This window comes from Pseudomonas sp. CFBP13528 (assembly GCF_005233615.1).
GTDB classification, from domain to species: domain Bacteria; phylum Pseudomonadota; class Gammaproteobacteria; order Pseudomonadales; family Pseudomonadaceae; genus Aquipseudomonas; species Aquipseudomonas fluorescens_AM.
Genome location: NZ_QGAJ01000017.1, coordinates 54077 through 108846, shown reverse-complemented (window position 1 = coordinate 108846; position 54770 = coordinate 54077). Strand labels below are relative to the sequence as shown.

General features: G+C 61.4%; 58 protein-coding genes and 3 pseudogenes (2 of these 61 running past the window's edge). 33 read left to right on the top strand and 28 right to left on the bottom strand.

Annotated features, from left to right (window positions below; translation table 11 throughout):
• The 4 genes from recD to PspCFBP13528_RS23840 form a co-directional block, all read left to right on the top strand.
• Window positions 1-398, top strand: partial view of an exodeoxyribonuclease V subunit alpha gene (gene recD / locus PspCFBP13528_RS23855; protein ID WP_137201654.1) — the 3' portion only. The gene continues 1672 nt to the left of window position 1, outside the view; only the last 398 of its 2070 coding nucleotides appear in the window; its start codon lies off the left edge, out of view; the stop codon is at window positions 396-398.
• Between the two features lie 142 nt (window positions 399-540).
• Window positions 541-1107 carry a YfiR family protein gene (locus PspCFBP13528_RS23850; protein WP_065951150.1) on the top strand — a complete coding sequence of 189 codons (567 nt, stop codon included), beginning with the start codon at window positions 541-543 and terminating at the stop codon, window positions 1105-1107.
• Complete coding sequence (locus PspCFBP13528_RS23845; RefSeq protein WP_137201653.1) at window positions 1104-2366, top strand: diguanylate cyclase; 1263 nt, start codon at window positions 1104-1106, stop codon at window positions 2364-2366. Before PspCFBP13528_RS23850 ends, PspCFBP13528_RS23845 begins: the two co-directional genes overlap by 4 nt.
• A 4-nt stretch (window positions 2367-2370) precedes the next feature.
• Window positions 2371-2862 carry an OmpA family protein gene (locus tag PspCFBP13528_RS23840; RefSeq protein WP_137201652.1) on the top strand — a complete coding sequence of 164 codons (492 nt, stop codon included), beginning with the start codon at window positions 2371-2373 and terminating at the stop codon, window positions 2860-2862.
• Between the two features lie 144 nt (window positions 2863-3006).
• On the opposite strand, the gene PspCFBP13528_RS23835 is transcribed toward PspCFBP13528_RS23840, so the two are convergent.
• Window positions 3007-3954, bottom strand: a complete 948-nt coding sequence (locus PspCFBP13528_RS23835) for a LysR family transcriptional regulator (protein ID WP_065951154.1) — start codon at window positions 3952-3954, stop codon at window positions 3007-3009.
• Between the two features lie 125 nt (window positions 3955-4079).
• On the opposite strand from PspCFBP13528_RS23835, the gene PspCFBP13528_RS23830 reads away from it, so the two are divergent.
• Window positions 4080-5597: a CoA-acylating methylmalonate-semialdehyde dehydrogenase gene (locus tag PspCFBP13528_RS23830; RefSeq protein WP_065951155.1), complete on the top strand. Its 1518-nt coding sequence runs from the start codon at window positions 4080-4082 to the stop codon at window positions 5595-5597.
• Between the two features lie 16 nt (window positions 5598-5613).
• Window positions 5614-6501: a 3-hydroxyisobutyrate dehydrogenase gene (gene mmsB / locus PspCFBP13528_RS23825; RefSeq protein WP_065951156.1), complete on the top strand. Its 888-nt coding sequence runs from the start codon at window positions 5614-5616 to the stop codon at window positions 6499-6501.
• Between the two features lie 45 nt (window positions 6502-6546).
• Here mmsB and PspCFBP13528_RS23820 read toward each other — a convergent pair whose 3' ends face one another.
• Complete coding sequence (locus PspCFBP13528_RS23820) at window positions 6547-6891, bottom strand: cupin domain-containing protein (RefSeq protein ID WP_101220962.1); 345 nt, start codon at window positions 6889-6891, stop codon at window positions 6547-6549.
• Between the two features lie 309 nt (window positions 6892-7200).
• On the opposite strand from PspCFBP13528_RS23820, the gene kynB reads away from it, so the two are divergent.
• Window positions 7201-7851, top strand: a complete 651-nt coding sequence (gene kynB, locus PspCFBP13528_RS23815; RefSeq protein ID WP_065951158.1) for an arylformamidase — start codon at window positions 7201-7203, stop codon at window positions 7849-7851.
• The gene (gene kynA / locus PspCFBP13528_RS23810; protein WP_065951159.1) at window positions 7848-8720 is read left to right on the top strand and encodes a tryptophan 2,3-dioxygenase; all 873 of its coding nucleotides are present in this window, start codon (window positions 7848-7850) and stop codon (window positions 8718-8720) included. The genes kynB and kynA overlap by 4 nt, the downstream gene beginning before the upstream one ends.
• 144 nt (window positions 8721-8864) lie before the next feature.
• Here the strand turns inward: kynA and PspCFBP13528_RS23805 are convergent, their stop codons facing one another.
• From PspCFBP13528_RS23805 to antA, 4 genes are all read right to left on the bottom strand, one after another.
• Window positions 8865-10265, bottom strand: coding sequence for an amino acid permease (locus PspCFBP13528_RS23805; protein WP_137201651.1), 1401 nt, complete (start codon window positions 10263-10265; stop codon window positions 8865-8867).
• A 70-nt stretch (window positions 10266-10335) separates the two neighbouring features.
• Entirely contained in the window at window positions 10336-11343 is a 1008-nt protein-coding gene (antC, locus tag PspCFBP13528_RS23800; protein ID WP_137201650.1) for an anthranilate 1,2-dioxygenase electron transfer component AntC, read from the bottom strand.
• A 147-nt stretch (window positions 11344-11490) separates the two neighbouring features.
• On the bottom strand, window positions 11491-11982 hold the full coding sequence (antB, locus tag PspCFBP13528_RS23795) for an anthranilate 1,2-dioxygenase small subunit (RefSeq protein ID WP_065951162.1): 492 nt from the start codon (window positions 11980-11982) through the stop codon (window positions 11491-11493).
• Window positions 11982-13373, bottom strand: a complete 1392-nt coding sequence (antA, locus tag PspCFBP13528_RS23790) for an anthranilate 1,2-dioxygenase large subunit (protein WP_137201649.1) — start codon at window positions 13371-13373, stop codon at window positions 11982-11984. The genes antB and antA overlap by 1 nt, the downstream gene beginning before the upstream one ends.
• Window positions 13374-13684: 311 nt before the next feature.
• On the opposite strand from antA, the gene PspCFBP13528_RS23785 reads away from it, so the two are divergent.
• Window positions 13685-14665, top strand: a complete 981-nt coding sequence (locus tag PspCFBP13528_RS23785; protein WP_065951164.1) for a helix-turn-helix domain-containing protein — start codon at window positions 13685-13687, stop codon at window positions 14663-14665.
• 132 nt (window positions 14666-14797) lie between these two features.
• On the opposite strand, the gene PspCFBP13528_RS23780 is transcribed toward PspCFBP13528_RS23785, so the two are convergent.
• Window positions 14798-15673, bottom strand: coding sequence for a LysR family transcriptional regulator (locus tag PspCFBP13528_RS23780; protein WP_101220957.1), 876 nt, complete (start codon window positions 15671-15673; stop codon window positions 14798-14800).
• A 114-nt stretch (window positions 15674-15787) separates the two neighbouring features.
• Here PspCFBP13528_RS23780 and PspCFBP13528_RS23775 point away from each other — a divergent pair, with 114 nt between their 5' ends.
• Genes PspCFBP13528_RS23775 through catA form a run of 3 tightly spaced genes read left to right on the top strand, consistent with a single transcriptional unit; the run spans window position 15788 to window position 18189 of the window.
• Window positions 15788-16915: a muconate cycloisomerase family protein gene (locus PspCFBP13528_RS23775; RefSeq protein ID WP_137201648.1), complete on the top strand. Its 1128-nt coding sequence runs from the start codon at window positions 15788-15790 to the stop codon at window positions 16913-16915.
• A 12-nt stretch (window positions 16916-16927) separates the two neighbouring features.
• Window positions 16928-17218: a muconolactone Delta-isomerase gene (gene catC / locus PspCFBP13528_RS23770; protein WP_065951167.1), complete on the top strand. Its 291-nt coding sequence runs from the start codon at window positions 16928-16930 to the stop codon at window positions 17216-17218.
• 41 nt (window positions 17219-17259) lie between these two features.
• Window positions 17260-18189: a catechol 1,2-dioxygenase gene (catA, locus tag PspCFBP13528_RS23765; protein WP_101220955.1), complete on the top strand. Its 930-nt coding sequence runs from the start codon at window positions 17260-17262 to the stop codon at window positions 18187-18189.
• 62 nt (window positions 18190-18251) lie between these two features.
• On the opposite strand, the gene PspCFBP13528_RS23760 is transcribed toward catA, so the two are convergent.
• On the bottom strand, window positions 18252-18725 hold the full coding sequence (locus PspCFBP13528_RS23760) for an Lrp/AsnC family transcriptional regulator (RefSeq protein ID WP_065951169.1): 474 nt from the start codon (window positions 18723-18725) through the stop codon (window positions 18252-18254).
• A 144-nt stretch (window positions 18726-18869) separates the two neighbouring features.
• On the opposite strand from PspCFBP13528_RS23760, the gene kynU reads away from it, so the two are divergent.
• Both kynU and PspCFBP13528_RS23750 read left to right on the top strand, forming a co-directional pair.
• Window positions 18870-20120, top strand: coding sequence for a kynureninase (gene kynU / locus PspCFBP13528_RS23755; protein WP_065951170.1), 1251 nt, complete (start codon window positions 18870-18872; stop codon window positions 20118-20120).
• A 154-nt stretch (window positions 20121-20274) separates the two neighbouring features.
• Window positions 20275-21681, top strand: a complete 1407-nt coding sequence (locus PspCFBP13528_RS23750) for an amino acid permease (protein ID WP_137201647.1) — start codon at window positions 20275-20277, stop codon at window positions 21679-21681.
• On the opposite strand, the gene PspCFBP13528_RS23745 is transcribed toward PspCFBP13528_RS23750, so the two are convergent.
• Window positions 21627-22517 carry a LysR substrate-binding domain-containing protein gene (locus PspCFBP13528_RS23745; protein WP_101220953.1) on the bottom strand — a complete coding sequence of 297 codons (891 nt, stop codon included), beginning with the start codon at window positions 22515-22517 and terminating at the stop codon, window positions 21627-21629. The genes PspCFBP13528_RS23750 and PspCFBP13528_RS23745 overlap by 55 nt on opposite strands.
• A 92-nt stretch (window positions 22518-22609) precedes the next feature.
• On the opposite strand from PspCFBP13528_RS23745, the gene PspCFBP13528_RS23740 reads away from it, so the two are divergent.
• From PspCFBP13528_RS23740 to PspCFBP13528_RS23725, 4 genes are all read left to right on the top strand, one after another.
• Entirely contained in the window at window positions 22610-23377 is a 768-nt protein-coding gene (locus PspCFBP13528_RS23740; protein ID WP_101220952.1) for a sulfite exporter TauE/SafE family protein, read from the top strand.
• A 29-nt stretch (window positions 23378-23406) separates the two neighbouring features.
• On the top strand, window positions 23407-24303 hold the full coding sequence (locus PspCFBP13528_RS23735) for a LysR family transcriptional regulator (RefSeq protein WP_065951174.1): 897 nt from the start codon (window positions 23407-23409) through the stop codon (window positions 24301-24303).
• Between the two features lie 103 nt (window positions 24304-24406).
• The gene (locus tag PspCFBP13528_RS23730; RefSeq protein WP_137201646.1) at window positions 24407-25300 is read left to right on the top strand and encodes an NAD-dependent epimerase/dehydratase family protein; all 894 of its coding nucleotides are present in this window, start codon (window positions 24407-24409) and stop codon (window positions 25298-25300) included.
• A gap of 186 nt (window positions 25301-25486) precedes the next feature.
• Entirely contained in the window at window positions 25487-26932 is a 1446-nt protein-coding gene (locus PspCFBP13528_RS23725) for a SulP family inorganic anion transporter (protein ID WP_065951176.1), read from the top strand.
• 11 nt (window positions 26933-26943) lie between these two features.
• Here the strand turns inward: PspCFBP13528_RS23725 and PspCFBP13528_RS23720 are convergent, their stop codons facing one another.
• Complete coding sequence (locus PspCFBP13528_RS23720; RefSeq protein WP_065951177.1) at window positions 26944-27324, bottom strand: lysozyme inhibitor LprI family protein; 381 nt, start codon at window positions 27322-27324, stop codon at window positions 26944-26946.
• Between the two features lie 247 nt (window positions 27325-27571).
• Here PspCFBP13528_RS23720 and PspCFBP13528_RS23715 point away from each other — a divergent pair, with 247 nt between their 5' ends.
• From PspCFBP13528_RS23715 to PspCFBP13528_RS23700, 4 genes are read left to right on the top strand one after another with little or no spacing between them, the layout of a single operon-like run.
• Window positions 27572-28921 carry a gluconate:H+ symporter gene (locus PspCFBP13528_RS23715; RefSeq protein ID WP_178084456.1) on the top strand — a complete coding sequence of 450 codons (1350 nt, stop codon included), beginning with the start codon at window positions 27572-27574 and terminating at the stop codon, window positions 28919-28921.
• 12 nt (window positions 28922-28933) lie between these two features.
• Window positions 28934-29794, top strand: a complete 861-nt coding sequence (locus tag PspCFBP13528_RS23710) for a MurR/RpiR family transcriptional regulator (protein ID WP_137201645.1) — start codon at window positions 28934-28936, stop codon at window positions 29792-29794.
• Window position 29795: 1 nt separating this feature from the next.
• A complete protein-coding gene (locus PspCFBP13528_RS23705) occupies window positions 29796-31259 on the top strand; it encodes a D-aminoacylase (RefSeq protein ID WP_137201644.1) in 1464 nt (487 codons plus the stop codon).
• A 29-nt stretch (window positions 31260-31288) separates the two neighbouring features.
• Window positions 31289-31657, top strand: coding sequence for a glyoxalase superfamily protein (locus tag PspCFBP13528_RS23700; protein ID WP_065951181.1), 369 nt, complete (start codon window positions 31289-31291; stop codon window positions 31655-31657).
• Window positions 31658-31715: 58 nt separating this feature from the next.
• Here PspCFBP13528_RS23700 and PspCFBP13528_RS23695 read toward each other — a convergent pair whose 3' ends face one another.
• From PspCFBP13528_RS23695 to PspCFBP13528_RS23680, 4 genes are all read right to left on the bottom strand, one after another.
• Window positions 31716-33635: a methyl-accepting chemotaxis protein gene (locus tag PspCFBP13528_RS23695; protein ID WP_101220948.1), complete on the bottom strand. Its 1920-nt coding sequence runs from the start codon at window positions 33633-33635 to the stop codon at window positions 31716-31718.
• Window positions 33636-33801: 166 nt separating this feature from the next.
• Complete coding sequence (locus tag PspCFBP13528_RS23690) at window positions 33802-35631, bottom strand: CocE/NonD family hydrolase (RefSeq protein ID WP_137201659.1); 1830 nt, start codon at window positions 35629-35631, stop codon at window positions 33802-33804.
• 19 nt (window positions 35632-35650) lie between these two features.
• Window positions 35651-37078 carry an AbgT family transporter gene (locus PspCFBP13528_RS23685; protein WP_101220946.1) on the bottom strand — a complete coding sequence of 476 codons (1428 nt, stop codon included), beginning with the start codon at window positions 37076-37078 and terminating at the stop codon, window positions 35651-35653.
• Between the two features lie 107 nt (window positions 37079-37185).
• Window positions 37186-38082, bottom strand: a complete 897-nt coding sequence (locus tag PspCFBP13528_RS23680) for a LysR family transcriptional regulator (RefSeq protein WP_137201643.1) — start codon at window positions 38080-38082, stop codon at window positions 37186-37188.
• 211 nt (window positions 38083-38293) lie between these two features.
• On the opposite strand from PspCFBP13528_RS23680, the gene PspCFBP13528_RS23675 reads away from it, so the two are divergent.
• Window positions 38294-39490 (top strand): OprD family porin, encoded by a 1197-nt coding sequence (locus PspCFBP13528_RS23675; RefSeq protein ID WP_137201658.1) that lies wholly within the window; start codon window positions 38294-38296, stop codon window positions 39488-39490.
• Window positions 39491-39594: 104 nt separating this feature from the next.
• Window positions 39595-40212 (top strand): FKBP-type peptidyl-prolyl cis-trans isomerase, encoded by a 618-nt coding sequence (locus tag PspCFBP13528_RS23670; protein WP_065951187.1) that lies wholly within the window; start codon window positions 39595-39597, stop codon window positions 40210-40212.
• Window positions 40213-40275: 63 nt separating this feature from the next.
• Here the strand turns inward: PspCFBP13528_RS23670 and PspCFBP13528_RS23665 are convergent, their stop codons facing one another.
• The 3 genes from PspCFBP13528_RS23665 to PspCFBP13528_RS23655 all read right to left on the bottom strand — a co-directional run bounded on the left by PspCFBP13528_RS23665 (window position 40276) and on the right by PspCFBP13528_RS23655 (window position 42196).
• On the bottom strand, window positions 40276-40533 hold the full coding sequence (locus PspCFBP13528_RS23665) for a hypothetical protein (protein ID WP_003194088.1): 258 nt from the start codon (window positions 40531-40533) through the stop codon (window positions 40276-40278).
• Window positions 40534-40691: 158 nt separating this feature from the next.
• A complete protein-coding gene (locus tag PspCFBP13528_RS23660) occupies window positions 40692-41033 on the bottom strand; it encodes a zinc ribbon domain-containing protein YjdM (protein ID WP_005791320.1) in 342 nt (113 codons plus the stop codon).
• A 194-nt stretch (window positions 41034-41227) separates the two neighbouring features.
• Window positions 41228-42196, bottom strand: a complete 969-nt coding sequence (locus PspCFBP13528_RS23655) for a polyprenyl synthetase family protein (protein ID WP_057724030.1) — start codon at window positions 42194-42196, stop codon at window positions 41228-41230.
• 239 nt (window positions 42197-42435) lie between these two features.
• Between PspCFBP13528_RS23655 and rplU the strand changes: the two genes are divergently transcribed.
• The 8 genes and pseudogenes from rplU to PspCFBP13528_RS23620 all read left to right on the top strand — a co-directional run bounded on the left by rplU (window position 42436) and on the right by PspCFBP13528_RS23620 (window position 48076).
• Window positions 42436-42750 (top strand): 50S ribosomal protein L21, encoded by a 315-nt coding sequence (gene rplU, locus PspCFBP13528_RS23650; RefSeq protein WP_003176051.1) that lies wholly within the window; start codon window positions 42436-42438, stop codon window positions 42748-42750.
• A 34-nt stretch (window positions 42751-42784) separates the two neighbouring features.
• Window positions 42785-43042 (top strand): 50S ribosomal protein L27, encoded by a 258-nt coding sequence (gene rpmA / locus PspCFBP13528_RS23645; RefSeq protein ID WP_003176049.1) that lies wholly within the window; start codon window positions 42785-42787, stop codon window positions 43040-43042.
• Between the two features lie 193 nt (window positions 43043-43235).
• A complete protein-coding gene (gene cgtA, locus PspCFBP13528_RS23640) occupies window positions 43236-44459 on the top strand; it encodes an Obg family GTPase CgtA (RefSeq protein ID WP_065883536.1) in 1224 nt (407 codons plus the stop codon).
• Window positions 44460-44570: 111 nt separating this feature from the next.
• Complete coding sequence (proB, locus tag PspCFBP13528_RS23635; RefSeq protein ID WP_065951188.1) at window positions 44571-45689, top strand: glutamate 5-kinase; 1119 nt, start codon at window positions 44571-44573, stop codon at window positions 45687-45689.
• Window positions 45690-45704: 15 nt separating this feature from the next.
• The gene (locus PspCFBP13528_RS23630) at window positions 45705-46169 is read left to right on the top strand and encodes a CreA family protein (RefSeq protein ID WP_137201642.1); all 465 of its coding nucleotides are present in this window, start codon (window positions 45705-45707) and stop codon (window positions 46167-46169) included.
• A 101-nt stretch (window positions 46170-46270) separates the two neighbouring features.
• Window positions 46271-46753: a glutathione peroxidase gene (locus PspCFBP13528_RS23625; protein WP_065951190.1), complete on the top strand. Its 483-nt coding sequence runs from the start codon at window positions 46271-46273 to the stop codon at window positions 46751-46753.
• Window positions 46750-46863, top strand: a pseudogene (locus PspCFBP13528_RS28120) (outer membrane lipoprotein carrier protein LolA); the annotation flags it as partial. The gene PspCFBP13528_RS23625 and the pseudogene PspCFBP13528_RS28120, both read left to right, overlap by 4 nt.
• A 109-nt stretch (window positions 46864-46972) precedes the next feature.
• Window positions 46973-48076, top strand: coding sequence for an NADH:flavin oxidoreductase (locus PspCFBP13528_RS23620; RefSeq protein ID WP_137201641.1), 1104 nt, complete (start codon window positions 46973-46975; stop codon window positions 48074-48076).
• On the opposite strand, the gene PspCFBP13528_RS23615 is transcribed toward PspCFBP13528_RS23620, so the two are convergent.
• Together PspCFBP13528_RS23615 and cysZ are read right to left on the bottom strand one after the other, a co-directional pair.
• A complete protein-coding gene (locus tag PspCFBP13528_RS23615; protein ID WP_065951192.1) occupies window positions 48045-49247 on the bottom strand; it encodes a glycosyltransferase family 1 protein in 1203 nt (400 codons plus the stop codon). The genes PspCFBP13528_RS23620 and PspCFBP13528_RS23615 overlap by 32 nt on opposite strands.
• 54 nt (window positions 49248-49301) lie before the next feature.
• Complete coding sequence (gene cysZ, locus PspCFBP13528_RS23610) at window positions 49302-50066, bottom strand: sulfate transporter CysZ (RefSeq protein WP_065951193.1); 765 nt, start codon at window positions 50064-50066, stop codon at window positions 49302-49304.
• Between the two features lie 282 nt (window positions 50067-50348).
• Here cysZ and trxB point away from each other — a divergent pair, with 282 nt between their 5' ends.
• On the top strand, window positions 50349-51311 hold the full coding sequence (gene trxB / locus PspCFBP13528_RS23600; protein ID WP_003194076.1) for a thioredoxin-disulfide reductase: 963 nt from the start codon (window positions 50349-50351) through the stop codon (window positions 51309-51311).
• A gap of 125 nt (window positions 51312-51436) precedes the next feature.
• Here trxB and PspCFBP13528_RS23595 read toward each other — a convergent pair.
• The 9 genes and pseudogenes from PspCFBP13528_RS23595 to PspCFBP13528_RS23555 all read right to left on the bottom strand — a co-directional run.
• Window positions 51437-51610, bottom strand: a pseudogene (locus PspCFBP13528_RS23595) (HopJ type III effector protein); the annotation flags it as partial.
• Window positions 51611-51740: 130 nt separating this feature from the next.
• On the bottom strand, window positions 51741-51938 hold the full coding sequence (locus PspCFBP13528_RS23590; RefSeq protein WP_137201640.1) for a HopJ type III effector protein: 198 nt from the start codon (window positions 51936-51938) through the stop codon (window positions 51741-51743).
• Between the two features lie 106 nt (window positions 51939-52044).
• Window positions 52045-52169: pseudogene (locus PspCFBP13528_RS23585) on the bottom strand (HopJ type III effector protein); the annotation flags it as partial.
• 33 nt (window positions 52170-52202) lie between these two features.
• Window positions 52203-52544 carry a HopJ type III effector protein gene (locus PspCFBP13528_RS23580; protein ID WP_065951194.1) on the bottom strand — a complete coding sequence of 114 codons (342 nt, stop codon included), beginning with the start codon at window positions 52542-52544 and terminating at the stop codon, window positions 52203-52205.
• Complete coding sequence (locus tag PspCFBP13528_RS23575; RefSeq protein WP_065951195.1) at window positions 52537-52833, bottom strand: DUF1244 domain-containing protein; 297 nt, start codon at window positions 52831-52833, stop codon at window positions 52537-52539. The genes PspCFBP13528_RS23580 and PspCFBP13528_RS23575 overlap by 8 nt, the downstream gene beginning before the upstream one ends.
• 111 nt (window positions 52834-52944) lie before the next feature.
• Window positions 52945-53316, bottom strand: coding sequence for a dihydroneopterin triphosphate 2'-epimerase (gene folX / locus PspCFBP13528_RS23570; RefSeq protein WP_065951196.1), 372 nt, complete (start codon window positions 53314-53316; stop codon window positions 52945-52947).
• A gap of 2 nt (window positions 53317-53318) precedes the next feature.
• On the bottom strand, window positions 53319-53879 hold the full coding sequence (gene folE, locus PspCFBP13528_RS23565) for a GTP cyclohydrolase I FolE (protein ID WP_065951197.1): 561 nt from the start codon (window positions 53877-53879) through the stop codon (window positions 53319-53321).
• A 20-nt stretch (window positions 53880-53899) separates the two neighbouring features.
• A complete protein-coding gene (gene folM / locus PspCFBP13528_RS23560; protein WP_137201638.1) occupies window positions 53900-54610 on the bottom strand; it encodes a dihydromonapterin reductase in 711 nt (236 codons plus the stop codon).
• Window positions 54611-54667: 57 nt separating this feature from the next.
• On the bottom strand, window positions 54668-54770 hold the final stretch of the coding sequence (locus PspCFBP13528_RS23555; protein ID WP_065951199.1) for an antibiotic biosynthesis monooxygenase. It continues 455 nt past the right edge of the window; only the last 103 of its 558 coding nucleotides appear in the window; its start codon lies beyond the right edge, outside the window — the gene reads right to left on this strand; its stop codon occupies window positions 54668-54670.

Here is a 54770-nt window from a genome sequence, read left to right as displayed (position 1 = left end):
GTCTGGGCCTGATGAACGGGGATATCGGTATCGCCTTGAAATTGCCCGAGAGCGACGGCGGCCCTCAGGTGCTGCGCGTGGCCTTCCCGCGCAATGACGGCCAGGGGGGCGTGCGCTTCGTGCTGCCCAGCCGGCTCAACGATGTGGAAACCGTCTATGCCATGACCGTGCACAAATCCCAGGGGTCGGAGTTCACCCATACCGCGCTGATCTTGCCGGACGCGTTGAATCCGGTGCTGACCAAAGAACTGATCTACACCGGTATCACCCGCGCCAAACGCTGGTTCAGCCTGATCGAACCGCGTGCCGGCGTCTTTGAGGAAGCTGTACGGCGGCGGGTCAAACGCTTGAGCGGGCTGATGCTGGAGCTGGACGCTTCACCCGAAGAAACTGACTGAACGGTCATGCGATATTTTTGATTCAGATGTCTGATTTTTCTGAAAAAATACTCAGCACTGTGAAAAGCCTCGCGTCATGGGGTTTTCCGCTGCTGTGCTATCGTTGCGGCATCACCCTGAAATTTCTTGAGAGAATTGCTGCATGAACGTGGCTGTCTCGCTCACAGAGCGTAGTTTGAGCTGGAGACGCCTGTTGCAGGTGGCGTTGCTATGCCTGCTCGCTCCGCAAGCCTGGGCTCAAACGCCCAGCCTGGCCGAGCAGCGCGCCCAGGCGGTGACCCAGGTCGTGCTCGGGATTCTCAGTTATGCCCGTTGGCCGGTGGAGCCTGCGCAACTGCGCTTGTGCATCGTCGGGCCCACCCAGTACACCGACGACCTGATCAAAGGCACTACCCAGGCCACCGGCCGACCGGTGGCAGTGCGACGCCTGCTGGCCAATCATCCGGACATCGTCAGCGCCTGCGACGCCGTCTACATCGGCAAACTCAGCGCTGACGAACGCACCGCGTTGTTTGCTTCATTGATCGGCCATCCGGTGCTCAGCATCAGCGAAGGCGGCGACCAATGCACCGTGGGCAGCCTGTTCTGCCTGCGGGTGAGTGATGCGCAAGTGTCGTTCGAGGTGAACCTGGACTCCGTCGCCCGCAGCGGCGTACGTATTCACCCCAGCGTGCTGCAACTGTCGCGCCGTCGAGCGCCGGCGCCATGACGCGGGCCAAGGCGCGACCGACCCTGAGGTCGGTCATCGGCAGAGGGCACATGATCCTGGCCCTGGTGGCGGTGGCGCTGGCCAGTGTGTCCCTGACCCTGCTCGGCGTGCTGGCGCTGCGGGTGTATGCCGAACACAACCTGCACCTGATCGCACGCTCGATCAATTACACCGTGGAAGCGGCCGTGGTGTTCGACGACAGCGCCGCCGCCACTGAAGCCTTGAGCCTGATTGCTTCAACCGAAGAGGTGGCCCAGGCCGAAGTCTTCGATGCCAGTGGCAAGCTGCTGGCGCAATGGGTGCGGCCGAACACCGGGATGTTGTCGCAGGTTGAACTCAAACTGGCGCATGCGTTGCTCGAGCAACCCATCAGCCAGCCGATCCTTCACCAGGGGCAAACGGTGGGCAGCATCCACCTGACCGGTCATGGCGGCAGCCTGTTGCGCTTCCTGCTCAGCGGCCTGGCGGGCATTGTGATCTGCACCGCGCTCAGCGCCTGGGTGGCGCTGCATCTGGCGCGGCGTCTGTTGAACGGCATCACCGGGCCGCTGCAAAGCCTTGCTGCCGTGGCCCACGCCGCCCGCAGCGAACGCGACTTCGACCGCCGCGTGCCCCCGGCCCAGATTGCCGAACTCGACAGCCTGGGCAGTGACTTCAATGCCCTGCTGGGCGAGATGGAGGCCTGGCAAAATCATCTGCAAAGCGAAAACGAAACCCTCGCGCACCAGGCCAGCCACGACAGCCTCACCGGCCTGCCCAACCGTGCGTTCTTTGAAGGCCGGTTGATTCGTGCCTTGCGCAGCGCCGCCAAGGTCAACGAACGGGTGGGGGTGTTGTTTCTCGACAGCGATCGTTTCAAAGACATCAACGACAACTTCGGCCACGCCGCTGGCGATGCCGTACTGGTGGCCGTTGCCGAGCGCGTGCGTGCACAGCTGCGCGAAGATGACCTGGTGGCCCGCCTGGGCGGCGATGAATTCGCCGTCCTGCTGGCGCCGCTGCACAAAGTCGACGATGCGCAACGCATTGCCGACAAGATCATTGCCAGCATGGACCAACCGATCCCGCTGCCCGGCAACACCCAGGTCTTGACCTCCCTCAGTATCGGCATCGCCATTTATCCCGATCATGGCGCCACGCCCGGCACCCTGCTCAATGCCGCCGATGTGGCGATGTACCAAGCTAAACGGCTGTCGTCGGGCAGTCAGCAAACGGCGGAGCCCGCCCACCCTGTCGTCAACGTCCAGCACAGGAGTTAACCCTTTGTTCTCTAACTCACGCGTTCTATTCATCAGCTTGCTTCTCGCCTGCCTGGCCCTCGGCGGCTGCCAGACCGCACCGCCCAAAGGCCTGAGCCCGGCACAAGTGGCCGTGCTCAAGCAGCAGGGTTTCGAGCTGACTGACGAAGGCTGGGCCTTCGGCTTGTCTGGCAAAGTGCTGTTTGGCAGCGACGTCGAAACCCTCAACAAGCCCAGCACCGACATCGTCGAACGCATCGGCAAGGCCTTGGTGGGCGCCGGCATCGAACGCGTGCGCGTCGACGGCCACACCGACGCTTCCGGCAAGGAACTCTACAACCAGGCCTTGTCCCTGCGCCGTGCTGAAAGTGTGGGCAAGGTGCTGAGCAGCGTGGGCATGAAAGAACAAAACATCCAACTGCGCGGCCTGGGCAGCAGCGAGCCGGTGGCCGCGAACACAACGGCGGCGGGGCGCACCGAAAATCGACGCGTGTCGATTGTGGTCATCGCGGACTAAGTGCCTTCACCGTCCTCAATCTGAAACCCATTCAAATGTGGGAGGGGGCTTGCCCCCGATAGCAGTGTCTCAGCCAATACATCTGGCAACTGACACACCGCCATCGGGGGCAAGCCCCCTCCCACATTTATCCGCGCGGCGCATTCAGTCTGCAAACCGCATCTCCCGCGTCTCCCCCATCAACAACCCCTGATTCTGCTCTGTCACTTCCCGGATGTAATCCCACAGCAACGTAATTCGCTTGAGCTTCCTCAAATCCTCCCGGCAATACATCCAGAACTGCCGCGTAATCGCGATCTGCTCCTCCAGCACCGGCAGCAGTCGCGGGTCCTGCGCCGCCAGAAAGCACGGCAATATCGCCATCGAACGCCCCTGCTGCGCCGCCACATACTGCGCGATGACACTGGTACTGCGCAGGCTGGCGCTGGCGCCCGGCACTACGTTCGCCAGGTACAGCAGCTCCGAGCTGAACGCCAGGTCGTCCACGTAGCTGATAAACGGATGCTCGGCCAGGTCCGTCGGGCGTTGGATCGGCGGGTGTTGGTCGAGGTAGTCCTGTGTGGCGTACAACTGCAATTTGTAATCGCACAGCTTGCAGCATACGTACGGGCCGTGTTCCGGGCGTTCCAGTGCGATGACGATGTCGGCTTCGCGCTTGGACAGGCTGATGAAGTGCGGCAGGGGCAGGATGTCCACCGAGATCGCCGGATAGGTGTCGACGAAGTGGCTCAGTTGCGGGGTGACGAAAAAGCTGCCGAAGCCTTCGGTACAGCCCATGCGCACATGCCCGGACAGCGCCACGCCGGAGCCGGAGACTTGTTCGCACGCCATGTGCAGGGTGCTTTCGATGGACTCGGCGTAACCCAGCAAACGCTGGCCCTCGGCGGTGAGGACAAAACCGTTGGTCCGGGATTTTTCGAACAGCAGGGTGCCAAGCGACACTTCCAGTGAGCTGATGCGCCGTGACACGGTGGTGTAGTCAACCGCCAGGCGCTTGGCGGCGACACTGGCCTTGCGGGTGCGGGCCACTTCGAGAAAAAACTTCAGGTCATCCCAGTTCAGGGAGCCCAATGATGTGATGTTTTTTTGCATATTGGACCGGCTTTTATGTGCGTTCTTATTAGAGATTTGCACATCTATACTCCAAAAACAGCCCGAACGCCTCCTTCTTCAAGGCGATTCACTCTCTGCATAACAACAAGATTCCGGAGACCCTCATGAACGCATCTGCCGATATTTCCATACAACAGGTCAAGTTGCTGATCAACGGTGAGTGGGTCGAGTCCAAGACCACCGAATGGCAAGACATCGTCAACCCGGCTACCCAGCAAGTGTTGGCCAGGGTCCCGTTCGCCACGGCCGATGAGGTCAACGCGGCCATCGACGCGGCCCAGCGCGCCTTCCAGACCTGGAAGCTGACGCCGATTGGCGCGCGCATGCGCATCATGCTCAAGCTGCAAGCCTTGATCCGCGAACATTCCAAGCGCATTGCCGTGGTCCTCAGCAACGAGCAGGGTAAAACCATTGCCGATGCCGAGGGCGATATTTTCCGTGGCCTGGAAGTGGTCGAGCACGCCTGTTCCATCGGCACCCTGCAAATGGGCGAGTTCGCCGAGAACGTCGCCGGTGGCGTGGATACCTATACCCTGCGCCAGCCCATCGGCGTCTGCGCCGGCATCACGCCGTTCAACTTCCCGGCAATGATTCCGCTGTGGATGTTCCCGATGGCCATCGCCTGCGGTAACACCTTCGTGCTCAAGCCGTCCGAGCAGGACCCGCTGTCGACCATGCTGCTGGTGGAGCTGGCGCTGGAAGCTGGCGTACCGGCTGGCGTACTCAACGTGGTGCACGGTGGCAAGGACGTGGTGGATGCGCTGTGCACCCACAAAGATATCAAGGCGGTGTCTTTCGTCGGCTCAACCGCTGTGGGCACTCACGTTTATGACCTGGCCGGCAAACACGGCAAGCGTGTGCAATCGATGATGGGCGCCAAGAACCATGCGGTGGTGCTGCCGGATGCTAACCGTGAGCACACTCTGAATGCCCTGGTCGGTGCCGGTTTTGGCGCGGCAGGCCAGCGTTGCATGGCCACCTCGGTGGTGGTGCTGGTGGGCGCGTCCAAGCAATGGCTGCCGGATCTCAAGGCGCTGGCGCAAAAACTCAAGGTCAATGCGGGCAGCGAGGCGGGTACGGATGTCGGCCCGGTGATCTCCAAACGTGCCAAGGCACGCATCCTGGAGCTGATCGAAAGCGGCGTGAAAGAAGGGGCCACGCTGGAGCTGGACGGGCGCGACATCAAGGTGCCGGGCTTCGAGCAAGGTAACTTCGTTGGCCCGACGCTGTTCTCCGGCGTGACCACCGACATGCAGATATACACCCAGGAAATCTTCGGCCCGGTGCTGGTGGTGCTGGAGGTCGACACCCTCGATCAAGCCATTGCACTGGTCAACGCCAACCCGTTCGGCAACGGCACCGGCCTGTTCACCCAGAGTGGGGCTGCGGCGCGTAAGTTCCAGAGTGAAATCGATGTAGGCCAGGTCGGTATCAACATTCCGATCCCGGTGCCGGTACCGTTCTTCAGCTTCACCGGCTCCCGTGGTTCCAAGCTGGGTGACCTGGGCCCGTACGGCAAGCAGGTGGTGCAGTTCTACACCCAGACCAAGACCGTCACCAGCCGCTGGTTCGATGACGACACGGTCAACGATGGCGTCAACACCACCATCAACCTGCGCTGAAACCTGGGAGACGACCATGAAGATTGCATTTATCGGCCTGGGCAACATGGGCGCGCCCATGGCCCGCAACCTGATCAAGGCCGGGCACGCACTGAACCTGTTCGACCTGAACCAGACCGTGCTCAAGGAGTTGGCCGAACTGGGCGGCACCATCAGCAGTTCGCCCCGTGATGCGGCGACAGACGCTGAACTGGTGATTACCATGCTGCCGGCCGCCCCCCATGTGCGCAGCGTCTGGTTGAATGAAGATGGCGTTTTGGCCGGTATCGGCAAAGGCGTGCCCGCGGTGGATTGCAGCACCATCGACCCACAGACCATCCGCGATGTAGCAGTAGCGGCGGCAAAACAGGGCGTGGCAGTGGCCGATGCGCCGGTCTCCGGTGGCACCGGCGGCGCGCAAGCCGGGACGCTGACCTTTATGGTCGGCGCCAACCCGGAACTGTTCGCCACCCTGCAACCGGTACTGGCGCAGATGGGCCGCAACATCGTGCACTGCGGCGATGTGGGCACCGGGCAAATTGCCAAGATCTGCAACAACCTGCTGCTCGGGATCAGCATGGTCGGCGTCAGTGAGGCCATGGCCCTGGGCGATGCCTTGGGCATCGATACCCAAGTGCTGGCGGGCATCATCAACAGCTCTACCGGGCGTTGCTGGAGTTCCGACACCTACAACCCGTGGCCGGGTGTGATTGAAACGGCACCGTCATCGCGCGGCTATACCGGTGGTTTCGGTGCCGACCTGATGCTCAAGGATTTGGGGCTTGCCACTGAAGCGGCGCGCCAGGCACACCAGCCGGTGATCCTCGGTGCGGTGGCCCAGCAGTTGTATCAATCGATGAGCCAGCGTGGGGAAGGGGGCAAGGACTTCTCGGCGATCATCAACAGTTATCGAAAGCTCAAATAAAGACGGTGGCGAGGGAGCAATCTCCCTCGCCTCAGGTTTGGCAGTTCAGGCAAACACAAAATACTTACGCACCGTCTCGACCACCTCCCACGTGCCCTTCATCCCCGGTTCCACCACGAAGATATCCCCAGCACGCAGATGGATCGGCGCCATGCCTTCGGGTGTGATCACGCAATAGCCTTCCTGGAAGTGGCAGTATTCCCATTTCACGTATTCCACGTACCACTTGCCCGGCGTGCAGATCCAGGTGCCCATGATCTTGCTGCCGTCATCACTGGTGTAGGCGTTGAGGTTGACGGTGTGCGGGTCGCCTTCGAGCTTTTCCCATTTGCAGGCATCCAGGACCGGCAAGGGATGGGTGTCGCGCAGTACGGTGATGGGTTTGGACATGATGACTCCGAGGCATGGGAATAAGAGTCGAACCCTATAGCGTCACAGCGGGGGCTGGTGGTCTGGACTCGACATCGGTATGCCCAGAAGCGCAGCCCAGTACGAAGCGCGGTCAATGTGGGAGGGACAAGCCCCCTCCCACATTGATTGCTGGTGGCCGCACCCCTGTGTTGAGAGGTGCTTCTGCGCGCAAACCAAGCGTTTTCTCGCAGTAACTGCGAAAGAATTCCCTTGCGGCGCCAGAATTCGCAAGAAAATTCACGTGCGGCCCTCGTATCATTCACCCAGGAATGAGTGAGAGCCTTGAAAATGAACCCAATAACAACGTGGTGGGATATCAGCCCGCCCTTGAGTGCGGCGACCCCGACCTGGCCGGGCGATACGCCGTTCCAGGAAGAGCGCGTGTGGCAGTTCGGGCCGGAGTGCCCGGTGAATGTGGGGCGCGTGACGCTGTCGCCACATACCGGCGCCCATGTGGATGCGCCGCTGCATTACAGCGCCGACGGCGCGCCGATTGGCGAGGTGTCGTTGGACGTGTACATGGGCCCGTGCCGCGTGTTGCACTGCCTGGGCAGTGGCGCCCTGGTGCAACCGCATCAACTGCAAGGGCGTGTGGATAACCTGCCCGAGCGCGTGCTGCTGCGCACTTATCCACAAGCGCCACTGACGCAATGGGATTCAGACTTCACCGCCATCGCCCCGCAAACCATCGAGCTGCTCGCCAGCCTCGGCGTGCGCCTGATCGGTATCGACACGCCCTCCCTGGACCCGCAACAGTCCAAGACCATGGACTCGCACAACGCCGTGGCGCGCCATGGCATGGCGATCCTTGAAGGCATCGTGCTCGACGATGTACCGGAGGGCGACTATGAGCTGATCGCGCTGCCGCTGCGTTTTGCCAACCTGGACGCCAGCCCTGTCCGCGCAATCCTGCGCCCGCTCAAGGAGCCCACGCGATGAGCCAGTGTCCCTTCTCGCCAGAATATAAGCCTGCCGACCACCAGTCCCCGGAAGAATGGCACAACGCCGAGCTGAATTTTTCCGAGTCCATGAGCTACGGCGACTACCTGGACCTGGGCAAAGTCCTCAGCGCCCAGCACCCGCTGTCGCCGGACCATAACGAAATGCTGTTCATCATCCAGCACCAGACCTCGGAGCTGTGGATGAAACTGATGCTGCACGAACTCAAGGCCGCCCGCGAACACGTGCGCCTTGGTGAGTTGCCGCCAGCCTTCAAGATGCTGGCGCGGGTCTCGAGGATCTTCGACCAGTTGGTACACGCCTGGGCGGTGCTGGCGACCATGACACCGTCGGAATACAAGGCGATCCGCCCGTTCCTCGGACAGTCGTCGGGGTTCCAGTCGTTCCAGTACCGCGAGATTGAATTTATCCTCGGCAACAAGAGCCCGGCGCTGTTGCGGCCCCATGCCCATCGCCCGGCGTTGCTGGAGCAATTGCAGGTGGCGATTGCCACGCCGTCGCTGTATGACGAAGCGATCAACCTGATGGTCAAGGCCGGTCTGGCGATAGATCCGAAACGGGCCGAGCGCGACCCGACGGCGGCAACGGTTCACGATGAATCGGTGGAGGCTGCGTGGCGTGAGGTATACCGCGACCCGAGCCGTTATTGGGACTTGTATCAGTTGGCCGAGAAGTTCATCGACCTGGAGGATTCGTTCCGCCAGTGGCGCTTCCGGCATGTGACCACGGTGGAACGGATCATCGGCTTCCAGCCGGGAACCGGCGGCACTGAAGGTGTGGGGTATCTGCGCAAGATGCTCGACACGGTGCTGTTCCCCGAGTTGTGGCGAGTGCGTTCTACCCTCTGAACAAAAAAGCCCCGGACTACCGGGGCTGTTCATTTGGAATGCAGTTAAAAATGTGGGAGGGGGCTTGCCCCCGATAGCGGTGGGCCAGTAGACATATCAGTGGCTGACCCACTGCAATCGGGGGCAAGCCCCCTCCCACATGGGTTACTGCGCTGTCACGACCTTCGCGTTTCGGACGCGCAACCGATACGCCACATAGATAATCCCCACCCACACCGGCATCGCATACACCGACTCGCGAATCCCTGGAATCGCCAGCATCACGCTGATGATCATCAGCATGAACGCCAGGCACAGGTAGTTGCTGAACGGGAACCAGAAGGTCTTGAACGACGGCGTCACGCCTTGCTCGCCCATGGCCTTGCGGAACTTGATGTGGGTGATGCTGATCAGCGCCCAGTTGATCATCAGCGAGGCAACCACCAGCGCGAACAGCAACTCCAGGGCACTCTGCGGCGCGACGTAGTTGACCACCACGCACAGCATCGTCACCAGCGCCGAAATCGCCAGCGCCCGCAACGGCACGCCTTGCTTGTTGAGCTTCATCAACGCCTTGGGCGCGTCGCCTTGCTCGGCCAGGCCGAACAGCATGCGGCTGTTGCAGTACACGCCGCTGTTGTATACCGACAACGCCGCGGTCAGCACCACGAAGTTGAGGATATGCGCAGCGGTGTCATTGCCGATCAGCGAGAAAATCTGCACGAACGGGCTACCGCTGTAGGGGTCGCCCGACGCGCCGAGGGTTTGCAGCAGTTCATCCCACGGGTACAGCGACAGCAGCACGGTGAGGGCGCCGACGTAGAAAATCAGGATCCGGTACACCACCTGGTTGATCGCCTTCGGGATCACCTTGCGCGGCTCGCTGGCCTCGGCGGCGGTGATGCCCACCAGCTCCAGGCCACCGAACGAGAACATGATGAACGCCATCGACATCAACAGCCCCATGCCACCGTTGGGGAAGAAACCGCCGTGGCTCCACAGGTTGCTGACCGACGCCTGCGGGCCGCCGGTACCGCTGAACAGCAGGTAGCAGCCGAGCACGATCATGCCGACAATCGCCACCACCTTGATGATCGCAAACCAGAATTCGGCTTCACCGAAGAACTTCACGTTCAGGGTGTTGATCAGGTTGACCGCGACGAAAAACACCAGCGCGCTGACCCAGGTCGGGATTTGTGGCCACCAGAACTGGATGTACTTGCCCACCGCCGTCAGTTCGGCCATGCCCACCAGCACGTACAGCACCCAGTAGTTCCAGCCTGCGAGAAAGCCCGCGTAACCGCCCCAGTATTTATGCGCAAAGTGGCTGAAGGAGCCGGCCACCGGCTCTTCGACAATCATCTCGCCGAGCTGGCGCATGATCAGGAAGGCGATGAAACCGGCTATCGCGTAACCCAGGATCATCGACGGCCCCGCCGACTTGAGCACCCCGGCCGAGCCGAGGAACAGTCCCGTGCCAATCGCCCCTCCCAAGGCGATCAGTTGAATGTGCCGGTTCTTCAGGCCGCGCTTGAGGCCCACCGGGTTTACCATGTCATCCGCCATTAACGTTCCCTTCTACTTGTTTTTCTTAAGGGTGAGTGCAGGCGCATCAGCCCCTCAGAAGTGCTGAGGGTCAGATATTACTCTGCGTAAACTTTTCGTAATACAGCTGGACGCCATCAAGTGCCTGATCCGCCAGCCATTGTTGGATCGATTCGACCATCGGCGGGGGACCACAGACATACATGTCCACCGATCTGTCACGCAAGTGGGCCAGGTCGAAATGCTCGGTGAGGTAGCCGCGCTTGCCCGTCCATTGCGCTGAGGCGTCGCTGAGGACTTCGGTGTAGCGAAAATCGGCGATCTTCGACGCGTAGCTGCGGATGCGCGCCGCTTCGCACAAGTCTTCTGCACCGCGCACGCCGTAGTAGAGGTGCACAGGGTGGTCGCAGCCGCCAGCCGCCAACTGATCGAGCATGCCCAGCAGTGCCGACAACCCGGTACCGCCGGCGACCAGCACCAGCGGTTGGCTGACGTGCCGCAGGTAGAACGCCCCCAGCGGCGCCTCCATCACGACCTCGTCACCCACCTGGCAGCGCTCGCGCACGTAGTTGCTCATCACCCCGTCGGGCAGCAGGCGCACCAGAAACTGCAACTGATTGCCCGGCAGGTTGGCGAAGGAATAGGAACGCCAGCTGTCAGTGCCGGGGACCGATAACCGCGCATATTGGCCGGGCAGAAACTCCAGCGGTGCGTCCATTTTAAGCTGCAGGATTGCCGTACTGGCCGACACCAACCGTACCTCGCTCACCGTACCGCGCACCTGCACCGGCCCCGGCGCGTTGCACAGGCTTGAATCGAAGTCGAAGTAGAAGGTCGCATCGGACTTCACCCGCGTCTGGCAACTGAGCATTTTGCGCTGTTGCAGGTCGAGGCTCGACAGCGCTTCTTCGTCGACATAGTCCTGGGTGTAAGCGCCGGATTCGCAACGCCCCTGACAGGTACCGCACACGCCTTCGCGACAGTCCAGCGGGATCTTGATGCCGTTGCGCAGGGCGGCATCCAGCAGGATTTCATGGGCGCCCACCGGGAAAAACAGGGTCTTGCCATCGGCAAAACTGAAGGCCACTTTGTGGTTCATTCACATGACTCCGTGGATAGGTATGAACCTTGTAGGAGCGAGCTTGCTCGCGAAGAACGTCTACGATGACGCCATCCAGCCTGGATGCACGCGGTGTACTTGAGTTTTTCGCGAGCACGCTCGCCCCTACAGGGCAATGCGCCACCGTTACAGGTGGTAGAAGTCCAGCACCGAGTTGATGGTGTCGTTGAGCAGCAGCGCGTGCTTGCGGGTGATCAACCAGCTGTCGCCATCCGGCTTGAGACGGTAGGTCGCGTGCCCATAAAACTGCTCGGACGTCGCCAGCCGATAGAACAATGTGTGCCAGTTCAGCTTCACCGCCAGCGTGCCGTCGGCCTGTTCGGCGACGCGCACGTTATTGATCAAGTGCAGCGTGCGCGGCATCGGCGTGGCCGAGGCCGCCTTGCCGGTGCGCAGGCGGAATACGCGGTCCTCCAGCCCCGAGCGGTTGGCGTAATAGATCAACGACATTTCGCGCTTGGGGTCCTGGGTGTAGACATGTTCCGAGTCCCATTGCGGCAGGTGGAACTCGCTCTGCGGGTCGAATAACTGCACATAGGCATCCCAGTCCTGGGCGTCGCACAGTTCGGATTTACGGTAGAAGAATTGCTCGATCCGGTACTGCAATTGCGCATTCATCACTTCACCTCCCGCAGTTGCAGCGCCTGCCGGTCCAGGCCCTTGAGCAAAAACTGCTGCCAGTTGCGGTGTTGGTTGACGTAAAGGCCTTCGTGGGTGAATTCGGTGCCGGTCATGGCGGGCTGAATGCCGATGGCTTCGCTGTTCGGTGTCGGCCCGGTCTCCCAGCGATGGCTGCCGCGTGAGATATCGCTCCAGCGCTCCAGGCGGCCCTGGAAGCCGCGCTGGGCCTCGCGAAACTCCACCAGGTCATCCGGCGTGCCCATGCCTGAGACATTAAAGAAATCTTCGAACTGGCGAATACGGTTTTCGCGGTCGGCGTCGGACTCGTTCTTCACCCCCAGGCACTGGCTGATGATCTCGGTCTTGTTCCACGCCAGCGGGCGAATGATGCGCAGTTGGGAACTGATCTGGTCGAGAAAGAACAGGCTCGGGTAGATATTCAGGTTGCGCAGGCGGTGCATCATCCATTCGGCTTTCTGCTGGCCGTGTTCTGCCACCAGGCGCGGCATGATGGTGGCGTAGCCGGAGCGCACGCTGGGGTTGGGCATGTCGCTGAACAACAGGCTGTGGCCGTTGTTGAAGGCAAACCAGCCGTCATCGGTGTTGGCGTCGCCGGCGCCGAGCTTGCTGTAGTCCAGGGTAGTGCCGGCACTTGCGCCATTTTCGCTATTGACCTGCTGGCGATGCTGCACCGTGGCCACGTAGTTGTAGTGCACGGTGCTGACGTGATAACCGTCCAGGCCGTTTTCGTTTTGCAGTTTCCAGTTGCCGTCGTAGGTGTAGGCGGACTTGCCCGGCAGCACCTCCAGCTCGCCGTTTGCCGACTGCGCCACCATCATGTCGAAGAACACTTTGGCGTCGCCCAGGAAGTCCTCCAGGCTGTCGGTGCCGTTCACGTCGAGGCTGATAAACACAAAGCCCTTGTAGCTGTCGATGCGCGCCTTTTTCAGACCCCGCGTGGCTTTGTCGAAACCTTCCGGGTATTCCCCCGGCGCCTTGACCTTCACCAGCCGGCCATCGCTTTTGTAACACCAGGCATGGAACGGGCAGGTGAACGTGGATTGGTTGCCCTTGCCCACGCGGGTGAGTGTAGTGCCGCGATGCTGGCAGGCATTGATCAGCGCGTTGAGCCGGCCTTCGCCGTCGCGGGTGATGATCATCGGCTGGCGCCCGGCGCGCATCGTCACGAAGTCGTGGTGATTGGCCAATTCGCTTTCGTGGCAGGCGTAGATCCAGTTCTTCTCGAAGATCAGTTCCATCTCCAAGTCGAACAGTTCGGGTTCGGTGAACATGTCGCGGGCGATGCGGAACACTTCATCCGCCGGGCGAAAGTCCAGGCAACTGTCGATAAAGGTTTTCCACTGTTCGACGTTTCTTGCACCACTCATGGGAGGCACCTTTTTGATTGGGGCTGATCGGTGATGCATTAGAGGCAGTGGTGCAGGGCGTGGGCTATCCGCTTAATGGGGGAAGGCAGGCCGGATAATTGGGCAGCAAATACCCAACCCGGTGCGGGGCGGTGACGGGATGCGCTACTGTCTTGCAGGGCATCGGGCGAAAAACCCGGCTGCTTATCCACTTAGTCGGCGATTGCTATCCACCCGGTAGCCATTTCGCCGGCATGGCGCATTACTTGCTGTCCAACCCTAACGACGCGCCGTCAGAGCGCGCAAACGCCTAACCGCCGTGGGTGCACCTGATGAGCAGCCAAACGATTCAACGCTTCGACCTGGAAGGCGCACGTAGCTGGATGTCCGGCATCTGCGGGCCCCATCGCCTGGTCACCGCCACACCCGAACGCCTGCGTTTTCACCACAGTGCCAATAGCTTCAAGTCCCGCGCGACCACCCTGGGAGTGATCGAATACGGCACGGACGTGACCATCGACATCGAAGATGCCGAGCACTTCAGCAGTTACAGCCTGAGCCTGCCCCTGGTGGGCGAGCAGGAGCTGAGCAAGAACGGAGAACGGCTGCGCTCCAATCGCGAGCAGGGCGTCATCATCTCGCCCAACGAGCATCAGGTGCTGGCGATTTCCGGCGACTGCCGCAAGTTGCAGGTAGTGATTACCCGCGCAGCAATGAGTGAGTCACTGGAAGGTTTACTGCAGCGCCCCATCGAGGCGCCGTTGCGCTTTGAGTCGGTGATGGACGCGGTGGACGGCGCTTCAGCGTCGTGGTGGCGCATGGCGCGTTACTTCATTGCCGAACTGGAGCACGGCAGTGAGTTGTACGAGCAGGCCGCGTTTACCCGCGACCTGGAAAGCTCGTTGATCAAGGGGCTGATCCTGGCCCAGCCGAACAATTACTCCGAAGAACTGCGCGATGTACTGGGCGTGAAACTGCCCCACTATTTGATCCGTGCACGCCAGTACATCCACGAAAACGCCCGCGAAGCCGTGCACCTGGAAGACCTGGAAGCGGCCGCAGGGGTGTCGCGGTTCAAACTGTTCGATGCCTTTCGCAAATATTTTGCACTGTCGCCGATGGCCTATCTGAAGAAGTACCGGCTGAGCGCCGTGCGCCAGGAAATGCTTGAGCATGGCGCCCCGCGGACCATCTCCGAGATCGCCCTGGGCTGGGGCTTTACTCACCTGGGGCGGTTTTCGGCGGAGTATCGCAAGTCATTTGATGAGACGCCGAGCCAGACCTTACAGCGCAAGCGCCTGCGCAGTCTTTGAATCCATGGCGATTAAAATGTGGGAGGGGGCTTGTTCCCGATAGCGGTGTGTCAGTCAATGAGTAAGTTGCCTGATCCACAGCTATCGGGAGCAAGCCCCCTCCCACAAGGGAATTGCAGTGTTTAAGAGCATTCAGATCAGTTCTTCAACCAGTTGCAGGCAATGACTGAGCCCCGGCGACTGATCATTCACCCGCCGGCTGAGAATGATCGGCGAGGTCGCGGTGGCTTCCACCACCGGCGCGTAACCGATATCCGCGCGATGCAGCACCTGCACCGACGCCGGCACCAGTGTCACGCCCATGCCTGCGCCCACCAGGCCCAGGGCGGTCTGCAATTCGTTGGTCCACTGCGCGACTTTGAGGCTCAAGCCGTGGGCGTCGAACAAGGCGATGACATGGTCGGCATAACTGGGGCGTGGATTGCCCGGATACAGCACAAAGGGCTCGGCGGCCAACTGCGCAAGGCTGGCGGGTGCGCCCAGCAACGGGTGACCGCTGGGCAACACCGCCACCAGGCGGTCTTGCACCAGTACGCGCTGGACGATGGCCGGGTCGTCGATGGGAATTCGCCCGAAACCCACATCAATGCGCCCGGCCTTGAGGGCTTCGACCTGCTGCAAGGTGGTCATCTCCGACAACCCCAGCTCCAACTCCAGCGCCTCATGGGTGCGCAGTCGCCGAATCAGTTCCGGCAGCACGCCGTACAAGGTCGACGGCGCAAAGCCGATGCCCAGCCAGGTCTTCTGGCCCAGGCCGATGCGCCGGGTGTTGTCGCAGACCTTGCCCAACTGCTCGAGCAGCCCATTGGCGTGCTCATAGAAAAACCGCCCGGCCTCGGTCAGCCGCAGCGGTCGACCGCGCTCGAGCAGCACCACGCCCAATTCGTCTTCCAGTTGTTGAATCTGCCGGCTCAACGGCGGCTGGGCGATGTGCAGGCGTTCGGCAGCGCGGGTGAAGTTGAGGGTTTGGCCCAGAACCTGGAAATAGCGCAGGTGACGCAGTTCCATGTTGCCTCCTTTAATACCTTCAAGGTATCGAACCAGACCAATTCTATATTGGAACCCACCAGCCACGCAGCACAGAATCGACGCAAACCTATAAAGAACCCAACGGGTATTGCCATGCCGATTTGCCCCATCGAGTCGATCGAGACCATCATCGTCGACCTTCCCACCATTCGCCCGCACACGCTGGCGATGCATACGATGCAACACCAGACCCTGGTGATCATCCGCCTGCGTTGCGCCGATGGCATCGAAGGCCTCGGTGAATCCACCACCATCGGTGGCCTGAGTTACGGCAACGAAAGCCCCGAGAGCATCAAAGTCAACATCGACCGGCACTTCGCACCGCTGCTGATCGGCCAGGACGCAAGCAATATCAACGCCGCCATGGTGCGCCTGGAACGCTGCATCCGCGGCAATACGTTTGCCAAATCGGGTATCGAGAGCGCGTTGCTCGACGCCCTCGGCAAGCGCTTGAACCTGCCGGTCAGCGAACTGCTCGGCGGCCGTGTGCGCGATGCCTTGCCGGTGGCCTGGACCCTGGCCAGCGGCAATACCGCACAGGACATTGCCGAGGCCGAGAAGATGCTCGACCTGCGCCGCCATCGCCTTTTCAAACTGAAGATCGGCGCCGGTGATGTCGACCGTGACCTGGCCCACGTGATCGCGATCAAGCGCGCGCTGGGTGATCGCGCCAGCGTGCGTGTCGATGTCAACCAGGCCTGGGACGAGGCCGTGGCCCTGCGCGCCTGCCGGGTGCTGGCGGACAACGGAATCGACCTGATCGAACAGCCGATCTCGCGCAACAATCGAGGCGGCATGGCGCGGCTGAACCTGTCGAGCCCGGCGCCGATCATGGCCGATGAATCGATTGAATGCGTCGAGGATGCGTTCAACCTGGCTCGCGAAGGCGCGGCCTCGGTGTTTGCCCTGAAAATCGCCAAGAACGGCGGCCCGCGTGCGGTGCTGCGGACGGCGGCGATTGCTCAAGCGGCGGGCATCGGCCTCTACGGCGGCACCATGCTCGAAGGAGGCATCGGCACCCTGGCTTCGGCACATGCCTTTGTCACGCTGAACACGCTGGCGTGGGGCACCGAACTGTTCGGTCCGTTGCTGCTCACCGAAGACATCCTCACCGAGCCGCCTGTGTACCGTGATTTCCACCTGCATGTATCCACCGCACCGGGCCTGGGCCTGGCGATCGACGAAGAACGCCTGGCGTTCCTGCGTCGTGACAAACACTAAGAGGCGCCTGCCATGTTGTTCCACGTAAAGATGACCGTGAACCTGCCGCTCGACATGCCCGCCGAGCGCGCCGCCAGTCTCAAGGCCGAAGAGAAGGCCCTGGCGCAGCGCCTGCAACAAGAGGGGAAATGGCGCCACCTGTGGCGCATTGCCGGGCACTACGCCAACTACAGCGTGTTCGATGTCGAGAGTGTGCAGGCGCTGCACGACCTGCTGATGCAACTGCCGTTGTTCCCCTATATGGCCATCGAAGTCAATGCGCTGTGTCGGCATCCGTCGTCGATCCACGCGGACGACCGCTGAGCCTGTTTTGCACCCAATAATTACAAGATGAGGATTGCACCATGTCCATCCGACTGTCCCAGACTGCCCACGCCCAGCAGTTTCTCGAAGAAGCCAGCGGTCACCGCAGTGAAGGCGGCAACCCGCGCACCAAGGCGCTGATCTATCGGATCCTGCGCGACACCGTGAATATCATCGAAGACCTGGACGTGACCCCGCAAGAGTTCTGGACGGCGGTCAACTACCTCAACGAACTGGGGAAAAACCAGGAAGCCGGCTTGCTCGCCGCCGGGTTGGGCCTGGAGCATTATCTGGACCTGTTGATGGATGCCGCCGACATCGAGGCCGGCAAATCCGGTGGCACGCCGCGCACCATCGAAGGCCCGCTGTATGTGGCCGGTGCACCGCTGTGCAAATACGAAGCGCGACTGGATGATGGCAACGACGACGCCGTGCCGCTGTTCATGCGCGGGCAGGTGCGCGACACCCAGGGCAAACCGCTGGCGGGGGCGATTGTCGATGTGTGGCAGGCCAATACCGGCGGCACCTATTCGTGGTTTGACCCGACGCAATCGGAGTTCAACCTGCGCCGCCGCATCGAGACCGACGCCCAGGGCCACTATCGTTTTCGCAGCATCGTGCCGTCGGGCTACGGCTGCCCGCCGACCGGGCCGACCCAGCAGTTGCTCGATCAGTTGGGGCGCCACGGGCAGCGTCCGGCGCACATTCACTTCTTCATCTCGGCACCCGGCCATCGGCACCTGACCACCCAGATCAACCTGTCGGACGACCCGTACCTGCACGATGATTTTGCCTATGCCACACGTGATGAGTTGATCGCCCAGATCCGCTTCAGTGACGATCCGCAGCTGGCACAGGAGTTCGGCGTGCAGGGGCGATTGGCGCAGATTGATTTTGACTTTGAGTTGCAGGTGGCTGTTGCCCCCGCGGAGCAGCAGCGCATGCAGCGCGTACGCGCGCTCGAAGACTGAACACGGTTAAAAAATGTGGGAGGGGCAAGCCCCCTCCCACATTGCACCGGTGTTGGATTTGGTTATTTGCGCACCACCAGATCCAGCACCTCATCCCGATCCTTGATCTTCTGCAGCACAATCTCCGAACGTATATCCATGACCCCCGCCGTGCGGTTGAGTTGGTTCACGATAAAGTCCGAGAAATGCTTGAGGTTGCGCGCCTGTACCCGCAGCACATAGTTGCTGGCGCCGGTGACCACATAGGCACTGGCCACCTCCGGCCAACCCTGCACTTTCTCGATGAATGTCTCATGCCAGTCTTGCACATCCTGGCGCAAGGACAGGTGCACGATGGCCTCAAGCTCAATGCCCAACTGCTCGGCATTGAGCACCGCCCGATAGCCGCTGATGACGCCTTCGCTTTCCAGCAGGCGCAAACGGCGCAGGCACGCCGAGGGCGACAGCGCGACTTTTTCCGCCAGTTCCTGGTTGCTGATACGGCCATCCTGTTGCAGGAAATGCAGGAGGCGCAGGTCGGTGGCGTCAAGAATCATGGTTTGAATAAATCCGCGTGTTTGGGAGTTAAATTCGAATTTCCTACAGCTTAAATAGCGCTTCACCTACCACTTTGCACGAAAATTCTCTAAAGCTTCGTTCATTATTTGCTCCATCTTCTCTTATAAAAACCAGGACAGACCATGACCACCCTAAGCCATTGCCAAGCCCTCGACGCCCAGGACCCGCTGGCGCCTTTGCGCGCTCAGTTCGCCCTGCCTGAGGGCGTCATCTACCTTGACGGCAACTCCCTCGGCGCGCGTCCGGTGGCCTCGCTGGCGCGGGCGCAACAGGTGATCGCCCAAGAGTGGGGCAACGGCCTGATTCGCAGCTGGAACAGCGCCGGTTGGGCGGACCTGTCCCTGCGCCTGGGCAATCGCCTGGCACCGCTGATCGGCGCAGGCGAGGGCGAAGTGGCGGTTACCGACACCACGTCCATCAACCTGTTCAAGGTGCTCAGCGCCGCGCTGAGCGTACAGCGCGAGCGTGTACCGGCGCGCAAAGTGATCGTCAGCGAAGCGAGCAATTTTCCCACCGACCTGTACATCGCCGAGGGCCTCGCCGAGCTGCTGCAACAGGGTTACACCCTGCGCTTGGTCAACAGCCCGGACGAACTGCCCCGCGCCATCGACCAGGATGTGGCGGTGGTGATGCTCACCCATGTCAACTACAAGACCGGCTATATGTATGACATGCACGCACTCACCGCCTTGAGCCATGAGTGCGGCGCGTTGAGCCTCTGGGACCTGGCGCATTCGGCCGGTGCGGTGCCCATCGACCTGCACGCGGCCGGGGCCGATTATGCGATTGGCTGCACCTACAAATACCTCAATGGCGGCCCGGGCTCCCAGGCGTTCGTGTGGGTCAGCCCGGCGTTGGTGGACCTGGTGCGCCAGCCGCTGTCGGGCTGGTTCGGGCATACCCGTCAGTTTGCGATGGAATCGAACTACGCGCCGAGTGCCGGCATCGCCCGCTACCTGTGCGGCACCCAGCCGATCACCTCGCTGGCCATGGTGGAATGCGGGCTGGAGATATTTGAACAGACGGATATGGCCAGCCTGCGCGCTAAATCCCTGGCGTTGACCGATCTGTTTATCGAGCGAGTCGAAGCACGCTGCGCCGTCCATGGCTTGAAGCTGATCACCCCCCGTGAACACGCCAGGCGCGGCAGTCATGTGAGTTTCGAACACCCTGAAGGGTATGCGGTGATCCAGGCGCTGATCGCCCGGGGGGTGATCGGTGACTACCGTGAGCCGCGCATCATGCGATTCGGTTTTACCCCGCTGTACACCAGCTTCACCGACGTCTGGGACGCGGTGGAAATCCTCGGTGACATTCTCGACAACACCACCTGGGACCAGCCGCAATTCAAGGTGCGTAACAGCGTGACCTGATAGCACCACAAAACCATTGTGGGAGGGGGCTTGCCCCCGATAGCAGGGTGTCAGTGTTTTATCTGTTACTGATACACCGCCATCGGGGGCAAGCCCCCTCCCACAGGGGATCTGTGACAACAGCAGCAATCACAATAATAAAGGGGCACGCCACGTGACCACGCCAGACAACGGCTTTGCAGAAATCACCCACCGCGAACTGGGCCTCAAACGCCAGCTCACTTCCGCGCAAATGAGCATGATCGCCATCGGCGGCGCCATTGCTACCGGGCTGTTCATGGGCAGCGCCTACGCGATTGGCTATGCCGGGCCCAGTGTGTTGCTCAGCTACACCATCGGTGCGTTGATTACGCTGATATTGATGGGGTGCCTGGCAGAGATGACGGTGGCCCATTCCACCTCCGGCTCTTTTGGCGCCTATGCCGAGTTTTACATCGGCCCGCTGGCCGGTTTCCTGGTGCGTTATGCCTACTGGGCGGCGATCGTGCTGGCAGTCGGGGCCGAGGTGACGGCGGTGGCGATGTACATGAAGTACTGGTTCGCCAACGTGCCGGAATGGGTATGGATCGTGTCGTTCTCCAGCGTGTTGATCCTGCTCAATGCGATCAGCGTGAAGACGTTTGGCAACTTCGAATACGGGTTCTCCACCCTCAAGATCAGCGCCATCGTCGGCTTCATCATCCTGGCGGTGTACGTGGTGTTCGGCTCGGGCAACCCGGAGTATGGCGTGCAGAACTACACCGCTCATGAGGGGTTTTTTCCCCATGGGGTGAGCGGTATGTGGATCGCGGTGATCGTGTCGATCTTCAGCTACTTGAGTGTGGAGATGATCGCAGTGGCTGCCGGTGAAGCAGCCGATCCGGAGCGGGCAGTGAAGAAAGCCTTTCGCGCGACCATTGTGCGCCTGGTGGTCTTCTACCTGCTGACCCTGGCATTGATGCTCGCCATCGTGCCGTGGAACCAGGCGGGTCAGGCCCAGAGCCCGTTCGTCACGGTGATGCAGACCATCGGTATTCCCGGCGCCACCGGGGTGATGAATTTCGTGATTCTGATCGCGGCGCTGTCGGCGATGAACAGCCAGCTCTACATCACCACGCGCATGATGTTCAGCCTGTCCCGCGCAGGTTTTGCGCCCAGGTCCATGGGCGCGTTGAGCAACAGCGGCATCCCGCTCAATGCTTTGCTGCTGTCCAGCTCCGGTATCGCATTGGCGACCCTGCTCAACGTGGTGTACCCGGAAAGTTCGTTCACGCTGATGATGGCGATCTCGATGTTCGGGGCGATTTTCACCTGGTTCATGATCTTCCTCACGCACCTGTTTTTCCGGCGCTACCGCAAGCGTCATGGCGGGCCGAAGCTGTCCTTCGAGCTGCGCCTGTTTCCGTACAGCACCTTGCTGGGGCTGGTGCTGATGGGCGCGGTGATGATCACCACGTATTTCACTGACGCGTTCAAGATGACCCTGGTGTTTGGCGTGCCGTTCCTGCTGATCCTGAGCGCGGTGTATTACGGGTTTTTCCGCAAGGGCAGGGCCAAGGCATCGAACAAGGCCCTGGCATAACCCGGCAGGTGTTCGAACGAGCGCGCGCAGAGCAACAGTTGGCGACAGGCCCAGTCCTCCTTGAGGGGCTGGGCCTTGATGCGACCTTCCTGCGGCCTGCGGTCCAGGGCGGCCTGGGGCACGATGCCCAGGCCCGCGCCACGGGCGACCATGCGGATCACCCCATCGAAACCCTCGGCGCGGATGCGCGTTTGCAGGCGATAGCCTGCGTGCAAGGCCTGTTCCTCCAGGTACACCGCCAGCGCGCTATTGGCTGGCAGACCTACGTAGTCGTATTGCAGGCTGTCGATGAAATTCGCGGTTTTCAACGGATGGTCGAGGGGCATGATCAGCACCAACGGATCGTCGCGAAATGCCAGTGTCTGCAAGCCGTGGGTATCCACTGCATCGGAGATAATTCCCAGGTCGGCTGTGCCTTGGCGCAAGGCCTGGATAATGCGCAGGCTGGGCAACTCCTGCAGGTCGATATCGAGGTTGGGATGTTCGCGCAGAAAGTCGGCCAGCAGCTCCGGCAAATATTCACTCAGCGCGGTGGTATTGCACAGCAGGCGCACCTGGCCTTTGACGCCCTTGGCGTATTCCGCCAGGTCTTGTTGCAGATGCTCGGCCTGTTGCAGCAGCAGGCGGGCGTGTCGGCCCAGGGCTTTGCCGGCAGGTGTCGGAGCGACGCCACGGCGGCCACGCTCCAGGAGTTCGATGCCCATCGAGGCCTCCATCGCCCGAATGCGCGCACTGGCGGCGGCCAGGGATAAATGGCTGCGGGCGGCGCCGGCGGTGATGTTGCCGGTGTCGAGGATGTGCAGGTAGAGGCGCAGGTCGATCAGGTCAAAGTGCATGGCTCAAGATTTCCTCAGCCTCATCCAAAACAAGAGGCTGCCTCAGTATATGGCGAATTTTCAACCGCTCGGCAAAACTGCACACTTTCGGCATGATGACTGTCCTGACGTTCTACCAAACCCTCGGCCCAGCCCTGACATTGCTGGTGATCGCCACGTTCCTGCTGGCCGGTACGGTCAAGGGCGTGATTGGTCTCGGCCTGCCCACGGTGGCCATGGGCATGCTCGGCCTGGCTATGTTGCCGGCACAGGCTGCGGCGTTACTGATCATCCCTTCGACGGTCACCAATCTCTGGCAACTGGCGTTGGGCGGTCACCTGAGTACCTTGCTCAAGCGCCTGTGGCCGATGTTGCTGCTGATTGTCCTCGGCGCCGGGCTGGGCACGCTGTGGTTGGGCATGGACGGTGGGCCGTGGGTGGTACGCGCGTTGGGCGCGGCGTTACTGGTGTATGCGCTGAGTGGATTATTCCTGCCGACCTTCACGGTGCAACCCCGAACCGAGCGCTGGCTGGGCCCGTTGTGCGGGGTTGTCACAGGCGTCATCACTGCAGCCACCGGCGTGTTCGTGATTCCCGCAGTGCCCTACCTGCAGGCATTAAGCTTGAGCCGCGATCAACTGGTGCAGGCGCTGGGGCTGTCGTTCAGCGTATCGACCCTGGCCCTGGCCGGCGGGCTGGCCTGGCGCGGCGCGCTCGGTGGCGGTGAAATCGGCGCATCGTTGTTGGCGCTGGTGCCGGCATTGCTGGGGATGTGGTTGGGCCAGGTGGTGCGCCAGCGCATCAGCGCGCTGTGGTTCAAGCGGGGATTTTTCGGCGGGATGGCGCTATTGGGAGGCCATTTGTTGCTCAGTGGTCAATAATGAGCCCGAGCCGATAACCAGGACAGCCCGTGAAAGCCCGATCCGATGAACTCCAGATCTTTGTCAGCGTAATCGAGTGCGGCTCGATTTCCGCCGCCGCCGAGCAGGTCGGGCAGACGCCGTCGGCGGTCAGCCGTACCTTGTCGCGCCTGGAGGCCAAGCTCGACACCACCCTGATCAACCGCACCACGCGGCGCATGGACCTGACCGAGGAGGGCCGGTACTTCTTCGAGCAGGCCAAGGTGATCCTGGCGCAAATGGAGGCGCTGGAAGAGCGTCTGTCGTCACGCCAGAAAAAACCGGCCGGGCGACTGCGTATCAATGCGGCGGTGCCGTTCATGCTGCACGCAATCATGCCCTATATTGGCGAATTTCGTCGTCTGTACCCGGACATCCAATTGGAGCTGAACAGCGACGACCTGATCATCGACCTGCTTGAGCAAAGCACCGACATTGCGATTCGTATCGGCACCCTGGCCGACTCCACCCTGCATGCCCGTGCCCTGGGCAGCACGCCGCTGCACATTCTGGCCAGCGCCGAATACCTCAGGCAACACGGCACGCCGACCACGGTCGCCGAATTGGCCGAGCACACGCTGCTGGGTTTCAGCCACACCGACACCCTCAACCATTGGCCGCTGCGCCATGCCGAAGGTGACCGCTGGCTGATCCAGCCGGGCGTTGCCGCGTCCAGTGGTGAAACCGTGCGCCACCTGGCATTGCAGGGGCAGGGCATTTGCTGCCTGTCCAACTTCATGACCCATCAAGACATCGATGCCGGGCGCCTGGTCCCACTCCTGGACACCTTCAACAGTGGCTACCGCCAGCCGATCCATGCGGTGTACTACCGCAACTCCCAACTGGCGTTGCGTATCCAATGCTTCCTGGACTTTATCCAGACCAAGCTGGCACGTTACGCCGGCTGATTCGTGACTGCCGCGCAAGAGTGAATTGGGCAACGCGGGGTTATTCGCCGCCGGGGGCTGCTGGATACTGGGCTCATCACTTACCCAGCCAGGAGCACTCTCCATGAATGTATTCGTTACCGGCGCCGCCGGTTTTATCGGCGGCTCCATCGCCACCGGTCTGGTCAAGGCCGGGCACGCTGTCACCGGTCTGGTGCGCAGCGCCGAGCAAGCCGCTGAAATGACGGCACTGGGCATTACCCCAGTGATCGGCACCCTCGATGACGCGGTGATATTGACCGAACAGGCGCAGCACGCCGATGCAGTGATCAATGCCGCCAGCAGCGACCACCGCGCTGGCGTCGAAACCCTGCTGGCTGCCTTGAAAGGCTCCCACAAGCCGTTCCTGCACACCAGCGGCTCAAGTATCGTCGGCGACGCGTCGGGCGGCAAGGCCAGTGATGTCATTTACTTCGAGGACCATCTGCCGGAGCCGACCGCCGACAAGGCCGCTCGCGTGGCGATCGATAACCTGATCCTGGCCGCCGCCAGGGAGGGTGTGAATTCGGCGGTGATCTGTAACACCCTGATCTACGGTCACAGCCTGGGCGTGAAGCGTGACAGCGTGCAATTGCCGCGCTTGCTCAAGCAGGCCCGCAAAAGTGGTGTGGTACGCCATGTGGGGCCGGGGCAGAACATCTGGTCCAACGTGCATATCGAAGACGTGGTCACGCTGTACCTGCTGGCGCTGACGAAGAATGTGCCGGGCACGTTCTACTTCGTGGAAAGCAGCGAAGCGGCCTTTATCGACATGACCACTGCGATTGCCCAGGCGCTGAACCTCGGTGAGCCGCAGGATTGGCCATTGGCTGAGGCTGAGGCCGAGTGGGGGTATGAAATGGCCAACTACGGGCTGGGCTCCAACAGCCGGGTACGCGGCAAACAGGCCCGTGAACGGCTGGGCTGGGTGCCCAAGCGTACGTCGGTGGTGGAGTGGATTCGCAACGAGATGGTGTGATGTTCGCTTGATACCGAGGTGAGGCCAATCGGGGGCAAGCCCCCTCCCACCTTTGAACTGTGAATACATTCAGAGTGTGGGAGGGGGCTTGCCCCCGATGGCCGCGCCTCGGTCCCAAAGGCTAGCCCCGCGCCGCTCAATTCCGTACCATTCCCCGCCTTATCCCCCGCAACTCCCTGGTACTCCATGAACCTCACCCGTCTGCGCGCCGACGCCCTGGCCGGCCTCACCACGTCATTTGCATTGCTGCCCGAATGCATCGCCTTCGCCCTGGTGGCCCATCTCAACCCGTTGATGGGGCTCTACGGCGCTTTTATCATTTGCACCCTCACCGCGTTGTTCGGCGGCCGGCCCGGCATGGTGTCCGGTGCGGCCGGTTCCATGGCGGTGGTGATCGTGGCGCTGGTGGTGCAACACGGCGTGGAGTATCTGCTGGCGACCGTGTTGCTGGGCGGGTTGATCATGGTCGCCTTCGGCCTGCTGCGCCTGGGCAAGCTGGTGCGCATGGTGCCCCACCCGGTGATGCTGGGGTTCGTCAACGGCCTGGCGATTATCATTGCGCTGGCGCAGTTGGAGCACTTCAAAAGCGGTGAAGCCTGGCTCAGCGGTACACCGCTGTACGTGATGGTCGGGCTGGTCGCGGTCACCATGGCCATCGTCTACCTGCTGCCACGCCTGACCCGCGCCGTGCCGCCCGCCCTGGTGGCGATCCTCGGCGTAGGCCTGGCCGTGTACCTGCTCGGCTTGCCCACCCGCACCCTCGGCGATATGGCGCACATCGCAGGCGGCCTGCCGACCTTCGCGCTGCCGCAGCTCCCCTGGACCCTGGAAACCCTTGGGATCATCGCGCCCTATGCGTTCCTGATGGCAATGGTCGGCCTGCTGGAAACCCTGCTGACCCTCAACCTCACCGACGAAATCACCGAAACCCGTGGCTACCCCGACCGCGAAAGCGTGGCCCTGGGCGCTGCGAATATGGTCTCGGGCCTGTTCGGCGGCATGGGCGGTTGCGCGATGATCGGGCAAACCGTGATCAACCTCAGTTCCGGCGGACGTGGGCGATTCTCCGGCGTGTTTGCCGGGGTGATGATCCTGCTGTTCATTCTGTTTCTGTCGCCGCTGATCGAGCGGATTCCGCTGGCGGCCCTGGTGGGGGTGATGTTCGTGGTGTCCCAGCAGACGTTCGCCTGGGCGTCGTTGCGGGTGATCAACAAGGTGCCGCTCAATGACGTGCTGGTGATCATCGCGGTGACGGTCATCACCGTGTTCACCGACCTGGCGACCGCTGTGCTGTGCGGTATCGTGATCGCTGCGCTGAATTTCGCCTGGCAACAGGCCCGCGAGCTGTATGCCGATGAACACCTGGAAGCCGACGGCAGCAAACTGTATCGCCTGCACGGCACCTTGTTCTTTGCCTCGACCACGCCGTTCCTGAATCAATTCGACCCGGCCAACGACCCGGCCCAGGTGACGCTCGATTGCCGTCACCTGAGCTTCGTCGATTATTCAGCAATTGCCGCGCTGATGACCCTGCGCGAGCGCTACAGCAAAGCGGGCAAGCATTTGCGCGTGCTGCACCTCTCGGAGCGCTGCAAGAAACTGCTCAAGCGCGCCAGGGTTCAGCACGACTGACCTGCAGCAGCCTATGGCCCGACCAGGTTTTCGAGTTCCTGCGCACGGGTCTGGGTCATGTCCAGCACACAGCCGGAACCGTTGACCTGATCAATGGTGCCGCCGGTGGCGCTGCCCGCAAAGGCGCAATTGGCGTCGCGGTATTTGATCCACAGGCGTTGCAGATCCTGCAGTTGCTGCTTGCGGTTGCCTTCCTGGGCGGCCAGCGCGGTCTTGTAAGCCTTGTTCAGCCGCGCATCCTGCACCTTGGCCTCCTTGACGTTGCAGCCGACCATGTCGGCGGTGGTGTCTGCGCTGTCCATGCATTTATTCAGCGCCGGGTTATCGGCGGCGGCAGCAGTGCCGCAGAGGGCAAGAAGCAGGGCGCCGGCGGCGAGTGTCGTGCGAATCATCAGTGTGTTCCTGGCATCGATGGGTGTGCAGTGTATGACTCGACCGCGCACGTTGAGTTTCCAGCCTTTATCCGAAGGTCATGTAAGAACACCCCCTGAATTTTCATGCGGCCGCGTCGGGCATATCCCACTGCGACAGCGCTTATCCCTGCGCGGTAATTACTTTCATAAAAATTGAAAACTCACCTTGGTAATGATTTATGAGTTTCACAACCTATTCGACGTGACCCTTTCCGAGGAGTACCGCATGGCCGCATCACCGGGCTTCGGGCTATTGGCATACGCCGCCATCGCCATCATTGCTTTGATCGTGCTGATTGCACGTTACCGGCTCAATCCGTTTATCGTCATCACCCTGGTGTCCATCGGCCTGGCGCTGATGGCCGGGATGCCGGCGGACACCATCATGGGCTCTTACGAGGCGGGCGTCGGCAAGACCCTGGGGCATATCGCCCTGGTCGTGGCGCTGGGCACCATGCTCGGCAAGATGATGGCCGAGTCCGGTGGCGCGGAGCAGGTGGCACGTACGTTGATCAACTGTTTCGGCGAGCGCAACGCCCACTGGGCCATGGTCTGCATCGCGTTCCTGGTGGGGCTGCCGCTGTTTTTCGAGGTGGGATTCGTTTTGCTGGTGCCGATCGCCTTTACCGTGGCGCGGCGCGTGGGCGTGTCGATCCTGATGGTCGGCCTGCCGATGGTCGCCGGCCTGTCGGTGGTGCATGCGCTGGTGCCGCCGCACCCGGCGGCGATGATGGCGGTGCTGGCGTATAACGCCTCGGTCGGGCAGACCGTGCTGTATGCGATCCTGATCGGTATTCCTACGGCGATCATCGCCGGCCCGGTCTATGCCAGGTTCATCGTGCCGCACATTCACCTGCCGGCGGAAAACCCGCTGGAACGCCAGTTTATCGAGCGCGAACCGCGTACCCGTTTGCCGAGCTTCGCGCTGACCATGGGCACCATCCTGTTGCCGGTCGTGCTGATGATGATTGGCGGTTGGGCCAATGTGATTTCCACGCCTGGCACCGGCTTCAACCAGTTCCTGTTATTTATCGGCAACTCGGTGATCGCGCTGCTGGTGGCGACCCTGGTAAGTTTCTGGACGCTGGGCCTGGCCCAGGGCTTCAACCGTGAGTCGATCCTCAAGTTCACCAATGAATGCCTGGCGCCCACGGCAAGCATCACGCTGCTGGTGGGGGCGGGCGGTGGCTTGAATCGCATCCTGGTGGATGCCGGCGTCACAAACGAAATCCTCGGTCTGGCCCATGCATTCCAGCTGTCGCCACTGGTGATGGGCTGGTTGTTCGCCGCGCTGATGCGTATCGCCACGGGCTCGGCCACGGTGGCGATGACCACGGCGTCCGGTGTTGTGGCCCCGGTCGCCCTGGGCATGGGTTATCCACACCCTGAATTGCTGGTATTGGCGACCGGTGCGGGTTCGGTGATCTTTTCCCACGTCAACGACGGCGGCTTCTGGCTGATCAAGGAATACTTCAATATGACGGTGATCCAGACCTTCAAGACCTGGACCGTGCTGGAAACCCTGATTTCGGTGGTGGCCTTCGGTCTGACCTACGGTCTGTCCTGCCTTTTGTAACCGGGAACCGCCATGGACATCCTCTACCAGATCCGCGCCCGCCAGGATTCCTTAAGCGCCGGCGAAGGGCGTATCGCCAGGCTGATGCTCGACGACGTGGGCTTTGCCGCGTCGGCCAGCCTGGAAGAACTGTCGCAACGGGCCGAGGTCAGTACCGCCACCTTGTCGCGCTTTGCCCGCAGTGTCGGTTGTCGTGATTTGCGTGACCTGCGGCTGCAGTTGGCCCAGGCCAGCGGGGTTGGCAGCCGCTTCCTGGACCCGGCCGGGCTGCCGGAACAGTCGGCGTTCCATCGGCAGATTCTCGGTGATATCGAAGCGACGTTGCGCCAGCACCTGGCTGGCTTCAATCAGCACAGCTTTGTCGATGCGGTGAGCCTGCTGGGCAAGGCGCGGATGATCCACGCGTTCGGCATGGGCGGCCCGTCAAGCCTGTGCAGCGATGAATTGCAGGTGCGGCTGGTGCGCCTGGGCTATCCGATTGCGGCCTGCCACGACCCTGTGATGATGCGGGTGACGGCCGCGACCCTGGGGCCGGAACAGGCGCTGATCGTCTGCTCGCTGAGCGGACTTACCCCCGAACTGTTGGATGTGGTGACACTGGCGCGCAACTACGACGCGCGCGTTGTCGCCATCACCCTTGCTGATTCCCCGCTGGCCGGGCTGGCGGACGTGTTGCTGCCGCTGCAACCGGCTGAAACCCATTTTATCTACAAGCCTACGGCTGCGCGCTACGGCATGCTGCTGGCCATCGACCTGCTGGCCACCGAGCTGGCGCTGGCCATGCCCGACGCCAACCAGGAACGCCTGCGCCGGATCAAACTCGCCCTGGACGATTATCGCGGCGGCCCTGACAGCCTGCCGCTTGGAGACTGAAATGACGTACGACACGCTGATTCGCCAGGCGCTGATCATTGATGGCAGTGACACGCCTGGGTACCTCGCCGACGTGGGGTTGCGCAACGGGCGTATCGAGACGATCGGCGACCTGTCGGCGGCGACGGCCGTGCATGAAGTTGACGCCACCGGCTATGTACTGGCGCCGGGCTTTGTCGATGTGCACACCCACGACGACACCGTGGTGATCCGCCACCCGCAGATGCTGCCCAAGCTCAGCCAGGGCGTGACCACGGTGATTGTCGGCAACTGCGGCATCAGCGCTTCACCTGTGAGCCTGCGTGGCAATCCACCCGATCCGATGAACCTGTTGGGCAATGCCGAGGCTTTTGCCTACCCGCGCTTTATCGATTATCGCGCGGCGGTTGAACGCGCCCAGCCCGCAGTCAATGTCGCCGCACTGATCGGCCACACGGCACTGCGCAGTAATCATATGGACGACCTGCACCGCACGGCCACAGCGCATGAAATCGCGGCCATGCGCATGCAGTTGCAGGAGAGTCTCGACGCCGGTGCCCTGGGTTTATCCACTGGCCTTGCCTACGCCAGCGCAGTCAATGCAGAGACCGATGAGGTGCTGCAACTGAGCGAAGAGCTGACGGCTTATGGCGCCGTATACACCACGCATTTGCGCAGTGAGTTCGAGCCGGTATTGGACGCGATGGACGAAGCGTTTCTGATCGGCCGACGTGCCAGGGCGCCCGTGATTATTTCTCACCTCAAGTGCGCCGGTGCGGGGAACTGGGGGCGCAGCCCGCAATTGTTGGCGTCGCTTGAGGCCGCGGCGAAAACCCATCCGGTGGGCTGTGATTGTTATCCCTATGCCGCCAGTTCGTCGACGCTGGACCTCAAGCAGGTCACTGACGCGTTCCGCATCACCATCACCTGGTCCACACCCCATCCTGAAATGGGTGGACGTGACTTGCAGGACATTGCCGCCGAGTGGGGCATTGCGCTGATGGACGCCGCTCGCCGCCTGCAACCAGCCGGTGCGGTGTATTACGGAATGGATGAGGCGGATGTGCGCCGTATCCTTGCGCATCCGCTGTCAATGGTGGGTTCCGACGGGTTGCCGGAAGACCCGTTTCCCCATCCCCGATTGTGGGGCGCGTTCCCGCGGGTGCTGGGACATTTCAGTCGCGATGTCGGATTGTTCCCGCTGCATACCGCAGTGCACAAAATGACCGGGCTCTCTGCGGCACGCTTCGGCCTGGCAGAACGCGGCGAAATCCGTGAAGGGCACTGGGCCGACCTGGTGTTGTTCGACCCGTTGCGGGTGCGCGATATGGCGGATTTCAAGACGCCGCAGCGTGCAGCCGAAGGGATAGAGGGGGTGTGGGTCAACGGGGTGTTGAGCTACAGCGCAGGGCAGGCGAACGGCCAACGAGCGGGCCGGTTCCTGGCGCGTAACGGGGATTTGCGTCGAGGCTTTTCACCACTATAGTGGCTGCTTTCGAACATGGAGCGATTGCGATGCACTTAGGAAAAGTCACCCCCATTCTGCGGATGTTCGACGAGGCCAAGGCGCTGGAATTCTATGTCGGCTTCCTGGGGTTCAAGGTCGATTGGCAGCATCGCTTCGAGGCCAATTTTCCGTTGTACCTGCAGGTGTCGCTGGGTGAGTGCGTGTTGCATCTGTCCGAGCATCATGGCGATGCGTCGCCGGGCGCTGCGGTGCGGATCCAGGCCCAAGGAATAGACGCTTACCAGCAGCAATTGCAGGCCAAGGACTACCGTTACGCAAAGCCTGATGTAGAGGACACGCCTTGGGGCTCGCGGGAGATGAGCATCAAGGACCCGTTTGGGAATCGGGTGGTGTTTGTCGAGGAAGGGGAGGATTGAATGAATGGCAGCCCCAGTCAGTGACTGGGGCTGCGTCCGGGGCGAGCTTTTCTGTTGTTTACACCCGGAAATGGCTGACCATCTGTTGCAACTGGCTACCCAGCCGCGCCAGCTCTACGCTCGACTTGGCCGTCTCATCACTGGCCGTAGCGGTCTGCTCGGACACATCACGCACATTCACGATGCTGCGGCTGATCTCTTCGGCCACGGCGCTCTGCTGTTCGGCGGCCGCTGCAATCTGCTGGTTCATCGACTGGATGTTCGACACCGTTCGGGTGATGTTTTCCAGCGACACACCGGCCTTGCGCGTGAGGTCCACGCTGCTGTCGGTGAGGCTGCGGCTATTGTTCATCACGTTGGCCACTTGCTGGGTGCCGTTCTGCAAACCGGCAACCAGGCCTTCGATTTCCTCGGTGGATTTTTGCGTACGCTGGGCCAGCCCGCGCACTTCGTCGGCCACCACGGCAAACCCGCGACCGGCTTCACCGGCCCGTGCCGCTTCAATCGCAGCGTTAAGGGCCAGCAGGTTGGTTTGCTCGGCGACGGCCTTGATCACGTCCATTACGCTGCCGATCTTGTTGCTCTCTTGCTGCAAGTGAGCCATGGCGTCAGTGGAGCGTGCCACTTCGGCGGCCAGGCGCTCGATCTGAGCGATGGCTTCTGCCACCACCTTGTCGCCCGCGCGGGCTTGCCCATCGGCCTCGGCTGCTGCAAGGGAAGCCTGTTCGGCGTTACGCGCCACTTCCTGCACGGTGGCGGTCATTTCGTGCATCGCCGTGGCGACCTGGTCGGTCTCGATCTTCTGGCTGTTGACCCCGGCGCTGGTCTGCTCGGTAACGGCTGACAGCTCCTCGGCAGCGCTGGCGATCTGGGTCACGCCGTCACGAATCCCGCTGATCAGTTCACGCAAGGTGGTGCCCATGCGCTGGATGCCTTGTTGCAGCACGCCCAGTTCATCACGGCGGGTAACCTGGATATTGTGGCTCAGGTCGCCGGAGGCAATGCGCTCGACGACAGCCAGGGTGTCTTGCAGCGGGCGGGTGATCTGGCGGGTGATGACCAGGGCCGCGATGATGCCCACCAGCAGGGCCAGCAACGTGCTGATCAATTGCAGGCTGCGGGCCTGGGCGCTTTCGGCGTCGCGGCGTTCCAGCTGGATGTCGTAGAGCTTGTCGCTGATGGTGACGATGTCGGCGCCTTGGGTGGTCATTTCGGCGCGGGCGGTCACGATGTTGGCGTTGGCGGCTTTATAGCTTTGTACAGCGCTGCGATAGGCACCCAGTGCGGTTTCCAGCGAGCCCAGCGCGGTCTGTTGGCTGCTGCCGAAGACGGCAGTGAGGCTTTTCAAGCCGGCGATGGCTTTCTCGATTTGTGCGGCGGCACGGGCTTCGTTTTCTGCGTTGACGTTGTTGGTGTAACCACGGACGTCGTAACGCGCCAGCAGGAACTCTTCCTTGGCATTGGTCACGGCCTGGAACTGTGCGAAACGCTCCGGGCTGTCGGGCATCTGCTGCACGCTGGCGTCCAGTGCGTTGATCTGCGCGTTGGCGATGTCGGCCTTGTCGCCCATGACCTCGCGCGCAGCGTTGCCGTTGCGGTAGGCCTCGCGCATTTTGTTCAGGGACTGCTGATAGGCCGTGATGACCGCTTTCTGCTCATTGAGCAGCTTGAGGTTTTCCGGGCTCTTGAAACTGTCCAGCAGTTTTTGTTGCTGGGCAGCGAAGGCGTCGAGACTGGTCTGCACGTTCTGCGCCACGGCTTCATCGCCGTTGGCCAGCATGTATTGCAGGCGCACGATGCGCAGTTTGGTCAACGACGCATTGAGCTGGGTGATGTCGCTCATCCAGTTGCTGCGGTCGATCAAGCCGCCCAGGCTGGTCCAGCCGGTGAGTGCCAGGATCGAGGTGAGAACGAGCACCAGGCCGAAGCCCAGGCCGAGTTTGAGATTGACGCTGATGTTACCGAACCAGCTGTTCATCGAAAGCTCCTTGAAGAGTGATGTCTGTCTGCTGGACGGTGTGTTGTTGTTTGAGCCAGCCAAGATGTGTAGGGCTGTATCGGCGGCAAGGGAAAATTCTGAAGTGCTTTTCTTGCTCGGCGACGTGGGGTCGCCATCACCCTTGGGCAATGGCGACTCAGTGGGCTCAGGACAGCGCGGTGTTGGGCACCACGGTAAGCCGGAGGCAGGAGGCGGCGGCGTGGCTCAGATGCACACTGTTGTGGGCAATCCGAGGGTGGCTGGCCTGGCCAGAAGGCTCGCCGCTGTTGGGGTTGACGTCAAAACGCGGAAAGTTGCTGCTGGCGATATCCAGGCGCAACCGATGGCCGCGCTTGAATAGGTTGCAGGTGGCGAACGGCTCGATCAGCACCTTTACTCGCTCACCCGGCGTCAGCGCCGTCGGCTGTTCCCATGAGTCGCGATAACGGCAGCGGCGGATGCCGTCGGTGATGTTCATCGCAAAGCCCTCGGGGTAGTCGGCACTGGGTGGATACACGTCCACCAGCTTGGCGGTGAAATCAGTGTCGGGCGTGTCGCTGTCGATCCACAGTTCGATCTGCACGTCACCGGCGACGATCAGGTCGTCGTCGAGGGGATCGGTCTGGAACACCAGCACGTCATCACGCTGGGCCAGGGGACGGTTATCCCCCAGGGTGCCGAAAAAGTCGGGACGCTCCCGTTGGTCGAAGGCACCGCCGGCAAACACAGGGGCGCCGGAGGTCAGCGCGCCGCCGATGGTCGGGACCGGATGGGCCGGGTCGGCACGGTAACTCAAGTGGGCGTCAGCCTCGACAGGTGCCGTGCGGCTCAACTGCCTGTGTGCATTCAGGTAGAGAGTCAATGTCTGGCTGCCGGGCAGTGGCCATTGCGAGGTGTGCAGCCAGCGGCCCCCATGGTGCAGGCGCCCGTTTTCGTCGCGATGGCCGCTGCCGCCGCCCATCACAAACACCTGCACGCAGGCCGTTGCGGTGCGGGGCGAAGGCTTCAGGGATTGCTCGAACCAGGCCAGGCGGCAACTGAGCCAGTCCTGATCGATCTGCCCGTCAAAGGCAGCTTGCGGGCCGAATTCCACATCGCCGCTGTGGCTGATATTGCGGTCGCCATGCAGCCACGGGCCCATCACCAGGCGTTGGCGGGCCGTACGGTTGTGTGTGAAGGCGCGGTAGTTGGCCAGGGTCGAGCTGACGTAGGCGTCGTACCAGCTGGACATGAACAGCACGGGGATATCGGGCAGTTGCGCGTAGTGGCCTTCGGCGTAAATTCCCGACTGTCGCCAATATTCGCTGAAGGTGCCCTGGGCCCACTGCTCCAGCACGTAGGCTTCATATTCCGGCACATGGCGCAGGGGCGATTGCCCGGGTTGCCACGGCATACGTGTGAACCATTGATGAATATCCTCCTGCTCCAACGCTTCGCGAATCAGCGGGTCGTCCAGGGCTGCCGGGCTTTCCTTGGCCTGGCGATAGGCCCACGTCGCCTGTTTGAGCTCGAAGGCGCCGCCCTGGCGAATCCCGCACTGGTAGGCGTTGGCGAAGCCGCCGCTGTCCAGCACCATGCTGCTCAGGCCCGGTGGGTGCAGGCAGGCCATCGCCAGTTGCGTGTGGGCCGCGTAGGACAGGCCCATGCTGCCGACCTTGCCGTTGCACCAGGGCTGTTGGACGATCCAGGCCAGGGTGTCGAAACCGTCTTCGCCCTCGGCGGTGTACTTGATGAACCTACCTTCGGAGGCGTAGCGGCCACGGCAGTCCTGGAAGATCGCGACAAAGCCTTGCTCGGTAAACCGTGCGGCCATTTGCTCGCGGGAGAGGTGGTGGCCGTCGAGCTGTTTTTCCGAGCGCGAGGGTTTGCTCTTGTCGTAAGGCGTGCGCTCGATCACCACCGGAAACGGTCCACCGCCTGCCGCCGGCAAGTAGATGTCGGTGGCCAGGTGGATGCCGTCACGCATCGGGATCATTTGGTTACGCAGGATGTGCATGGGGATAACACTCATCGATTCAGTACCCGCTCGTCACCGCAATGGCTAGCAACGCCATCGCCAGCACGGCGTAGATCAGGAACAGCGGCAGGATGTAGCGCGCCCATTGGCCCCAGCCGACATTGGCGGTGGCCAATAGAACCAGCAGGCCGCTGGAGGTAGGGGTGATCATGTTGGTCAGGCCATTGCCCATCAAGAATGCGAACACCGTGGTCTGTGGGCTGACGCCGGACAGCTGGCCCAAGGGTCCGAAGATCGGCATGGTCACCGCCGCCTGGCCTGAGGTGGACGGGATCAGCACATCCAGCCCCAACTGCGCGAAGAACATGCCGTAGGCCGACACAATCGGACCGTGGTCACCCACCAGGTTGGCCAGGCTGTTGACGATGGTGTCCAGTACCTGGCCGGTACTGAGGATGATTTCCACCGCGGTGGCCAGGCCGATCAGGACGCCGGCGATCAGCACCTTCTTCATGCCATCGACAAAGGCGCTGGCAGCAGCGCTCGCACCGAGCCCGGCGATCACACTGAAGGCCACCGTCAGCAGCAGGTAGAACGCCGACAGCTCATGGTATTTCCAGCCCCAGCGGTTGGAGGCGTAGACCAGCAAAGCGATACCCGTCAGCAGCACGATCAGGTTGATCAGATGGCGCAGGGGCAACGGTGTACTTTCGAACGTGATCTGCGCCGTCGCATCGAAACCGTGCTTGCGAATGCTCCACAGCACGAAGGCGATTCCCACCAGCAGGAAGCTGCAGTAGGCAAGCACGCGCATGCTCAGGCCACTGAAGATCGGTAGCCCGACCATTGGCTGGGCGACGGATAGCGCTACCGGATTGGAGATTGAGGCCAGGTAGCCGATCTTCACCGAGATCGTGACGATGGCCAGCCCGATCAGGTTCGACAGCCCCAGCCGGTTGGCCATGGCGACCATCAACGGCACGATCAGGATAAATTCCTTGGCCAGTCCCATGAAGGTACTGCCGGCGGAAAACACCAGCATCAGGCACGGCACCAGCACATAGATATTGCCCCGCGTCAGACCCAGCATGCGCTCCAGCCCGGCGTCGATCACCCCGGCCTTGTTCAGCACGCCGAACATGCCGCCGATGAACAGCACCATGAAAATCAGCGCAGCACGCTTCTCGATGCCCTGGGGAATGGCCATGAAACCTTCCACCAGGGACACCGGGCGGGCCACGCTATCGCCGGCTTTGCGCGGCTCCAGGGCGAACAGTTGGCCCAGGGAATCGTGCTTTTCCAGGACCTGGTAAGAGCCCGGTATCACCAGGCCATTCTGACGCTGGAACGTGCCCGAGTTCACCGCGTAGGTAAACGCCACTGCGAGCAGGACGATGCTCAGCAGGATGATGGCGGGATTGATCTGCTTGCGTTGCGTGGTATTTCCCACCGCTGCTTGGGTAGGGATGCTCTGGGATTCGCTCATGCTGGTGGCCCCGGCGTGCGCCGTTATTGTTATAGGGGTGACACGTGTGGGGCGGACACTAGGGCAAAGTTTTTACGACGACAATGTTATGCGTGAGGTGGGTTGGGCTATGCGTTTTGTGCGGCCAGACGCTGCTTGAGGTGTTCGGCAAACGCGTTCACCCGTTGCGACCTGGGCTCATTGGCGCGAAACGCCAGGCCGAATGCGTAGGGCAGCGCCGGGCGAAACGGGCGGGTGACGATGGGCAAATGCAGGAAGTGGCTGGCCAGCAGACCATTGACGATCGACACCCCGAGGCCCTCGGCCACGAAGCTGCACGCAGCCCCGACCGAGTGCACCTCGACCCGCACCTGCGGCGTGAGATTGGCGGCACGAAACACCTGGTTCAGCTCGGCCCGCAGCGCCCGTTGCCGGCCGAGCATCACCAGCGGCACGTTGCGCAGGTGCTGCACTTCGATGCAGGCGTGACGGGTCAACGGATGCTCGGCGGGCATTACACAGACACCTTCGGTTTGCAGCACCGGCTCGACATCGAAATCAGGGATTTGCGTGGGCAGGCGCACAAAACCCAGGTCGGCGGAACGGTCCAGCACTGCACGCTCGATCATGTCGTAGGAGCCGGTCAACAACTCAACGACAGTGTCGTCATGGCCCTTGAGAAACTGCGCCACGATGCGCGGCAACAGTTCCTGGGTCATGCTGGTGGGCACCGCGACCTTGAGCAGGCTTTTGCGTGAGCGCCCTACGCGCATTTCATCGGCCAGGCGCTGGATGCGCTGCATGCCATCCACCAGTCCGGCGACTTCGGCGAGCAATTCCTCGGCTTCCGGTGTGGCCATCAGGCGGCCCTTCTTGCGCAGGAACAACGCAAAACCCAAGTGCTCTTCCAGCTGGCTCAGCAAGCGGCTGACCGCCGATTGCGAGAGGCCCATGCGCGTCGCGGCGCCGATGGTCGAGCCCGTGGACATGATCGCCTTGAAGGCTTCGAGTTGCTTGAGATTCACCGTGTTTTTCCTGTCGGTTGGGAAGGGCGGCCGGTGCTTCACGCATAGCCTGATGCGCTTCTCGCATAACGTTGTGGGGCTGTCGACGAGCCGTTAGTGTCCTCTCCAACGCGACATGCCGTCCAGCCTGGCGCGCGGTGCAACTGCCCATAAAAAAACACAACATGGCATTGAGGAAGGGTGTATGCGTGAGTTTTTCACGAAGGGAGGAATGGTCTCGGCGGGGCTGCTGACGAGCCTGTCACCGGCCTTGATGGCCCAGGGTTTCTGGGAGGATTCCCATGGCCGATTGACCTTGCGCAACGTCTATTTCAACGACGGTTACCGCGACGGTGGTGAAGACCGCAAGGAATGGGCCCAGGGTTTTCTGCTCAACCTCCAGTCAGGCTATACCGAGGGTGCCGTGGGCTTTGGCCTGGATGCCTTGGGGCTGGCGGGCCTGCGTCTGGACTCCAGCCCGACGCATGCCGGTACTGGCTTGTTACCCGTGCACGACGACGGTCATGCGGCCAGTGAATTTTCCAGCCTGGGTGTCACGGCCAAAATGCGCTGGGGCGATGCGGTGGTGAAAACCGGCACGTTGCTGCCGAAAATCCCGGTGCTGGTGCACAACGATGGCCGCTTGTTACCGCAGACCTTCCAAGGCACACAAGTGGAATACAGTGGTATTCGTGACCTGTACCTGCACGCTGGGCACCTGGACAAATTCAAGTTGCGTAACTCCACTGACAGTGTGGATATTTATCCTCAGGGCTACAGCGGAAAAAAGGGGAGTGATTTCGATTTTGCCGGCGCTAGCTACGCGTTTACGCCGAAGCTCAGCGGCACCTGGTACTACGGTGAAATGCGCCAATTCTATCGCCAGCAATTCTTTGGCCTGGTGCATAAGCAGCCGCTGGGTAGCGGCACGCTGACCAGTGACTTGCGCTACTTCATCAGCAACCAAGCGGGTGAAGCGCGTAACGGCGAGGTCGACAGTGATATGTTCAGCGGTCTGTTCACTTACCGCCTGGGCGCGCAGGCGCTGGGTGTTGGCTATCAGAAAGTCAGCGGCGAGACGGCGTTGCCGTATGCCAGCGTCTCGACCGTGTATTCCTTCAGTAACGCCGGCGTGGGCAAGTTCATTCAGGCCGGGGAACACACCTGGATGCTGCGCTACGACTATGACTTCGCGGCGGTACTGCCGGGCTTGAGTTTCATGACCCGTTACTACAAAGGGCAAAACGGCGAGTTCAAGGGACGGGAGGCGCGGGAATGGGAGTCCGACACGAATCTGCGCTACGTGGTCCAGGACAGCACCTTCAAAGGCCTGGGTGTGGAGTTGCGTAAGGCCACTTATCGCTCGACTTATGCCAGTGACCGGGACAACTACCGGTTGTACCTGACCTACGACCTGGCGCTCTGGTAGCCGGGGAGGGGGCTGATCATGGGCCGGTCTTGTGTGCTAGTCTGCGGGCCCTTTTAGTTCTGGATGGCGCAGTAAACAGCGTTGTCCTACAGCGGAGCCTCTTCATGTCCGAAGTTAATCTGTCCACCGACGAAACCCGCGTCAGCTACGGTATCGGCCGTCAGTTGGGCGACCAACTGCGCGACAACCCACCGCCGGGCGTCAGCCTGGACGCGATCCTGGCCGGCCTGACCGACGCGTTCGGCGGCAAGCCAAGCCGTGTTGACCAGGAACAGATGGCGGCCAGCTTCAAAGTGATCCGCGAAATCATGCAGGCCGAAGCCGCTGCCAAGGCTGAAGCCGCAGCAGGCGCGGGCCTGGCATTCCTGGCTGAAAACGCCAAGCGTGACGGCATCACCACACTGGCTTCCGGCCTGCAATTTGAAGTACTGACTGCCGGTGATGGCGCCAAGCCGACCCGTGAAGATCAAGTGCGCACTCACTACCACGGCACGCTGATCGACGGCACTGTGTTCGACAGCTCCTACGAGCGCGGTCAGCCTGCAGAATTCCCGGTCGGCGGCGTGATCGCCGGCTGGACCGAAGCCCTGCAACTGATGAATGCCGGCAGCAAATGGCGCCTGTACGTGCCGAGCGAACTGGCTTACGGCGCGCAAGGTGTTGGCAGCATTCCTCCGCACAGTGTTCTGGTATTCGACGTCGAGCTGCTCGACGTTCTGTAAGACCTGTTGTTGATTACCTGTTGGGGCGAACACGTTCGCCCCAACAGGGATTTGCCGGTTTCTTCATGGATGGAACTTGCCATTAAGCTCCGTCGCCGGGCGCAACGCTCGGGCATAGCAGAACAAAAACAGATTCCTTACCACTTCCTTCAGCACACCAGGCTCACTGGAGCTCAGGCCATTCACGTCCAGGTCGCCCTGGTCCTGCAGTTCATTCAGCGCTTCTTCTTCAAGCACCGCACAGACTTCGCCGGTTTCCCGATGCAGGATCCGCAGGTAAGGATGGGGGCGGTCCAGCCAGGCATCTATCAAATAAGTCATGGTCGTTCTCCTTGATGGGTTTCAATGAGAATAATTCTTATTCGTAGAATAGCAAGTATCTATTGGCGGTTTGCGATTTTTTTGTGTGGGTATTTGAGACAGGTCAACAGGAGGGCCAAGCGCCATCCCGCGGCGGGCGCGGGATGGATGCAGCAGATTCAGACTTTGCGCACGAACTCGGACTTGAGCTTCATCGGACCGATGCCGTCAATCTTGCAGTCGATATCGTGGTCGCCGTCGCACAGGCGGATATTCTTGACCTTGGTGCCGACCTTGACCACCAGGGAGGTGCCCTTGACCTTGAGGTCCTTGATCACGGTGATGGTGTCGCCGTCCTGCAGGACGTTGCCCACAGAGTCTTTCTTCACGGTTTCATCGCCCGCGACTTCGGCCTCGCCATTGGCGGACCATTCATGGGCGCATTCCGGGCAGACCAACTGGGTGCCGTCTTCGTAGGTGTATTCGGAATTGCATTTCGGGCAGGGTGGCAACGTGCTCACTAAAGCTCCTTGGGAGTCAGGATGGCTAAAAGTCGCACATTATATAGGGTTTTGTGGTCTTGCAGGCTGTATGACATCCAAATGTGGGAGGGGGCTTGCCCCCGATTGCGGCGTGTCAGCCACCTTATACGTTGGCTGACCTGCTGCTATCGGGGGCGAGCCCCCTCCCATATTGCCCTGCGTCGCTGGTGATTTTAGTGAGTGCGGGCGACCGCAAACTCACTCAGCTCAACCAGGGCATCCCGGTATTCGCTGGCGGGCAAGGCTTCCAGGCACTTGATCGCACGGGCCACGTAGTCACGCGCCAGTTGTGCGGTGTACTCCAGCGAGCCCGACGCCTCCACGGCGGCACGGATAGCCTCCAGGTCTTCGATCCCGCCTTTCTGGATCGCCTTGCGCACCAGTGCAGCCTGCTCCGGCGTGCCTTCGCGCATGGTGTAGATCAGCGGCAGGGTCGGCTTGCCCTCGGCCAGGTCGTCACCGACGTTCTTGCCCAGGGTCTCGGCGTCGCCCTTGTAGTCGAGCAGGTCGTCCACCAGTTGGAACGCCACGCCCAGGTGGTCGCCAAAGGTGCGCAGGGCTTCGGCCTGTTCGGCGGTGGCGCCGCACAGTGCCGCGGCGCTGTGGGTGGAGGCTTCGAAGAGCATCGCGGTCTTGCCGCGAATCACTTCCATGTAGGTTTCTTCGGTGGTGCTGGCGTCGCGGACCTTCGACAGCTGCAGCACTTCGCCTTCGGCGATGATGCGCGTGGCCTGTGAAAGAATCTTCATCACCGGCATCGAGCCCAGTTCAACCATCATTTCGAACGAGCGCGAGTACAGGAAGTCGCCCACCAGTACACTCGGCGCGTTGCCCCACATGGCATTGGCGGTCTCGCGGCCACGGCGCATGCCGGACATGTCGACCACGTCGTCATGCAGCAGGGTGGCGGTGTGCAGGAATTCGATGGTGGCGGCCAGCAGGCGCAGGTCATCGCCTTCGCGGCCCAGGGCCTTGCCGCACAGCAACACTAATAAAGGACGCAGACGCTTACCGCCGGCCGACGTAATGTAGTCGCCAATTTTGGAGACCAGCGGCACTTTTGACGTCAGCTGCTGCTTGATGATGCCGTCGACGGCGCTAAAATCGTCCGCGACCGCGCGGTAGAAAGCTTGGGGTTGCATCAGCGACAGTCGCTCCAGAAGGGTTGCGCGGCATGCTAGGACCCTGACCCCGCAGTGTCAAGGCGCGATAGACGGCCCCTTGCAACACCCATTTACCTTGCGTACAATCGCGCACCCTGAACTTCCTGGGCAGCACCTGCCTTACGCAATTGCATTCGGGACGTCCATCCCATGCAGCCATGCCAGCCAATACCTCTTCTTATAAAGCGCTGGGTGAGCAGGATTATCGGAGAAATACCATGTCGTACGCAGTAATTGTTACTGGTGGCAAGCAATACAAAGTCGCCCCAGGTGAATACCTGAAGATCGAAAAACTGGAAATCGCCACTGGCGAATCCGTGACGTTTGATCGCGTTCTGTTGGTCGCCAATGGCGATGACGTGAACATCGGCGCTCCAGTTGTTGCTGGCGCTACCGTTGTGGCTGAAGTGATCTCCCAAGGTCGTCACGATAAAGTCCGCATCATCAAGTTCCGTCGTCGTAAGCACCACATGAAGCGTATGGGCCACCGCCAGTGGTACACCGAGATCAAAATCACCGGTATTCAGGCTTAATTTCAGCCTAATTCCTCACTAGGAGAATTGACTCATGGCACACAAAAAAGCTGGTGGTAGTACCCGTAACGGTCGCGACTCAGAAGCCAAACGCCTTGGCGTGAAGATGTATGGCGGCCAGAAAATTATTCCGGGCAACATCATCGTGCGTCAGCGCGGCACCCAATTCCACGCCGGTTACGGTGTTGGCATGGGTAAGGATCACACCCTCTTCGCTAAAATCGAAGGCGTGATCAAGTTTGAAGTAAAAGGCGCGTTCAACCGCCGTTACGTGAGCGTTGTCGCCGCTTAATTGCGCGATCGCTGGAAAAGCCCTGTCTCGCGACGGGGCTTTTTCGTTTATGGGGTGAGTCTCTTGCAAAGCTGTTTGTGATGGGCTCCGGGGCTGGATTTGCGGTCGCTGATTGAGGTCGCTGCGCTCATTTTTGCAAGAGTCTTATGTCTTGGTTTCTTAAGCTCGTCCGTGCGGCGAGAGGCGTTTTGTTATGAAGTTCGTTGATGAAGTTTCCATCCGAGTAAAAGCAGGCGACGGCGGTAACGGTTGCATGAGTTTCCGTCGCGAAAAGTTCATTGAAAACGGTGGCCCAAACGGCGGTGACGGCGGTGACGGCGGTTCCATCTACATGATGGCCGACGAAAACCTCAACACCCTGGTCGACTACCGTTACACCCGGCACTTTGATGCCGAGCGTGGCTCCAACGGCGGCAGCACCGACTGCACCGGTAAAAAAGGCGAAGACCTGGTACTGCGCGTACCGGTCGGTACCACGATTATCGACTCCGCTACCCAGGAAGTGATCGGCGACCTGACCAAGGCCGGCCAGAAGCTGATGGTGGTGCAGGGCGGCTGGCACGGTCTGGGTAACACCCGATTCAAGTCCAGCACCAACCGTGCACCGCGCCAGACCACCCCAGGCAAGCCGGGCGAGCAGCGCGACCTCAAGCTGGAAATGAAAGTACTCGCCGACGTAGGCCTGCTGGGCCTGCCGAACGCCGGCAAAAGTACCTTCATTCGCTCGGTCTCGGCCGCCAAGCCGAAAGTTGCCGACTACCCGTTCACCACCCTGGTGCCGAACCTGGGCGTGGTCAGCGTCGACCGCTGGAAGAGCTTTGTGATCGCCGACATCCCAGGCCTGATCGAAGGTGCTTCCGACGGCGCAGGCCTGGGGATTCGCTTCCTCAAGCACTTGTCGCGCACCCGTTTGCTGCTGCACCTCGTCGACATGGCGCCACTGGATGACACCAGTGCAGCCGACGCCGCCGAAGTGATCGTCAGCGAGCTGACCAAGTTCAGCCCGGCCCTGGCCGAGCGTGACCGTTGGCTGGTGCTGAACAAGTGCGACCAGATCCTTGAAGAAGAGCACGAAGAGCGCGTCAAGGAAATCGTCGACCGCCTGGAGTGGGAAGGTCCGGTCTATGTGATCTCGGCCATCGCCAAAGAAGGCACCGAGCGCCTGACCCGCGACATCATGCGCTACCTGGAAGACCGCGCCGACCGCCTGGCGGCCGACCCGGTATTCAAGGCCGAGCTGGCCGAACTCGACCAGCAGATCGAAGACGAAGCCCGCGCCCAGCTGCAAGCCCTGGACGACCAGCGCGCCCTGCGCCGCAGCGGCGTGAAGTCGGTGCACGACATCGGTGACGATGATTGGGACGAAGAAGACGTGGATGACGAAGACGGTCCGGAAATCATTTACGTGCGCGACTGATTCGTTGCGATAAACTTGAACGCCGCTCCTTATAGAGCGGCGTTTTGGTATCCGGGTATAACGTTATGGGCGGCGCTGGGTCGCGCAGCCCTCACTCTAAGGTTGAAGATGATGCGGAGCAAAGTGACAGGTGCGCAGCGCTGGGTCGTGAAGATCGGCAGTGCGTTGCTGACAGCGGATGGCAAGGGGCTGGACCGTGCAGCCATGAGCGTCTGGGTCGAGCAGATGGTGGCCTTGCATGAGGCCGGTGTCGAGTTGGTGCTGGTCTCGTCCGGGGCGGTTGCCGCCGGGATGAGCCGCCTCGGCTGGACCGCGCGACCCAGCGCGATGCACGAACTGCAAGCCGCCGCCGCCATCGGCCAGATGGGCCTGGTGCAAGCCTGGGAGTCCAGCTTTGCCGAGCACGGCCGCCACACGGCGCAGATCCTGCTGACCCATGACGACCTGTCCGACCGCAAGCGCTACCTCAACGCCCGCAGTACCTTGCGTGCGTTGGTGGAGCTCAAGGTCATCCCGGTGATCAACGAGAACGACACCGTGGTCACCGACGAAATCCGTTTCGGCGACAACGACACCCTCGCGGCGCTGGTAGCCAACCTGGTGGAAGCCGACCTGCTGGTGATCCTCACCGACCGCGACGGCATGTTCGACGCTGACCCGCGGAACAATCCCGACGCCCAGCTTATCTACGAAGCCCGGGCCGATGACCCGGCGCTGGACGCCGTGGCCGGCAGCGTCGGCGGTGCCCTGGGCCGTGGCGGCATGCAGACCAAGTTGCGCGCCGCGCGCCTGGCCGCGCGTTCCGGCGCCCACACCATCATCGTCGGTGGGCGCCTGGAGCGCGTGCTGGATCGCCTCAAGGCCGGCGAGCGCATCGGTACGCTGCTGTCGCCGGAGCGTGGCATGCTGGCGGCGCGCAAGCAGTGGCTGGCCGGGCACCTGCAAACCCGTGGCACCCTGGTGCTGGACGAAGGCGCGGTATCGGCGCTGTCCCAGGGTAACAAGAGCTTGCTGCCGGTGGGCGTCAAGCGGGTGCAAGGCAGCTTCCGCCGAGGCGAGATGGTGGTCTGCGTGGCGCCGGACGGTCGTGAGATCGCCCGCGGCCTGGCGAACTACAGTGCCCTGGAAGCGCAGAAGATTATTGGACAATCGTCCGACGCGATTGTCGGACTCTTGGGTTACATGGCCGAGCCGGAACTGGTTCACCGCGACAACCTGATCCTGGTTTAACCAAAGGAATACACGATGCGTTTAGTGAAGGGATTGCTCGGCCTGCTGTTGGCCATGCCACTGCTGGCCTCGGCCGAAGAAGTTGGCCAGGTGTCGACGGTGTTCAAGATTGTCGGCCCCAATGACCGGATCGTCGTCGAAGCATTCGATGACCCCAAGGTCGACGGCGTGACGTGTTACCTGTCGCGCGCCAAGACCGGCGGCGTGAAAGGTGGCCTGGGCCTGGCCGAAGACCGCGCCGAAGCCTCGATCGCCTGTCGCCAGGTCGGCCCGATCCACTTCAAGGGCGAGCTCAAGGACGGCGGCGAAGTGTTCAAGGAGCGCACCTCGCTGGTGTTCAAGACCATGCAGGTGGTGCGTTTCCTCGACAAGAAGCGCAATACCCTGGTGTATCTGGTCTACAGCGACCGCCTGATCGAAGGCAGCCCGCAGAACGCGGTGACGGCGATCCCGATTTTGCCATGGCCAACCGCTCAGTAACCGGCGGGCGAGTTTTTCAACAGGCATCTATGATTGCAGGCCTGTGGTCTGTAATCTCGAACGGCCGCAATGCGAAGAACATGGGATATCTGGAGTTCGTCATGAGTGCTTTCCACGACCTGAAACTCAAAGCGTTGGACGGACAAGAGCTGCCGCTGGCGCCCTTGAAGGGCCACGTCGTACTGGTGGTCAACGTCGCCTCCAAATGCGGTCTGACCCCGCAGTATGCGGCCCTGGAAAACCTCTACCAGCAATACAAGGATCAGGGTTTCACCGTGCTGGGCCTTCCCTGCAATCAGTTTGCAGGCCAGGAGCCGGGTACCGAGCAGGAGATCCAGGCATTCTGCAGCCTCAATTACGGGGTGACGTTCCCCCTGGGCAGCAAGCTTGAGGTGAATGGCCCTGATCGTCACCAGCTGTACCGCCTGCTGGCGGGCGAGGGCGCCGAATTTCCCGGGGATATCACCTGGAATTTCGAGAAGTTCCTGCTCGGCAAAGATGGCCGTGTGCTTGCGCGCTTCTCGCCGCGTACGCCGCCGGAAGATCCTTCAATCGTTCAGGCCATCGAAAAAGCCCTGGCCTGAATCCCCCCTCTGTAGGAGCGAGCCTGCTCGCGAAAATCGCCAACGGTGACGCGTACACTCTGGATTTACGCGCTGCCCTCCGGCTCTTCGCGAGCAAGCTCGCTCCTACAGGTATTCGGTTGTTTTTATCGCCTTAATCACTCAGATCAATAGTGCTACCCAGCAAGCTTTGGCGTGCATATTATCCACATCATAAATTCGCCTCATGTGGAGTGCTCCATGCCTGTCCAAGCCTTGTTCAAACCTTTTCAGCTCGGTGCACTGCAACTGTCGACCCGCGTGGTGATGGCGCCCATGACGCGTTCGTTTTCACCCGGCGGTGTACCCAATTCCAAGGTTATCGAGTACTACCGCCGCCGCGCCGCCGCCGGTGTGGGCCTGATCATCACCGAAGGCACAGTGGTGGGGCATCAAGCCTCCAACGGCTACCCCAACGTTCCACACTTCTACGGCGAAGCGGCGTTGGCCGGCTGGAAGAAAGTGGTGGATGCGGTGCACGCCGAAGGCGGCAAGATTGTTCCGCAGTTGTGGCATGTGGGCAGTGTGCGCCGTATCGGGACCGAACCTGACGCCAGCGTGCCTGCCTATGGCCCGATGGAAAAACTCAAGGAGGGCAGCGTCGTTGTCCACGGCATGACCACCCAGGACATCCAGGACGTGATCAATGCCTTCGCCCAGGCGGCCAGAGATGCCCAGCGCATCGGCATGGACGGTGTGGAAATCCACGGCGCCCACGGCTATCTGGTCGACCAGTTCTTCTGGGAAGGCAGCAACCAGCGCATCGACGAATACGGCGGCAGCCTGGTCAATCGGTCACGTTTCGCCATCGAACTGATCCAGGCTACCCGCGCGGCGGTTGGCCCGGATTTTCCGATCATCTTGCGTTTTTCCCAGTGGAAGCAGCAGGACTACACGGCGCGCCTGGTGCAAACCCCCGAGGCGTTGGGTGAATTCCTCAAGCCGTTGTCCGACGCCGGCGTGGATATTTTCCACTGCTCCACGCGCCGGTTCTGGGAACCGGAGTTCGAAGGTTCCGACCTCAACCTGGCCGGCTGGACCCGCCAGTTGACGGGCAAGCCGACGATTACCGTGGGCAGTGTCGGCCTGGACGGCGAATTCCTGCAGTTCATGGTCAATACCGACAAAGTCGCGCAGCCGGCCAGCCTCGAGAAACTGCTGGAACGCTTGAATAACGATGAGTTCGATCTGGTCGCCGTGGGCCGTGCGCTGCTGGTGGACCCGGATTGGGCAGTGAAGGTACGCGAGGGGCGTGAGGCGGACATTCTGCCCTTCAGTCGTGAGGCGTTGACGAGCCTGGTGTAAGCGGCGACAAGACGGGCGCCGGTTGCCCGTCATTGCACGCACCGCGTAACTGACGCTCGAACTGCTCGATGATGGCCGGCCACCCCTGACGGCTGGCATGTTGTCGGGCATTCAAACGTGCTCGGCGTAAGGTCTCGCGTTCCTCCAGCAGCCACACGGCCGCATCGCAAAATGCGTTCTCATCCCCTGGCATCGCCAGTACCCCGTTGTAGCCGTGGCGAACATGCTGGGTGGCGGCCGCCTGGTCGTACGCCACCACACCCAGCCCGGACGCCATGGCTTCCAGCACCACATTGCCGAACGTTTCGGTCAGGCTGGGAAACAGGAACAGATCGCCCGAGGCGTAATGCCGTGCCAGCTCCTCGCCGCGCTGGGCGCCGCAGAACACTGCTTCGGGCAAGTCGCGCTGCAAGAGGCCGCGCTGCGGGCCGTCGCCGACAATGACCAGCTTCAGCCGCCGCGAGGGGTAAGTGCTCTGCAAAGCATCGAAACAGCGTTTGAGCAGCCCCAGATTTTTCTCTTGGGCGAGGCGTCCTACGTGCAGCACCACAATATCGTCGCTCTCCAACCCCCAACTTTCGCGCAGGCTGTAGTCGCGTTTCGCCGGGTGGAACAGGCGGCTATCGACCCCCCGGGACAGCAGCCCAAGACGCTCGAAATGCCGACGTTCCAACTCAAGGCGTTGACTCGCGCTGGGAACCAGCGTCAACGTCGACCGGTTATGAAACCAGCGCAGATAATGGGTGACCAGGCGACTCAACAGGCTCAAGCCGTACTGGTTCGAATACTGTTGAAAGTTGGTATGGAAGCCGCTGACCACACTGATTCCCAGGCGTCGCGCGGCGCGTAACGCCGACAGGCCCAGCGGCCCCTCGGTTGCGATGTACAACACATCCGGACGCTGACGGGTCCAGCGTCGCAGCAGCTTGTGCATCGACGATTGGCCCCATTGCAGGCCTGGATACCCGGGCAGCGGCCAGCCACGGCACAGCAGCAACTCATCGTCACTCGGCCGGCTCTGGTCGGCACCCTGGCGCGGGCGCACCAGTTCGATTTGATGGCCGCGCGCGCGCAAACCGTCGCACAGGCGGCCAAGGGTGTTGGCCACCCCGTTGATTTCCGGCGGGAAGGTTTCGGTGATCAGGGTGATGTGAAGCGAGGCTGTCGTCATGACCCACAGTGTCGCTGCGGGCCATGTCGTCATTGTGTCACCGGGATGATGGATTTATGACCGGGCTACCTGCTGGCCCGCCATCGCCTCGGCACCTTGCTCGCGCACCCAGAACAACGTGGCCCCGGCGACCGCTGCCGGCATCATCAGCAGGTTGACCACCGGCACCAGCAGCACCAGGTAGACGATGCCGCCGAAGCTCATGCTCTGCCAGCGTTTCTGGCGCAGCCAGGCGAGCATTTCGTTCCAGCCCAGCTTGTGGTTGTCGGCCGGGTAGTCGATGTATTGGATCGCCATCATCCACACGCCGAACAGCAGCCACAACGGCGCGGCAATCAGGTTGACCACTGGAATGAACGACAGGATGAACAGGCCGACAGCCCGCGGCAGGAAATAGCCCAGCTTGCGCATTTCCCGGGCCAGGGTGCGCGGGACCATGGCGATCAATTCGGCCCAGCTGAACGCGGGGAAGTCGTCGGTGCCACGCACCACCACTTCGACTTTCTCCGATAGAAAGCCATTGAACGGCGCCGCGATGATGTTGGCGAGCATGGTGAAGGTGAAGAACACCATCAGCACCACCAGCGCGACAAACAAGGGCCATAACAGGTAATTCAGAAAGCTCAGCCAACTCGGCAGGGTGGGCATCAGGTGGTCAACCCATAAGCTGAACTGGTGCCCGGCAAAATAGATCAATCCCACAAACAGCAGCAGGTTGATCGCCAGCGGCAGCAGCACAAACAGGCGCAGGCCGGGGCTCAGCACCAGTTTGAGGCCTTCGCGCAGGTATTGCGGGCCGGAAAGAGCGGGGGCGGGCATGGAAAACTCCGAGCATAGTGACGAACGGGCCGACCTTACCGGCTTTGTATTCCGGGGGAAAGCGGCGACATCAGCGGTAACAATCACCTCGATTGGCCGAGCCGACTGCATAGAGACCACCTATGAGCTGGATTGTTATTGCGTATTTCCTTAATCTTGCCCCCCTCGATACGCTGCACCCATTATTTTCAGGGCCTGCGAGTTCAAGCCTTCCCCAAGTGCTTCGTGGTCCCTTTTTTATTCCAGCCGTCTTGTTGTGCGGACGGTCGATAGGAGTGAGTCATGTCTGATACCCGTCATTCGCGAGTGATTATTCTCGGTTCCGGCCCTGCCGGTTACAGCGCTGCCGTCTACGCTGCCCGGGCCAACCTCAAGCCGCTGCTGATCACCGGCATGCAGGCGGGCGGTCAGTTGACCACCACCACTGAAGTCGACAACTGGCCGGGCGATGTCCATGGCCTGACCGGCCCGGTGCTGATGGAGCGTATGAAAGAACACGCCGAGCGCTTTGAAACCGAGATCGTGTTCGACCACATCAACAAGGTCGATTTCTCCAAGAAGCCTTACAGCCTGACGGGCGACAGCGGCGTGTACACCTGTGACGCCTTGATCATCGCCACCGGCGCCAGCGCTCGTTACCTGGGCCTGCCCTCGGAAGAGGCGTTCATGGGCAAGGGCGTTTCCGCCTGCGCGACCTGCGACGGTTTCTTCTATCGCAACAAGCCGGTGGCGGTGGTCGGTGGCGGCAACACCGCTGTGGAAGAGGCGCTGTACCTGGCCAACATCGCCAGCACCGTGACCCTGGTGCACCGCCGCGAAACCTTCCGCGCCGAGAAGATCCTGATCGACAAGCTGCACGCCCGTGTCGCTGAAGGCAAGATCATCCTCAAGCTCAACGCCACGCTGGACGAAGTCCTGGGTGACAACATGGGCGTGACCGGCGCTCGCCTGAAGAACAACGACGGCAGCTTCGACGAGTTGAAAGTCGACGGTGTATTCATTGCCATCGGCCACACCCCGAACACGTCGTTGTTCGAAGGCGTGCTGGAAGCCAAAGACGGTTACCTGGTGGTGCAGGGCGGCCGTGAAGGCAATGCAACGGCTACCAACATCGAAGGTATCTTCGCTGCCGGTGACGTGGCTGACCACGTGTACCGCCAGGCCATCACCTCGGCCGGCGCCGGTTGCATGGCGGCCCTGGATGCCGAGCGTTACCTCGACGGTTTGAAAGACGCCTCGTTCTAAGCAACGCGGCAAAACAGATGTGGGAGGGGGCTTGCCCCCGATTGCGGTGGTTCAGTACCAGATGTACTGACTGACACACTGCTATCGGGGGCAAGCCCCCTCCCACACTTTGATCCGCGTCTGACTCAGGATGTGCGGGTCAGTGGCTGTGCGGTGAATTTCACGCCTGCCAGACCATGGGCGATCAACGCGCGGATATTCCCATGGTCACTGCCTTCGGGCGTCGCCACCCGCGCACGATAATGCTCGCCAAACGCCAGCAACGCTTCATGCACCGCCAATCTCAGGCTCTTGCACGAACTAAGCAACGCGGCAAAACAAATGTGGGAGGGGGCTTGCCCCCGATAGCAGTCTTCCAGCCAAGTATTTATTAGCTGACATACCGCTATCGGGGGCAAGCCCCCTCCCACATTTTGATCCGCGTCTGACTCAGGATTTGCGGGTCAGTGGCTCGGCGGTGAATTTCACGCCTGCCAGACCATGGGCGATCAACGCGCGGATGTTCCCGTGGTCACTGCCTTCAGGCGTCGCCGCCCGCGCACGATAATGCTCGCCAAACGCCAGCAACCCTTCCTGCAACGCCAATCTCAGGCTCTTGCACGAACTAAGCAACGCGGCAAAACACATGTGGGAGGGGGCTTGCCCCCGATTGCGGTGGTTCAGTACCAGATGTACTGACTGACACACTGCTATCGGGGGCAAGCCCCCTCCCACATTTTGATCCGCGTCTGACTCAGGATGTGCGGGTCAGCGGTTCGGCGGTGAATTTCACACCGGCCAGACCATGGGCGATCAACGCGCGGATATTCCCATGGTCACTGCCTTCGGGCGTCGCCACCCGCGCACGATAATGCTCGCNAGCCCCCTCCCACATTTTGATCCGCGTCTGACTCAGGATTTGCGGGTCAGTGGCTGTGCGGTGAATTTCACACCGGCCAGACCATGGGCAATCAACGCGCGGATATTCCCGTGGTCACTGCCTTCAGGCGTCGCCATCACCGCACGGTAATGCTCGCCAAACGCCAGCAACGCTTCCTGATCGCTCAACCCTTCCAGCAACGCCAACCCCAGGGTCTTGCACGACCCTTCGTTCTGGCCGGCGGCATTTTCCACATCGCCGTTGGTGAAGGCTTGCGGCTGATAGTCGTAACCTTCGGCAACAAAGGCCAGGGTATCGGCAAAAGCGTGCTCGCCGCTGTTGAGGCGGGCGCGCAGGGTGTTCAGGTCAGTCATGGGGTTTTCCTTTGGCAAACGCCGCTTGCTGGTCGGCGCTGGCTTCTTGCTGGTATTGGGCTTTCCACTGTGCGTACGGCATGCCGTACACCACTTCACGGGCGTCATCGAGGCTCAACTCGATCCGGCGCTCATCGGCCTCGGCCTTGTACCACTTGGACAGGCAGTTGCGGCAGAAGCCGGCCAGGTTCATCAGGTCGATGTTCTGAACATCCTTGCGGCTGTCCAGGTGTGCTACCAGCCGCCGGAAGGCGGCGGCTTCAAGTTCGAGACGTTGTTGGTCGGTCATGGAATCTCTCTGAGATAGTTTCAAGCGGGTAAGCTTCAAGCTGCAAGTTGGAACACGTCTGGCTTCAAGCTTGCAGCTTGCAGCTTGAAGCTTAAAGCTAACGACTTACAGCTAACGACTTGCAGCTAACGTAATCGACACCGACTCGGCAAAGCGCAGCGCGTGGGGCTTGTCCACTTCGACTTCGGCATAGAGCACCGATTCGTTGCTCATCACCAGGTCCAGCAGCTCCTGGGTCAGGCGCTCGAGCAGGGCAAAACGATTGCCTTCGACGTGGGCGATGATCGCCTTGGTGATGGTGCGGTAATTCAAGGCATGGTCGATGTCATTATCGCGCACGGCTTCCTGGGCCGCATACAGGACCGTGAGGTTGATCAGCACATCCTGCTTGTTGAGGATTTCGTCCTCGTTGATGCCGATAAAGGTGCGCAGGCGCAGGTCCTTGACGCGGATGCGCGCCATGCCTGGTTGAAGTTGTGGCATTGCTACTTGCTCCGTCCAATCAGTTGCAGGAACTCCATGCGCGTGGTGTTCGATTCGCGAAACGCGCCGAGCATCACCGAGGTGTTCATGGTTGAATTCTGTTTTTCCACGCCGCGCATCATCATGCACATATGCCTGGCTTCGATCACCACCGCCACGCCGGCGGCCTGGGTCACGTCCTGGATGGCGTCGGCGATCTGCCGGGTGAGGTTTTCCTGGATCTGCAGGCGCCGCGCGAACATGTCGACGATGCGCGCCAGTTTCGACAGGCCTAGCACCTTGCCGGTCGGAATATAGGCCACATGGGCCTTGCCGATAAAGGGCAGCAGGTGATGCTCGCACAGCGAGTACAACTCGATGTCCTTTAGGATCACCATCTCGTCATTGTCAGAGGCGAACAATGCGCCGTTGACGATTTCCTGCAGGTTCTGCTCGTAGCCATGACACAGATACTGCATCGCCTTGGCGGCGCGCTTGGGCGTATCGAGCAGGCCTTCGCGCCCAGGATCTTCACCCAGGCCCTTGAGGATCTCGCGGTAATGGTGGGGCAGGGACAAAGTCATACAACATCCTCACAAACGGCTTACTTGATGTGCCGCCCGCCGTTGACGGTCAGGGTGGTCCCGGTGACATAGGGGTTGTCCAGCAGGTAACGCACGCTCTGGTAGATCACCTGCGGCCCGGGCTCGATACCCAGTGCCGACTTGGCCAGAACCCTGGCGCGATACGCCGCGTCGTCGCCTTCATTGAACATCACCATGGCCGGCGCGATGCCGTTGACCTTGATCAACGGCGCGAACTGCGCGGCAAACGACAGCGTGAGGCTGTCGAGCCCGGCCTTGGTGGAGCAATAGGCGATGTGCTGACGGCTGCCCTTGCGCACCACATCGTCGCTGATATGTACGATGTCGGCCGGCGTCGAGCGCTGCAGCAGGGGTGAACAATGCAGGTTGATCAGGTACGGCGCAAGCATGTGCACGCTGAACATGTCGATAAAGGCACGGCTTTCGTCGCCCGGGGTTTCCTCGACCCAGGCCGAGGCATTGTGGATGATCGCGCGCAGCGCGTTGGTCTGCGTCTTCAGCTCAGCGATAAACGCCAGAATTCCCGTCTCGCTGGAGAAATCGGCAAATACACCGACCGCGCCGCGTTCGCGCAGTTGCTGCACACCTGGACGTTCGCTGCGGTAGCTGAAGATCACCGGTTGCCCTTCGTCCAGCAGGCGCTCGGCGCAATACAGGCCGACACGCTGGCCGGCACCGGTGATCAGGATCGGGGCATTGGTTGCAGTCATGGGAGGCTCGAGTCGCTGGCAGATGCAAACTATACCAGCGACCCGTCTCCCCTGTACTCAGGCGGCGGCTTCGCCGGTCTTGCGCGACGGCGTCGGATGCAGCCAGTTCGCCAGCAGATGAGTCGATAACGGGATAAAGAAGTAAACCATCAGCGGTGTG

Bases quoted from the DNA above. Each gene is read 5' to 3' on its own strand.
- PspCFBP13528_RS23850 (WP_065951150.1), top strand. From the start codon at position 541: ATGAACGTGGCTGTCTCGCTCACAGAGCGTAGTTTGAGCTGGAGACGC.
- PspCFBP13528_RS23845 (WP_137201653.1), top strand. From the start codon at position 1,104: ATGACGCGGGCCAAGGCGCGACCGACCCTGAGGTCGGTCATCGGCAGA.
- PspCFBP13528_RS23835 (WP_065951154.1), bottom strand. From the start codon at position 3,954: ATGCAAAAAAACATCACATCATTGGGCTCCCTGAACTGGGATGACCTG.
- PspCFBP13528_RS23830 (WP_065951155.1), top strand. From the start codon at position 4,080: ATGAACGCATCTGCCGATATTTCCATACAACAGGTCAAGTTGCTGATC.
- mmsB (WP_065951156.1), top strand. From the start codon at position 5,614: ATGAAGATTGCATTTATCGGCCTGGGCAACATGGGCGCGCCCATGGCC.
- PspCFBP13528_RS23820 (WP_101220962.1), bottom strand. From the start codon at position 6,891: ATGTCCAAACCCATCACCGTACTGCGCGACACCCATCCCTTGCCGGTC.
- kynB (WP_065951158.1), top strand. From the start codon at position 7,201: ATGAACCCAATAACAACGTGGTGGGATATCAGCCCGCCCTTGAGTGCG.
- kynA (WP_065951159.1), top strand. From the start codon at position 7,848: ATGAGCCAGTGTCCCTTCTCGCCAGAATATAAGCCTGCCGACCACCAG.
- PspCFBP13528_RS23805 (WP_137201651.1), bottom strand. From the start codon at position 10,265: ATGGCGGATGACATGGTAAACCCGGTGGGCCTCAAGCGCGGCCTGAAG.
- antC (WP_137201650.1), bottom strand. From the start codon at position 11,343: ATGAACCACAAAGTGGCCTTCAGTTTTGCCGATGGCAAGACCCTGTTT.
- antB (WP_065951162.1), bottom strand. From the start codon at position 11,982: ATGAATGCGCAATTGCAGTACCGGATCGAGCAATTCTTCTACCGTAAA.
- antA (WP_137201649.1), bottom strand. From the start codon at position 13,373: ATGAGTGGTGCAAGAAACGTCGAACAGTGGAAAACCTTTATCGACAGT.
- PspCFBP13528_RS23785 (WP_065951164.1), top strand. From the start codon at position 13,685: ATGAGCAGCCAAACGATTCAACGCTTCGACCTGGAAGGCGCACGTAGC.
- PspCFBP13528_RS23780 (WP_101220957.1), bottom strand. From the start codon at position 15,673: ATGGAACTGCGTCACCTGCGCTATTTCCAGGTTCTGGGCCAAACCCTC.
- PspCFBP13528_RS23775 (WP_137201648.1), top strand. From the start codon at position 15,788: ATGCCGATTTGCCCCATCGAGTCGATCGAGACCATCATCGTCGACCTT.
- catC (WP_065951167.1), top strand. From the start codon at position 16,928: ATGTTGTTCCACGTAAAGATGACCGTGAACCTGCCGCTCGACATGCCC.
- catA (WP_101220955.1), top strand. From the start codon at position 17,260: ATGTCCATCCGACTGTCCCAGACTGCCCACGCCCAGCAGTTTCTCGAA.
- PspCFBP13528_RS23760 (WP_065951169.1), bottom strand. From the start codon at position 18,725: ATGATTCTTGACGCCACCGACCTGCGCCTCCTGCATTTCCTGCAACAG.
- kynU (WP_065951170.1), top strand. From the start codon at position 18,870: ATGACCACCCTAAGCCATTGCCAAGCCCTCGACGCCCAGGACCCGCTG.
- PspCFBP13528_RS23745 (WP_101220953.1), bottom strand. From the start codon at position 22,517: ATGCACTTTGACCTGATCGACCTGCGCCTCTACCTGCACATCCTCGAC.
- PspCFBP13528_RS23740 (WP_101220952.1), top strand. From the start codon at position 22,610: ATGATGACTGTCCTGACGTTCTACCAAACCCTCGGCCCAGCCCTGACA.
- PspCFBP13528_RS23730 (WP_137201646.1), top strand. From the start codon at position 24,407: ATGAATGTATTCGTTACCGGCGCCGCCGGTTTTATCGGCGGCTCCATC.
- PspCFBP13528_RS23725 (WP_065951176.1), top strand. From the start codon at position 25,487: ATGAACCTCACCCGTCTGCGCGCCGACGCCCTGGCCGGCCTCACCACG.
- PspCFBP13528_RS23720 (WP_065951177.1), bottom strand. From the start codon at position 27,324: ATGATTCGCACGACACTCGCCGCCGGCGCCCTGCTTCTTGCCCTCTGC.
- PspCFBP13528_RS23715 (WP_178084456.1), top strand. From the start codon at position 27,572: ATGGCCGCATCACCGGGCTTCGGGCTATTGGCATACGCCGCCATCGCC.
- PspCFBP13528_RS23710 (WP_137201645.1), top strand. From the start codon at position 28,934: ATGGACATCCTCTACCAGATCCGCGCCCGCCAGGATTCCTTAAGCGCC.
- PspCFBP13528_RS23705 (WP_137201644.1), top strand. From the start codon at position 29,796: ATGACGTACGACACGCTGATTCGCCAGGCGCTGATCATTGATGGCAGT.
- PspCFBP13528_RS23700 (WP_065951181.1), top strand. From the start codon at position 31,289: ATGCACTTAGGAAAAGTCACCCCCATTCTGCGGATGTTCGACGAGGCC.
- PspCFBP13528_RS23695 (WP_101220948.1), bottom strand. From the start codon at position 33,635: ATGAACAGCTGGTTCGGTAACATCAGCGTCAATCTCAAACTCGGCCTG.
- PspCFBP13528_RS23690 (WP_137201659.1), bottom strand. From the start codon at position 35,631: ATGCACATCCTGCGTAACCAAATGATCCCGATGCGTGACGGCATCCAC.
- PspCFBP13528_RS23685 (WP_101220946.1), bottom strand. From the start codon at position 37,078: ATGAGCGAATCCCAGAGCATCCCTACCCAAGCAGCGGTGGGAAATACC.
- PspCFBP13528_RS23675 (WP_137201658.1), top strand. From the start codon at position 38,294: ATGGTCTCGGCGGGGCTGCTGACGAGCCTGTCACCGGCCTTGATGGCC.
- PspCFBP13528_RS23670 (WP_065951187.1), top strand. From the start codon at position 39,595: ATGTCCGAAGTTAATCTGTCCACCGACGAAACCCGCGTCAGCTACGGT.
- PspCFBP13528_RS23665 (WP_003194088.1), bottom strand. From the start codon at position 40,533: ATGACTTATTTGATAGATGCCTGGCTGGACCGCCCCCATCCTTACCTG.
- PspCFBP13528_RS23655 (WP_057724030.1), bottom strand. From the start codon at position 42,196: ATGCAACCCCAAGCTTTCTACCGCGCGGTCGCGGACGATTTTAGCGCC.
- rplU (WP_003176051.1), top strand. From the start codon at position 42,436: ATGTCGTACGCAGTAATTGTTACTGGTGGCAAGCAATACAAAGTCGCC.
- rpmA (WP_003176049.1), top strand. From the start codon at position 42,785: ATGGCACACAAAAAAGCTGGTGGTAGTACCCGTAACGGTCGCGACTCA.
- cgtA (WP_065883536.1), top strand. From the start codon at position 43,236: ATGAAGTTCGTTGATGAAGTTTCCATCCGAGTAAAAGCAGGCGACGGC.
- proB (WP_065951188.1), top strand. From the start codon at position 44,571: ATGCGGAGCAAAGTGACAGGTGCGCAGCGCTGGGTCGTGAAGATCGGC.
- PspCFBP13528_RS23630 (WP_137201642.1), top strand. From the start codon at position 45,705: ATGCGTTTAGTGAAGGGATTGCTCGGCCTGCTGTTGGCCATGCCACTG.
- PspCFBP13528_RS23625 (WP_065951190.1), top strand. From the start codon at position 46,271: ATGAGTGCTTTCCACGACCTGAAACTCAAAGCGTTGGACGGACAAGAG.
- PspCFBP13528_RS23620 (WP_137201641.1), top strand. From the start codon at position 46,973: ATGCCTGTCCAAGCCTTGTTCAAACCTTTTCAGCTCGGTGCACTGCAA.
- PspCFBP13528_RS23615 (WP_065951192.1), bottom strand. From the start codon at position 49,247: ATGACGACAGCCTCGCTTCACATCACCCTGATCACCGAAACCTTCCCG.
- cysZ (WP_065951193.1), bottom strand. From the start codon at position 50,066: ATGCCCGCCCCCGCTCTTTCCGGCCCGCAATACCTGCGCGAAGGCCTC.
- trxB (WP_003194076.1), top strand. From the start codon at position 50,349: ATGTCTGATACCCGTCATTCGCGAGTGATTATTCTCGGTTCCGGCCCT.
- PspCFBP13528_RS23590 (WP_137201640.1), bottom strand. From the start codon at position 51,938: ATGTGTTTTGCCGCGTTGCTTAGTTCGTGCAAGAGCCTGAGATTGGCG.
- PspCFBP13528_RS23580 (WP_065951194.1), bottom strand. From the start codon at position 52,544: ATGACTGACCTGAACACCCTGCGCGCCCGCCTCAACAGCGGCGAGCAC.
- PspCFBP13528_RS23575 (WP_065951195.1), bottom strand. From the start codon at position 52,833: ATGACCGACCAACAACGTCTCGAACTTGAAGCCGCCGCCTTCCGGCGG.
- folX (WP_065951196.1), bottom strand. From the start codon at position 53,316: ATGCCACAACTTCAACCAGGCATGGCGCGCATCCGCGTCAAGGACCTG.
- folE (WP_065951197.1), bottom strand. From the start codon at position 53,879: ATGACTTTGTCCCTGCCCCACCATTACCGCGAGATCCTCAAGGGCCTG.
- folM (WP_137201638.1), bottom strand. From the start codon at position 54,610: ATGACTGCAACCAATGCCCCGATCCTGATCACCGGTGCCGGCCAGCGT.